Consider the following 57,671-nt stretch of genomic DNA (forward strand, 5'->3'; position numbering starts at 1 on the left):
ATCCCTTGCGTCAGACTCCGCTCTCGGCCTGCCGGGCCGCTACGACGGCCTCGACCTGGGCGAAGAGCGGATGCTGGGGATCGAGGCCCGTCACCGAGGCGGTGAAGGATGCGGCATCCATCTCCCGCAGCATCCGCTGCAGGTCCACCGACTGCGCGTCCTCGGCGTCGTCGAACTCGAGCGCGGCGCCGATCGCGGCGACCAGGGAGTGGACCGTGAGGCCGCGCTCGGCCGCCTCCGCGGCCGGACCGATGAAGCGCTCGTGGCGGGACAGCTTGCGCAGCGGCTGGCGCCCGACCCGCCATACGGTGTCGGGCAGAGCAGCGTTGCGGAAGCGGCGCAGAATCGTGGCGCGGTAGTCGGCGAGGGATGCCGCATCCAGGCCATGCTTGAGCTCCAGCAGCGCCGAGGTCTCTTCCAGCGCCGATTCGACCCGCGCCGCGATCGCCTCGTCCGCGAGCGCGGCAGCGATCGTGTCGATGCCCGCCTGGGCGCCGAAGTAGGCGGTGGTGGCGTGCCCCGTGTTGACGGTGAAGAGCTTCCGCTCGATGTAGGGCGCGAGGTCGTCGACGAAGTGCGCACCCGGGATCGAGGGTGGATCGTCGCCGAACGGCAGACGCTCGATCGCCCACTCGAAGAACGGCTCGACGGTCACATCGACTCCGGCGCCTTCCGGCTGAGCGGGGACGATGCGGTCCACCGCGGTGTTGGCGAAGACCGCGCGGCCGGCGAGTGCGTCCCACGCCTCGCCGGCCCGCTCCTTGATCTCGTCGCGCAGCAGGTCCGTCGCGTTGATCGCGTTCTCACACGCCATGATCTGCAGCGGCGGGCTGGACGGGTCCCGCAGCGCGAGCCCCGACATGATGAGCGGCGCCACGAACTTCAGCACCGTCGGCCCGACCGCCGTCGTGACGACGTTGGCGCCGGCGATCTCTTCGATGACGGCATCCGGATTCTCGGCGCTGTTGAGCGCACGGAACCCGGTGACGATCGTGTCTCGCCCGCCCTCGCCCACCTCGTGCACCGTGTACCGGTCCGTCGCGTTGATCGCATCGACGAGCGGTGCCGCGACGTCCGAGAACACCAGCTCGTACCCGCCCTCGTGCAGCAGCAGCCCGACGAACCCGCGGCCGATGTTGCCGGCGCCGAAGTGGACGGCCTTCATCACACGCCCGCCGCCGACACGAGCCCGTAGAGATCCTCCGGCGTCTGCGCGGCCTTCAGGCGCGCGACGTCGTCCTCGTCCGAGAACAGGATCGCGATCTGCGACAGGATGCCGAGGTGCTCGTCACCCTTGCCGGCGATGCCGACCACGAAGGTCACCGGGTTGCCGTCCCAGTCGACACCGCCGTCGTAGCGCACGACCGAGAGGGCGGACTCGAGGATCTCGTCCTTCGTCTCGTTCGTGCCGTGGGGGATCGCCAGCTCGTTGCCCATGTACGTCGATACCGTCTGCTCGCGCTGCAGCATCGCGTCGTAGTACGCGCCGGTGACGGCGCCCGCCGCCTGCAGGATGTCGGCGGCCTCCTTCATCGCCTCTTCCTTCGATGCGCTGCCGGAGTGGATCCGCACCTGGCCGATGCTCAGAACCTCGCGTGCCATGTTCTCGCCCTTCTCGTGTCTCAGCTCCTACGCCCCATCCTCATGCTGGTCGCGGACGAGGTCTACGACCTCGTCGTACCGGGGCGAGTTCATGAAGTTGTCCACCGACACGTGCACCGCGTCTGGGGTCTTCTGTCGAGCCCGGTCGGTCAGCTGGTTCTGCGTGATCACGAGGTCGGCCGAGGGGTCCAGCGCCGCGATCGCCTTGTTGACGACCGTGACGTCCTCGATTCCCGCCTTCTTGATCTTGTTGCGCAGCACGCTCGCGCCCATGGCGGACGAGCCCATGCCGGCGTCGCACGCGAACACGATGTTCTTGATGGGCTTCTCGGTCATGGTGGCGGGCTCCACGCCGCCGTCCGCCTGCGTGGCCGCGCCGCCGCGGAGGCCCGAGAGCGCGTCGGACGACTTGCCCTTGGCCGCCTCGGTCTGCGTGATCGCCGCGCCGAACGCGTCGTCGGTGGCCGCCATCGCCTCGAGGTCCCGCTTGCGCGAGGCCCGGAGGATGACCCACGAGATGACGAAGGTCACCGCGGCAGCGAGCACCACCGACAGCAGCACCGCGAAGTACGAGTTGTTGGCCACCTGCGCGATCACCGCGATGATGCTCCCCGGCGCGGCCGGCGCCCGCAGCGCACCGCCCAGCAGCATGTTCGTCGTGACGCCGGTCATGCCGCCCGCGATGAGGGCGAGGATCAGCATGGGCTTCATGAGGGCGTACGGGAAGTAGACCTCGTGGATGCCGCCGAAGAACTGGATCACCGCGGCGCCGGGGGCCGATGCGCGCGCTGCTCCCAGGCCGAAGAACGTGAAGGCCAGCAGCAGGCCGACACCGGGGCCGGGGTTGGCCTCGAGCAGGAACAGGATCGAGCCCTGGCCGGTCTCGGAGGCCTCGGCGATGCCGAGGGGGGTGAGCACGCCGTGGTTGATCGCGTTGTTGAGGAAGAAGACCTTCGCCGGCTCGATCAGGATGCTGGTGAGCGGCAGCAGGTTCGTCTCCACCAGCCAGTGCACGGCGTTGCCGAGCGCCTGCATGATGCCGTTGACGATCCACGCGATCGGGTAGAAGCCGATGATCGCGAGCACGAAGCCCCAGATGCCCGCCGAGAACATGTTCACGAGCATCTCGAAGCCGGCCTTGATCTTGCCCTCCCACAGGCTGTCGAGCCACTTCATGGTGTAGGCCGCCAGCGGAGCCATGATCATCGCGCCGATGAACATGTGCACCTGACCCAGCGGAGCGTCTCCCTCGGGGAGGGTCGCGTTGAAGTTCGCGACGAGCAGGTCCGAGCCCGCGATCGCGCCCATCGTGCCGATCGTCGCGACGACGCCGCCGCGGACGCCGTAGACGATGTTGCCGCCGGTGTAGGCGATGATGAGCGGCAGCAGGTAGTGGATGAACGGTCCGACGATCGTCGCGAGATCGGCGTTCGGGGTCCATCCGACGTCGATGAAGAACGCCGTGAAGATGCCCCACGCGATGAGCGCGGGGATGTTCGGCATGATCATGCCGGACAGGTACGTGCCGAACCGCTGGACGCCGACACGAGCCTTGTTCGTGCCTGACGCGGGAACTGACGCCGTTGTCATTGCTCTTCCTTCTTTCGGTTTTCGCGGCCGCGGGAGGCGGCCCTTGTTCTCGGGCGGGTGGCCGCTGGGCCCTGGTCAGGGTCTAGCTGCGCGCGGCCTCCTGGGCGGCGGCGCGGGCGGATGCCGCGTCGGACGCGGCGAGGGCGGCCGAGGCGATGGTGCGCGCCTGGTCGAGGGTGTGCTGCAGCAGGGTTGCCCGCACGTCGGCGAGCGCGGTCGGGGCCATCGACAGCGAGGTCGCGCCGAGGCCGACGAGCACCACGGCCAGCAGCGGGTCGGCCGCCGCCTCGCCGCAGATTCCGACGGGCTTGCCGTTCGCGCGGCCGGCATCGCCGACCTCGCGGATGAGCCGCAGCACGGCCGGATGCCACGGGTCCTGGAACGAGGCGACCGAGCCGAGCAGACGGTCGGCGGCCATCGTGTACTGCGTCAGGTCGTTCGTGCCGATGGATGCGAAGTCGGCGTCGACGAGCACGCGATCGGCGAGCAGAGCCGAGGACGGCACCTCCACCATCACGCCCGCGGTCTTGATGCCGTAGTCCCGCGCGAGGTCGACGAAGTAGCGCGTCTCTTCGACCGTCGCCACCATCGGCGCCATGACCCAGAGGTCCGCCTGGGTGGCGGCATCCGCCTCGGCGAGAGCCGTCAGCTGCTCGCGCAGGATGTCCTCGCTCGCACGCAGTGCGCGGATGCCGCGCAGGCCCAGTGCCGGGTTCTCTTCATGGGCGTCGTTGAGGAATGCCAGCGGCTTGTCGGCGCCGGCGTCGAGCACGCGCACGACGACCTTCTTGCCGGGGAAGGCCTGCAGCAGCTTCGTGTACGCCTCCCGCTGCTGCTCGACGGTGGGCGCCTGGCTCGAGCTCAGGAACAGGAACTCGGTGCGGAACAGCCCGACTCCCTCGGCGCCGAGCGCGACCGCCTCGGCGGCGGCATCCGCGTTGCCGAGGTTCGCCAGCAGCGGGATCGCGGTGCCGTCGGCGAGGGCGCCGTCGGTGAGGGGAGCGGATGCCGCGGCCGCCCGGTCGGCGGCGCGCCGGTTCGCACGCTCGAGCTCGTCGGAGGTGGGCTCGGTGGTCACGACGCCGGCTGCGGCATCCACGATCACCGTCTCGCCGTCTCGCAGACCCGTGGCCGAGGTCGCGCCGACGACCGCGACGATCGACTTCTCGCGCGCGAGGATCGCGGTGTGAGACGTGGGACCGCCCTCGGTGGTCACCAGTGCGAGCACCTTGTCGAGGTCGAGGAGCGCCGTGTCGGCGGGCGCGAGGTCCTTGGCGACGAGGACGAAGGGATGCCCGGGGTCGGGCACGCCTGGTGCCGGCTCGCCGCGCAGCCGCGCGATGACGCGCTGGGCCACATCGTCGAGGTCGGCCGCGCGCTCGCCGAGGTAGCCGCCGAGCGCCGTCAGCTGATCGCGGAAGGACGCGAACGCGTCGAACACGGCGAACTCGCCGGTGCGTCCCTGCGCGATGCGCGCGTTCACCTCGTCGGCGAGGCTCGGGTCCTCGGCCATCATCGCCTGCGCCTCGAGCACCTCCTGCGCCGCGCCGCCCGCCTGGGCGCCGCGGGACTCGAGCTCGCGGGCGACGGCGGCGACGGCCTCGGCGACGCGCGCCTTCTCCTCGTCGGCGGTCAGCGAGCTGGGCGCGTCCGAAGGCGCCGGGGCGGGCTCGGCCATGCGCGCGACAGGGCCCTGTGCGACACCCAGGCCGATCCCCACACCTCGCAGCTCTCGGGAAACAAGGGGTTCGGTCATCTCAGGCCTCCGCGTCGTGGTCGGTCGTCAGCAGCTCGGCGAGCGTGTCGAGAGTGCGTTCTGCGGTCTCGCCGTCGGCGGTGAGGGTGACGTAGTCGCCCTGCTCGATCCCCAGCGCGATCACCCCGAGGATGCTCGCCGCGTTGACCGGGCTTCCGGCATCCTTCGCGATCGTGATCGGGATGCCGGCGTCCTTCGCCGCCTGGGCGAACAGCTTCGCGGGCCGGGCGTGCAGCCCGTGCGCCGATCCGATGCGGACGGTGCGGGAGACGGGTGGCATATCGGGGACCTCTCTGTCTGGGTCTTCTGGGCTGTCGCTGTCGCTGTCGTGTCGGTCTTATCCGTCCGGCCCGCCGGGCGCGCCCGCGGCCGGAAGCGGCCCCCCGGGGCTCCCGACCGCGGCACGCACCAGCGCGAGCGTGCGCGTGCCGTCCCGGTCGGTGAAGATGTCGGGCGGCAGCAGCACCACCGTCGTACCGCGCGGTGCGGCATCCCGTTCGATGCGATCGATCGCATGGACGAGGTGCGGACCCACGAGGACCACGTCGGCGGAATCGAGGTCGATCGGAAGCGACGCCTCGGTGCCTGCGAAGGCGGTGTAATCAAGACCCTGCTCGTGGGCTGCGTGACGCACGCGCTGTGCGACGAAGGTGCTCGAGGCACCCGCTCCGCAGACCACCAGGATCCTCATCGATCCGCCTCCTTTCGGCCCATTCTTGTGAAACCCCTGGGAGTCGACAACCACTCCTTCTTCCGCAGGGGCGGAAACGCGGCCTCCCCACCCGCCGCCCCGCCCGCGCCCGAATGAACTGTTCACTTGCGCTGTTCGTACACGTTTGCGCGGCTAGGGCGTACGAACAGCGCAAGTGAACCGATTCAACCCGCGGCCTCGACGGGGCTGCGTGGTTGACTGGGCTCGTGACCCGGGCCCGTCAAGATCGTGTGCTCGGACTGCTCGTGCGCGACGGCGACTGGATGACGGCATCCGCTCTCGCCGACGCGCTGGGCGTGACGCCGCGCAGCATCCGCTCGTACGTGACCGCGGCGAACGCCCGCGTCGCCGGCGGCGCCGCGATCGAGTCGGGACCGCAGGGCTATCGCGCGGGCCCGGATGCGGCTGCGGCCCTGCGTGTCGAGGCCGACGCCGGCACGCCCCGCGATCGGCTGCACACCGTGGTGCGCGCCCTGCTGGACGCGCCGGACGGCATCGACGTCTTCGAGACCGCCGAGGTCCTGCACGTGTCGCCCGCGACCCTCGACGCCGATCTCGCCCGCGTGCGCGGGCTGCTCGGCGGCACCGAGCTGACCCTCGAGCGCTCCGCGTCGCGCGCGCGGCTGCGCGGCACCGAGGGGGCGCAGCGCCGGCTGCTGTCCACGCTCGCGCACGACGAGATGGATGCCGGTTCCTTCGACCTCTCGGCGCTGCGGCGCACCCTCGGCGAAGGATCGGTCGGCGCGCAGGCGTTCGGCCCGTTCAAGACCGAGCTCGTGGCACGTCTGGGCGAGCTCGGCTGGTTCGTCAACGAGTTCGGGATCGCCGACGTCGTGATGCACATCGCGATCGCCGCCGACCGTGTCTCGCGCGACCGGCCGCTGGACGCGGCCGAGCCCGCGGACGCGGGGGAGCGCCCCACGCAGATGCAGGTCGCCGAGATCCTGTCCGAGCTGTCCGAGCGTCACCTCGGCGTGCGCCTGGGCACCGCCGACCTGCAGCACCTCTCGACGCTCGTCCTCACCAGGGTGGTCGCCCCTGACGCCGGGGGTGCGGCATCCACTCTTCCCGGGCTCGACCCCGAGACCGAGGCGGTCGTCCGCGACGTCGTCACCGCCGCGGCCGACGAGTTCCTCGTCGACATCGCGCACGAGGACTTCATCTCGCGCCTCGCGCTGCACGTGCAGAACCTGATGCACCGGGCGCGCGAGCAGGCGTGGTCGCGCAACCCGCTGACCCGCTCGCTCAAGTCCACGTACCCGATGATCTTCGAGGTCGCGGTCTTCATCGCCGCCCGGCTGCAGCAGCGGCTCGGCATCCCGCTGCCGGACGACGAGATCGCCTACATCGCCATGCACGTCGGCGGACGCCTGGAGCGCAGCCGCCGTGCGGACCAGCTGCTCACGGCCACGATCGTGTGCCCGGGCTACTACGACCTGCACGAGCTGCTGCGCTCGAGCGTCGACCGCTCGCTCGGGCAGGCGATCGAGGTCGTGGGCGTCGAGACCCGGGTCGACCCGGACTGGGCGTCGATCGACACCGACCTGGTGCTCACCACGATCGATCCGGTGGATCCCGCGGATCGAATCGTGCGGATCCAGCCGTTCCTCACCGACTCCGACGTCGAGCGGGTGCAGGCCGCGGCCGGACGCATCCGCCGTTCCCGGCGCCTCGCGCGGCTGCGCGCCGAGCTCGAGCGCTACTTCGAGCCCTCGGCGTTCGTGCGGGGACTCGGCCCGGCGGGCGAGGAGGCGGTGATCCGCGATCTGGGCTCCCTGCTGCGCGAGCGCGGTGTCATCGACGACGTCTACATCGAGCGGACGATAGATCGCGAACGCCTGTCGTCGACCGCGTTCACCGATGCCCTGGCCGTGCCGCACGCCCTGGAGATGACGGCATCCCGCACCGCGATCGCGATCGGCATCGCCGACCCGTCGATCCCGTGGGGCGATTCGCGCGTGCAGGTCGTGGCCCTCGTGGCGTTCTCAGAGAGCGACCGCGAGGCGTTCCAGACGGTGTTCGAGCAGTTCGTCGAGGTGTTCAGCGAGCGCGACAGCGTGCAGCGCATCGTGCGCCGCGGCACCGACTTCAACGCCTTCCTCGACGAGCTCGTCGCGGTCATCGACGGCTGAGGGGTGGTGGATGCTCCCCACGCCCACTCCACGCATCGCTTCGCGCTGCGCGGAGCCTCGGGGCGCGTGGGCCCAGCGGCCGTGGCCGCCGGCATCCCGAACCCGAAGCGTCAGCCGCGGGCCAGGCGCTCGCGCAGGCCGAGGCGCACCGCCGGCCACTCGTGGGGGAGGATCGTGAACACCACCGTGTCGCGCAGCGTGCCGTCGGGGCCGAGGCGGGCGTTGCGCAGCACGCCGTCCTGCTTGGCGCCGAGGCGGGCGATCGCGGCGCGCGACTGGCGGTTGTGCCAGTGCGTGCGGAACTCGACCGCGATCGCGTCGCACGCGTCGAAGGCATGCCCGATCAGCAGCAGCTTCGACGCCGTGTTGACGAACGTGCGCTGGGCCTCGACGCCGATCCACGTGTAGCCGATCTCGACATGCCGGTTGGGCTGGTCGATGTTGCAGAAGGTGGTGCTGCCGATGACGCGACCGGTGTCGAGGCGACGCACGGCGAACGGGTTCATGTGGCCCTCGTCGCGCCACTCCAGACGCTGCGCGATCATGTCGCCGACGGATTCCGGCGTGGGGACCGAGGTGTACCACGTGTGCTCGAGGCCGACGGTCGCTGCTGCGAGGTCGGCGGCGTGGTCGTGCGAGAGCGGTTCGAGCCGGACGTACGAGTTCTCAAGGGTCACCGGGGAGTTGAGGAGCATCCCTCGAGCCTAGGTCCGCGCCTGCACGCACCCGTGCCGGATGCGCAGGGTGAGAACTCCGCGCTGCTCCGCGGCGAGAATCTGCACGGGACAGCGCTGTCACACTTCGCAATTCTTCGCCCTCCCGAAGCCGCTCGCGCCGGAGCCCGCCTAGGCTCGAGCGTGCGTCCATTCGGTCGCATGCACAGCGAAGAGGATCCCGAGACTCATGAAGACCCCGAAGCTCACGAAGAGACGAGTGATCGCGCCCATCGCGCTGGCGCTGGCCGCGACGTTCACGCTGGCCGCCTGCGCCCAGGGCGGATCGGCCCCCGAGTCCACCTCCGCCGAGCAGACCGGCGAGTTCACCTACGCCATCGCGAGCGACCCGTCGTCGCTGAACCCGATCAACGTCAGCGACCGCTGGGGTCTCACCGCGACGAACATCGTCTACTCGCCGCTGGCGCGCGTCGAGGGCGACGGCACCGTCGTCAATGAGCTGGCCGAGTCGATCGAGCCGGCCGACGACGGCCTGTCGGTCACCGTGACGCTCAAGGAGGGCCTGAAGTGGTCCGACGGCGAGCCGCTCACCGCCGACGACGTGGTCTTCACCTACACGAACAAGGCCGTGCGCGAGAACGGCAACGCGGATCTGCTGTACGTCGGCGACCAGCCCATCACCGCCGAGGCGACCGACGACCGCACCGTCGTCTTCCACCTGCCGAGCGTGAGCGCGGCGGCCCTCAGCAACATCGCGACCGAGACGTACATCATCCCCGAGCACGTGTACGGCGACGTCACCGACTTCTCGGTGACCGAGCTCGACCCGCTCGCGGTGGGCTCGGGCCCCTACAAGCTGACCGACTACCAGCGCGGCCAGTACCTCACGTTCGAGGCGAACGAGAACTACTACGGCCCGAAGCCGAAGATCGAGAAGCTGACGCTGCGCATCGTGGCCGACGCCAACACGACCAAGACGGCGCTGCAGACCGGCGAGGTCGACGCGTCGTTCGCGACGCCCGATCAGATCACGGAGCTCGAGGGCGCGGGACTGAACGTCTACCCCTACGCCGAGGGTCGCGTCGCCTACCTGGGCCTCAACGCCGCGAAGCTCACCGACCCGAAGGTGCGCCAGGCGATCTTCTTCGCGCTGAGCCGTGACGACATCAACACGGCCGCGTTCCTCAGCGAGGACTACTACCAGAACGCCTACACGATCCTCCCGCCGAGCAACGCGTTCGCGACCGAGGACGTCGAGAAGTACGAGCAGGACGCCGACAAGTCGGCCGCGCTCCTGGAAGAGGCCGGCGTCTCCGACCTGACGTTCACGCTGGCGTACGCCGGCGCGGACCCCGCGCAGACCACCGAGGCGACGCTCATCCAGGAGCAGCTGGGCAAGGCCGGCATCACGGTCGAGCTCAAGGGCGTCGAGCCCGCGGCCGTCTTCGACGAGATCGAGAAGGGCGCCGACTCGCAGTACGACGCGTTCCTCGGCGGCTACATCATGGGCCAGGACCCCGACGCGTACAGCCTGCTGTACCGCACCGGCGCTTCGGCGAACTACTTCTCGTACTCGAACCCCGCCACCGACGCGCTGTTCGACCAGGGAGCGACCGAGCTCGACCCCGACGCCCGCAAGGCGATCTACGCCGATCTGCAGGCGCAGATCGCCGAGGACGCGGTCGTCTTCCCCCTCGCCGACAACCTGAAGATCCTCGCGGTAGGCCCGCGGATCGGCGGCGTCGAGGACGCGAAGCTCGTTCCGATCTACACTCTGGAGAACTTCGGACTTCTCACCGAGAAGTAAGGACCGGATGGATGCCGGCGGCCGAGGCCGCCGGCATCCCTGTGCGTCCGCCGGAAGGGGGAACGATGGCGGTCTACATCCTGCGCCGCCTGCTGCAGGTCATCCCGATGCTGCTGCTGGTGACGTTCGTGGTGTTCCTGCTCGTGCACGCCGCGCCGTACGACGTCGTGGACTCGATCACCACGCCGCAGATGTCGGACGAGACCGTCGCGGCGATCCGTGAGCGGTACGGCCTGGACCAGCCGATGCTCGTGCAGTACGGGCTGTGGCTGTCTCACGTGGTGCAGGGCGACCTCGGCTACTCGCTCGCGAGCCGCCACTCGATCGCCGAAGAGCTCGCGGTCCGCATCCCGAACACGATCGTGCTGGTGGCGCCGGCGTATCTCGTGGCGCTCGTCCTCGCGGTCGTGCTGGGGCTCCTGGCCGGCTCGCGCCGCGGCAAGCCCGTCGACAAGGTCATCGACGGACTGGCGGGCATCGGCATCGCGACGCCGTCGTTCTGGTTCGCGCTGCTGGTCATCTACGTGTTCGGCTACGTGCTGCGGTGGTTCCCGATCATCGGCATGCACTCGGTGGGCAAGCAGGGTGATCCGCTGGACTTCCTCGCGCACTTCGTGATGCCGTTCCTGGTGCTGGTGGTCGCGTTCTTCCCCGAGCTCGCCCGCTACGTGCGCTCGGCGACGATCAGCCAGCTGTCGCAGGACTACGTGCTGGTGCAGCGCGGCTTCGGCGCCTCGGGCGGGCAGATCCTGTCGCGCCACGTCAGCCGCAACGTCATGCTGCCGATCATCACGCAGCTGGGCCTGGCCCTGCCAATCCTCGTGACCGGCGCGATCGTCACCGAGTCGATCTTCGGCTGGCCGGGCGTCGGCCCCTACTTCCTCACCGCGACGCGCAGCCTCGACTACCCCGTGATCCTCGCGGTGCTGCTGCTGTCGGCGGTGCTCGTGATCGTCGGCAACCTGATCGCCGACATCCTGTACGTCCTCGTGGATCCCCGCATCCGGATCGGAGCGGGCTCATGACCTCCCTTCCGGATGTCGAGGGCGCGCTCGACGCCCGCGCACTCGTGCACCGCACCCGCTCGTTCCGCTCGGTGTCTGCGCTCCTGGCGATCGCGTTCCTCGTGCTGCTCGCGGTCGTGTCGCTGCTGGCGCCGCTGCTGCCCCTGGACCCGACGACCACCGACCTCGCGGCCCGCTGGCAGCCGCCGAGCGCCGAGCACTGGTTCGGCACCGACGAGCTCGGCCGCGACTACTTCTCTCGCGTCGTGTACGGCGGTCGCATCTCGCTGACGGTCGGCATCCTGGCGATGGCCGCGGCGACCGCGATCGGCGTCGTCGTGGGCCTTGTCGCCGGGTATGCCGGCGGACGCCTCGACGACCTGCTGATGCGCTTCGTCGACTTCCTCTCGTCGATCCCGTGGATGGTGCTCGTCATCGTCGTGAGCGTCTTCCTCAAGCCCGGGCTGTGGACGATCACCCTCGTGATCGGCGCATTCTCGTGGATGGCCACGGCACGCCTCGTGCGCGCCGAGACGCTGTCGCTGCGCGAGCGTCCGTACGTCGGCTACGCCCGCTACATCGGCGTGAACCGCGTGCTCGTCGTGGCGCGCCACGTGCTGCCCGACGCGGCGCCGACGATCATCGTCGCGGCGACCGCGAGCATCTCGAACGCGATCCTCACCGAGTCGGCGCTGAGCTTCCTGGGCCTGGGGATCCAGCCGCCGATGGCGTCGTGGGGCAGCCTGCTCGAGACCGCGCAGGACAGCCTGCAGGCCGCGCCGTACCTGGCGCTCATCCCCGGTGTGCTGATCCTGCTCACCGTGCTGTCGTTCAACGTGCTGGGCGACGCCCTGCGGCAGTCGGTCAGCGAAGGGGGTGCGTGATGGGTGTGGATGCCGCAAGCCGGCGTGACGTGCTGCTGAGCGTCGACGGTCTCACCGTCGATCTTCCGGGCCGCACCGGCGGCCGCGTGCGCGTGCTCGAGGACGTCGCCTTCGAGGTGCCGCGCGGCCGCGTCGTGGGGATCGTCGGCGAGTCCGGCTCGGGCAAGACGATGCTGCTGCGGTCGCTCCTGGACCTGCTGCCGGACGGCGCGCGGCGCACGTGGGAGCGCGTGACGCTCGACGGCGCCGACATCACTTCCGAGCTGCCGCGCCGCCGGCTGCCGGCGGCGATGGTGTTCCAGGATCCGATGACCTCGTTCAATCCGCTGGTGCGCATCGGCGGCCACCTCACCGAGGTCGCGCAGCGCTTCCAGAAGGTCGGACGCCGCGAGGCCACGGCTCTCGCCCGTGAGGCGCTCGTCGCGGTGCGGATCCCCGACCCCGACCGCGTGCTGTCGCGCTACCCGCACGAGCTGTCGGGCGGCATGCGGCAGCGCGCGATGATCGCGATGGCGCTGCTCGCACAGCCCGAGCTGCTGCTCGCCGACGAGCCGACGACGGCGCTGGACGCGACCATCCAGGCGCAGATCCTGGCACTGCTGCGCACGCTGCAGGCCGAGCGCGCGCTGACCGTCCTCATCGTCACGCACGACCTGGGAGTCGTGGCGGCGGTGTGCGATGACGTGCTCGTGATGAAGGACGGCCGCATCGTCGAGACCGGCCCGGTCGACCGGGTCTTCGCCGAGCCGCAGCATCCCTACACGAAGACGCTGCTGGCGGCGGCGCCGGCCGCGCCCGACGGGGCCGCACCCGACGGGGCTGTGGATGTCGAGGGAGGGAACGCATGAGCGTCCAGACAGACGAGCTGGTCCGCGTCGACGGGCTGGTCAAGTCGTTCCCGCTGCGCAACGCGTGGGGCCGCAGGACCGGGACCGTGCAGGCGGTCGACGGCATCGACCTGACGATCCGGCGCGGCGAGACCCTCGCGCTGGTCGGCGAGTCCGGCAGCGGCAAGTCGACCCTCGGCCGCTGCATCCTGCAGATGGAGGAGCCGACCGCCGGCACGGTCACCTACGACGGGGTCGACCTGACCGCCCTGCCCCGCGCGGAGCGCGCGGCGCATCACCGGTCGATGCAGGTCATCTTCCAGGACCCGTTCTCGTCGCTGAACCCGCACCGCACCGCGCTGCAGAACGTGCTCGAGCCGCTGACCGTCCTCGCCCCCGGGGACGACGTGCACACGCGCGCGCTCGAGGCGCTCGCCGCGGTGGGGATCGAGGGGGATGCCGTCCACCGGCGCCCGCGCGCGTTCTCGGGCGGGCAGCGCCAGCGCATCGTGATCGCCCGCGCGATCGCGGTGCGCCCCGGCTTCGTGGTGTGCGACGAGCCGCTGTCGGCGCTCGACATGTCGATCCAGGCTCAGGTCACCGATCTGCTGCTGCAGCTGCAGCGCGATCTGCACCTGACCTACCTGTTCATCACGCACGACCTCTCGGTGGTGCGTGAGATCGCGACCCGCACTGCGGTGATGAACCGCGGCCGCATCGTCGAGCTCGGCCCCACCGCCGAGGTGTTCGCGTCGCCGCAGCACGCGTACACGCGCCACCTTCTCGACGCGGCGCTCACCGCAGACCCCGTGCGCGCGCGTGCCCGGCTGGAGCGCATCTCGGCGAGGCCCGAGCCGGCCGGCCTGGAGCCCGATGGCACTCAGCTCGTCGAGGTGTCGCCCGGCCACGTCGTGCTGCGCTGAGAACGCCCGCATCCCGCGCCCCGTTCGTTGAGCGGAGCGAGGTACGAGCGCAGACGAAACGCCGCGAGCCGCCGTTCGGACTCCACCATCCCGCAGACGTGCGTCCACGGCCGGATTCTCGGGAGCGTCTGGCCACGTTTCGTCTCGCTCCGCTCGCTCAACGAGCGGGAAGGCCGTGCTATCGTCAACGCGATCGTGGTTCGACGACAGGAGGTGACACCCATGAACGCAACATCCGTATCGGGTGCTCCTCGCTGTTCACGATCGCGCGGCTGACCTCATCGCCGCCGGGAGCACCACGCGCATCGCAAAGGCGACTCCCATGAACAACTCCTCTTCTCTTTCCCGCGCCCTCGTCCTCGGCGGTGGCGGCTCGTCCGGCAACGCGTGGGTGCTCGGCGTGGTGGCCGGCCTCTACGCGGCGGGGCTCGACGTCACGACGGTCGACGTCATGATCGGCACCTCCTCCGGCTCGACGACCGCGGTCCAGCTGGCGCGCGTCGACCCGCTCGAGCTGTACGCCGCCACGATCGCGCCGCTCCCGGCGTCGGCGGGTGACCGCCGTGGCGGATCCGGATCGACGCGGCCCGTCGTCAACCACCTCGAGCGCACTGCGGCGATCATCGCGGAGTCGTCGGATCCGGCCGACATGCGGCGGCGACTGGGCGCCTCGTCGCTCGAGCTCGCCGCCGCGGACCCTGAGTGGCAGCCGCGGTGGCGTCACATCGTCGCCGGACGCCTGCCCGACCCGCGCTGGCCGGAACGCCCGGTGCAGATCACCGCGGTCGACGCCCGCACCGGCGACGGCGTCGTCTTCACCCGCGACAGCGGCGTGGAACTCGTGGATGCCGTCGCGGCGAGCACCTCGTCCGGCCCGGCCTACCGGATCGGCGACGGGTGGTACGTGGACGGCGGCTACCGTTCCAACGCCGAGAACGCCGACCTCGCCACGGGCTACGACCGCGTACTGGTGCTCTCGCCGTACGGCGGACGCACGCGCACGCCCGCGGAATGGCGCCTCGACGTAGGGACGCAGATCGAGGCACTCCGCGCCGCGGGCAGCCGTGCCGAGCTGATCGGTCCGCCGGCGGAGCACGGCGAGCTGTTCGGCGCCCGTGGCATGGACCCCACCCTGCGTCGCCCGGCGGCGGAGGTCGGCCACGCGCAGGGATTCGCACTCGTGCCGTTGCTCGCCGACCTCTGGCGCTGACTCCGACGAGGACGGGGATGCCGCGGGCCGCGGCATCCCCGTCCTCGTGTGACGTCTCTCGCCGTCAGCCGCCGTACTCGGCGAGCAGCGCGCGGGCGCCGTCGGCGAGGGCGGCGATGCGCGCCGCGGCGTCGTCGCGCGAGTCGCCGCGCACGTCGAGGTAGAGCTTGAGCTTGGGCTCGGTGCCGCTCGGCCGCACGATCACGCGCGACCCGTCCGCGAGCCACAGCCGCAGCACATCCCCCGGGGGGAGATCCTCGAAGCCGTCCTTGAGGTCGTCGATGCGATCGACGGCGACGCCGGCTACGGATTCGGGATGCCGGTCCCGCAGCGCCGCCATGACCCCGCTGATCTGCGACACGTCATCGACGCGGATCGAGACCTGGTCGCTCGCGAACGCGCCGAACAGCTCGTCGAACTCGGCGAGCAGGTCGGCGAGCGTCGCGCCGCGTCCCCGCGCCTCGGACACCATGCCGAGGATCGCGACGGCGGCGGAGATGCCGTCCTTGTCACGCACCGTCCCGGGGTTGACGAGGTAGCCGAGCGCCTCTTCGAACCCGAAGGCGATGCCGGGTGCGCGCGAGATCCACTTGAAGCCGGTGAGCGTCGCGTGGAACGCGAGGCCATAGTGCTCGGCGACCGTCTGCAGTCCGGGGGAGGACACCAGCGAGCACGCGAGCGATGCGCCCGACGTGTCGCCGGTCTCGGCGACGAGCCGCGCGGCGCGCCAGCCGAGCAGCAGCCCGATCTCGTTGCCGGTGAGCCGGCGCCAGCCGCCCTCGGCGGCCTCGTCGGGGATCGCCACGGCGAGGCGGTCGGCGTCGGGGTCGTTCGCGATGACGAGCTCGGCCCCGGCCTCGCGGGCCGCCTCGAACGAGAGGTCCATCGCGCCCGGCTCCTCGGGATTGGGGAACGCGACCGTGGGGAACGTGCCGTCGGGGTCGAGCTGCGCCGTCACCGGCACCGGCTCGGGGTAGCCCGCCGCCTCGAGGATGCGCGAGAGCGTCTGCCACCCGACCCCGTGCATCGCGGTGTACACCCAGGTGAGGCCCGCCGCGCCCTCCGGAGCGGGGGCCACCGCCGCCGTGGCCGAGATGTACGCGTCCACGACATCGTCGGTGGCGGTCTCGAAGCCGAGCGACCGCGGGATCGTGCCGATGTCACCCTCCGCGGCGACGCGGTCGATGTGCGCGGCGATGTCGCCGTCCGCCGGCGGCACGATCTGCGAACCCTCGTCGGCTCCGCCGAGGTACACCTTGTACCCGTTGTCGTCCGGGGGATTGTGGCTCGCCGTCACCATGACTCCCGCCGCGGCGCCGAAGTGCCGCACCGCGAAGGCGAGCACCGGTGTCGGCAGCAGCCGCGGCAGCAGGATCGCGCGCAGTCCCGCGCCGGCGAAGATCTCAGCCGAGTCCCGCGCGAACACGTCGGAGTTGCGACGGCCGTCGTACCCGATGACGACGATCGGCGCGTCGTCGAGGATCCCGGGCACCTCCGGCCCCTCGGCGGCCAGGGCGTCCTCGGAGGGCGCTTCGGTGAGCTCCGGCGCCGTCGGCGCGTCGGGCTCATCGCCCGCGGGGACGGGGGTCTCGGCCTGCTCATCCGCCTCGGCCGGTTCGTCGCTCCGCGTCGGGGCGGCGATCTCGGTCGGCTCGTCGGCGGCGTCCTCCGCGAGCTCCTGCCCCGTGTCCGTGGCGGCCGCACCCACGGGCTCCAGCCCGGCCTGCTCCCGCACGTACGCCGCGAGCCCCGCCGCGGCCTGCGCGACGAGCACGCGGTTCATGCGGTTCGTGCCGGCGCCGAGAGCGCCGCGCAGTCCCGCCGTCCCGAAGGCCAGGCGCGTCGAGAAGCGGTCCGCGAGCTCGGCCTCCGCAGCGCCGTCGCCCGCCTCCGCCGCCTCGATCAGCGCGCGCAGCTCCGTGCGCGTCTCGCCGTCGGGGTCCTGCGCCAGCCAGGCCTGCGCCCGCTGGAGCATCGTGTCTTCGCCGTCGGGTCGGCCGGCGGCATCCTGCTCGCTCACATCGCGCCGATCACTCGGGCCAGCAGCGAAGAGATCACCGGCTCGGCCTCGCGGCCGGCGTCGATGACCTCCTGGTGGCTGAGGGGCGTGGTCTGGATGCCGGCGGCCATGTTCGTGATGAGCGAGAAGCCGAGGATCTCCATGCCGGCCTGGCGTGCGGCGATCGCCTCGAGCGCCGTGGACATGCCCACGATGTGTCCGCCGATGGTCTTCGCCATCTGCACCTCGGCGGGCGTCTCGTACTGCGGACCGCGGAACTGGCAGTACACGCCCTCGTCCAGGCTCGGGTCGATCGAGCGGGCGAGGTCGCGCAGACGCAGCGAGTACAGGTCGGTGAGGTCGATGAACGTGGCGCCCTCGAGCGGCGAATCGCCGGTGAGGTTGATGTGGTCGCTGATGAGCACGGGGTGCCCGGGCTTCCACGTGTGCTTGATGCCGCCCGCGCCGTTGGTGAGGACCATCGTGCGTGCGCCCGTCGCCGCGGCGGTGCGGACGCTGTGGACCACGCGGCGCACGCCGTAGCCCTCGTAGTAGTGCGTGCGCGCGCCGATGACGAGCACGCGGCGGCCCTTAGGCGTGACGATGCTGCGGAGCGTGCCCACGTGACCCGAAAGGGCCGGCGCGCTGAAGCCCGTCACCTGGGTCGCGGGGAACGTCGCGGTCGTCTCGCCGAGCAGTTCCGCCGCCTTGCCCCAGCCGCTGCCGAGGGTGAGCGCGATGTCGTGGCGCTCGACGCCGGTGATGCGGGCGATGTCCTCCGCGGCGGCGGCGGCGACCGCGAACGGGTCGGCGGCGGGGTCGTCGAGAGGATTGCCGTAGGTGTCTGACATGGGACCACTTTAGGAACCGGGGGCCGCGAGAGCCAGAACAGCCGTGAGCGGCGCGCGCCGGGAGTGTCGCGGCATGTCGTCCGCGAGGCGCCTGGCAGGGGAGAATGGAACCCATGTCGATCAGCTTCGAGACCACCCAGAGCGTCGCGGTACTCGGCGGCGGCCCCGGCGGCTACGAGGCGGCGCTGGCCGCCGCGCAGCTGGGCGCCGAGGTGACCGTCGTGGAGCGGGCCGGCATCGGCGGCTCCGCCGTCATCACCGACGTCGTGCCCTCGAAGTCCCTCATCGCCACCGCCGACGCGGCCGTCGCGATCGCCGGCGCCGGTGACCTCGGCGTCCAGCTGTTCGCGAAGGGCAAGGACGGCAAGCCGCTCAAGCCCGAGATCGCGATCAACCTCAGCGCCGTCAACAAGCGCCTGCTGACGCTCGCCCGCCAGCAGTCCGACGACATGCGCGCGGCGCTCGCCGAGGCCGGCGTCCGCATCATCTCGGGCCACGGCCGCCTCGAGGGCGACAACGCCGTGGTCGTCTCGACCGGGCCCGGCGGCACCGACTTCGACCGTATCGAGGCCGACACGCTCGTCGTCTCGGTGGGCGCGTCGCCCCGCGAGCTCGCGAGCGCGAAGCCCGACGGCGACCGCATCCTCACATGGACGCAGCTGTACAACATGTCGGCGCTTCCGGAGCACCTCATCGTCGTGGGCTCGGGTGTCACGGGCGCCGAGTTCGCCGGCGCCTACATGAACCTGGGTGCGAAGGTGACGCTCGTCTCCAGCCGCGACCAGGTGCTCCCGGGTGAAGACAAGGACGCCGCGGCGGTGCTCGAGCGCGTGTTCAAGCGCGGCGGCATGAAACTGCTGTCGAAGTCGCGCGCCGACAAGGTCGAGAACACCGGAGAGGGCGTCGTGGTGACGCTCTCGGACGGCCGCACCGTCGAGGGCAGCCACTGCCTCATGGCGGTCGGCTCCATCCCCAACACCCGCGGCATCGGCCTGGAAGAGGCCGGGGTGCAGATGACCGAGTCGGGTCACATCCAGGTCAACCGCGTCGCGCGCACCTCTGTGCCCAACATCTACGCCGCCGGTGACTGCACCACCTTCGTGCCGTTGGCCTCGGTCGCGTCGATGCAGGGCCGCACCGCGGTTTTCCACGCGCTCGGCGACGTCGTCATCCCGCTCGAGCGCCGCCGGATCACCTCGAACATCTTCACCGCCCCCGAGATCGCCACCGTGGGCTGGCAGGAGAAGGAGATCGAGGACGGCCACATCAACGGCGTCGTCCACAAGCTCCCGCTGGCGGCCAACCCGCGCGCGAAGATGATGGGCATCAAGGACGGCTTCGTCAAGCTGATCGCCCGCGAGGGCAGCGGCACCGTCATCGGCGGCGTCATCGTCGGCCCGCGCGCCTCCGAGCTGATCTACCCGATCGCGATCGCCGTCGAGCGTCGCCTCACGGTCGACCAGGTCTCGCGCGTGTTCGCCGTGTACCCGTCGCTGTCGGGCAGCATCACCGACGCCGCACGCGCGATGCACGTCGTCGACCACAACGTCTACGGCGGCTGACCCGCCGGCTGCTCCCTCGACCTCAGGGTTCATCCGTCACAGATGCACGCCAGACCGGCGCCATCGCGTACATCTGTGACGGACGAACCGGGCTGGCTGCGTCGTCGCGAGGCCGCGTGTGGGGGATGCCGGGCGCCCGGCATCCCCCAGCCACATGTCAGCTCAGGCCGGTGCTGCCGGCCCAGAGCGCGGCGGCGCGGCTCGCCGCGGCATCGACGAGCGTCCGCAGTTCGGGCCGGTCGGGCATCGGGAACGACACGTACGCCCCGCGGCCGCCCGCGACCGGGCGCCCGTAGGCCTTGACGGCCAGCGATCGGTCGGGCAGCAGCCGTACGGTCAGCGTCTGCAGCTCGAACTGCTCGCCGCGGCGCACATCCGTCCATCGCAGCTCAGGCGGGATCACGACGTTGATCGCGAGGGCCGAGACGTCGGGGGAACCGGTTGGCGAGGCATCCATCCCGCCATCCTGCCGGGCCGTCTCTGCCCCGTCGAGATCGCGGTCCCGGGCGGTCCCTGCCGCGTCGAGATCGCGGCGCCGGGCCGTCTCTGCTCCGTCGAGATCGCGGTCTCTCGCCGAGCAACCCCGACGTCGACGACGAAAGCGTGGTCGCTCGGCGAGAAACCGCGTTGTCGATGGAGGAGGGGAGAGTCGGGGGACCCGGCGGCGGGGGCGGAGGAGGGACGAGGGGATGCCTCGGGCTGAGGCATCCCGTTCGTCAAGAGATCGTGAGCAGCTGGTGGCCGGCCGACACGGTGGTGCCGGGGTCGGCGTTGATGGCGCCGATGACGCCGTCCTTGTGGGCCTGGATGGGCTGCTCCATCTTCATGGCCTCGAGGACGACCACGAGGTCGCCCTTCACGACCTGCTGGCCCTCTTCGACGGCGACCTTCACGATCGTCGCCTGCATCGGCGACTTCACCGCGTCTCCGGACGCGCCCGCGACGACCGACGGGGCGTGCGAGCGCCGCGACGGCGGCACGGCGGCGGGGCGGCCGGCGATGCCGGGCGCCGGCACCACGCGGTCGGGAAGGCTCACCTCGAGGCGCTTGCCGGCGACCTCGACGACGACGGTGTGGCGCGCCTCGGCAGGCTTCGGCGACTCCAGCTCGCCATCCCACGGCGCGATGTCGTTCACGAACTCGGTCTCGATCCAGCGCGTGTAGACCCCGAACACGCCGTCCTCGGCGGTGAACGCCGGGTCGCGGACGACCTTGCGGTGGAACGGCAGGACGGTGGGAAGGCCCGCGACCTCGAACTCGTCGAGGGCGCGGCGCGAGCGCTCCAGCGCCTCGTCGCGGTCGCGGCCGGTGACGATGATCTTCGCGAGCAGCGAGTCGAATGCTCCGCTCACGCTGTCGCCGGCGGTGACACCGGAGTCGAGGCGGATGCCGGGGCCGCCGAAGGTCTTGAACACGTGGATCGGCCCGGGCTGGGGGAGGAATCCGCGACCCGGGTCCTCGCCGTTGATGCGGAACTCGATCGAGTGGCCGTCGGGCTGCGGGTCGTCGTAGCCGAGCTCCTCGCCCTCGGCGAGGCGGAACTGCTCGCGCACGAGGTCGATGCCGGTGACCTCTTCCGAGACCGGGTGCTCGACCTGCAGGCGCGTGTTGACCTCGAGGAATGAGATCGTGCCGTCGGCACCGATGAGGAACTCGCAGGTCCCCGCGCCGACGTAGCCGACCTCTTTGAGAATCGCCTTCGACGACTCGTACAGGATGCGGTTCTGCTCATCGCTCAGGAAGGGCGCCGGAGCCTCTTCCACGAGCTTCTGGTGGCGGCGCTGCAGCGAGCAGTCGCGCGTCGAGACGACGACGACGTTGCCGGCGGCATCCGCGAGGCACTGCGTCTCGACGTGACGCGGCTTGTCGAGGTACTTCTCGACGAAACACTCGCCGCGGCCGAAGGCGGTGATGGCCTCGCGGGTGGCCGACTCGAACAGTTCGGGGACCTCGTCGATCGTGCGGGCGACCTTGAGTCCGCGCCCGCCGCCGCCGTACGCGGCCTTGATCGCGATGGGCAGGCCGACGGTCTCGGCGAAGGCCACGACCTCGTCGGCGCCGGCGACGGGGCCGGGGGTGCCGGGGGCGAGCGGCGCGCCCACCTTCTCGGCGACGGCGCGCGCGGTCACCTTGTCGCCGAGGGCCTCGATCGCCTCGGGCGACGGGCCGATCCACACGAGACCGGCCGCGATGACTGCGCGGGCGAAGTCGGCGTTCTCGGCGAGGAAGCCGTAGCCGGGGTGCACCGCGTCGGCGCCCGAGCGACGGGCGACCGAGAGGATCTTGTCGATCGACAGGTACGTCTCCGCGCTCGTCGCGCCGTCGAGCGCATACGCCTCATCGGCGAGACGGACGTGCAGGGCGTCGCGGTCCTGGTCGGCGTAGACGGCGACAGACGCCTTTCCGGCGTCACGGGCGGCGCGGATGACGCGAACGGCGATCTCGCCGCGGTTGGCAACGAGAACCTTGGCGATCTGAGGCATGGATGCCAGCCTACCGACGCAGTTCCTCGGTCTTTTGACCGCTTCGTACAAGAACCGAAGAGAAACGTGGGATTCCTACGACAAATGCGAGCGCCCTCACTGCGCCCTGTGCTCTACAGAGCCGGGGTGTCGTCGAGCGAGGCGTCGGTGGTGTTCCACAGCGACGTCCACTCGACGCCGACCTCGCGCACGAGAAGGCGCAGCGTCGACACCGACATGCCGACCACGGTCGACGGGTCGCCCTCGACACGCGAGATGAACGCGCCCCCGAGGCTGTCGACGGTGAACGCGCCGGCCACGTGCAGCGGTTCGCCGGATGCGACGTACGCGTCGATCTCGGCATCCGTGATGTCGTCGACGAACGAGACCGAAGCGGCCGCCGTCGCGTGGACCTCGCGCGGCGTCTCGCCCGGCTGCAGCCGCACGACCGCATGCCCGGAGTGGAGCACGCCGGTCCGCCCGCGCATCGCACGCCAGCGGGCGGTCGCGTTCTCGGGCGTGTAGGGCTTGCCGAGCACCTCCCCGTCGAGCTCGAACATCGAGTCCCCGCCGATGACGATCCCGTCGAAGTCGGGGATGTCATCGTGCAGCCGGGCGGCGACGTCCGCGGCCTTGCGGCGCGCGAGCAGCAGCACGTGCTCGTCGGGCGCGAGCGTGCGCTGCTCGGCGGCCTCCACGGCGGCGATCACGGCTTCTTCGTCGACGTCGGGGGCGAGGGTGAGCGGACGGATGCCGAACTGCCGCAGCAGCATGAGCCGGGCAGGCGAGGTCGAGGCGAGGCAGACGCGCATGTCCCCACCGTATTCGCCCCGCTCCCGCCGCGACCACCGCGGACTAGGCTCGACGGGTGAGTGCAAGCGGCGACGTCATCGACCTCGAGATCACCGATGTGGCGCACGGCGGTGTCTTCGTCGGCCGGCACGAGGGCCGTGTGGTGTTCGTGCCCGACGCGATCCCGGGCGAGAAAGTGCGCGTGCGCCTCACCGACACCGCCAAGAAGTCGTTCTGGCGGGGCGAGGCGCTCGAGGTCCTCGACGCCTCACCGCACCGGCAGCCGCACGTGTGGCGCCAGGCCGACATCGACGTCGAGCCCGAGAACCGGCCCGGCGGCGCGGACTTCGGTCACATCGAGCTGTCGCACCAGCGTGAGCTGAAGGAGCGCGTCCTCACGGACGCGCTGCAGCGGTTCGGCGGACTCGAGTCCTTCGCAGTCGGGGTCGAGAGCGCCTTCGGCGACGGCGGGACACTCTCCGACGAGACCGAGGACGGCACCGGCTGGCGGACCCGCCTCAGCCTGCACGTCGACGCGGACGGCCGCATCGGCCCGTTCGCCGCGCGCAGCCACCGTGTGATCACGGACGTCGACTTCCCCCTCGCGACCGAGCAGATCGAGCGCGCCGCGATCCAGCTGCGCGGCGGCGAGCCCGGCCGCATCGACCTGGTGCAGCCGGCGGACGGTCGCGTCCGCGTGCTGCCGCGACCGGAGCGGAGAGGGGATGCCGCACGCCGCGGCCGTGCCGCGGTCCGCGCCGCGGAGTCCGAGGTCGTGCTCGAGCGGGTCGGCGGGCGCGACTTCCGCGTCGACGCCGGAGGGTTCTGGCAGGTGCACCGCCTCGCCGCCCACACGCTCACGCAGACGGTCGCCTCGGCGCTGCAGGGTGTCCGCCCCGACGGACCGATCCGTCGCGACGGCGGCCAGTGGATCGATCCGGATGCCTGGCACCTCGACCTGTACGGCGGTGTGGGCCTGTTCGCCGCGACCCTCGGCGACCTCGGCGGCCCGACGACCCGCATCACGAGCGTCGAGTCCGATGCCCGGGCCACCGAGCATGCCGGCGAGAACCTCGCCGAGTGGGTTGGTGCCCGCGCCGAGACCGGTCGTGTCGACCGGTGGCTGGCGCGGCTGGTGGCCGAGGCATCCGACTCGGAACGCGAGCGCCTCTCGCGCGGCGTCGTCCTGCTCGATCCGCCCCGCGCGGGAGCGGGACGCGAGGTCGTGGAGCACATCACGGCGCTCTCGCCCGAGACCGTCGTCTACGTCGCCTGTGATCCCGTCGCACTCGCCCGCGACATCGCCACGTTCCGCGCCGGGGGATACGAACTCGCGCAGAGCGTGGCGGCGCTGGACCTGTTCCCCAACTCGCATCACGTCGAGGCGGTGGCTGTGCTCACCCGGGCGGGCGGCGCTCGCTAGGCTGGCGGAATGACGCGCGCGGCCTTCATCGACGACCATGAGTCGGTGCGTCTGGGACTGGAGGCCGCCTGTGCGCGCATCGGCGGGGTGCAGGTCGCGTTCTCCGGCAGCACGGTGACCGAGTACATCGACTGGCGCGCATTCTCCCGGGAATCCCCGGCGGACGTCGTGGTGCTCGACCTGACGCTCGGCGACGGCACGACCGTCACCGAGAACGTCACGCGACTCGTGCGCGACGGATCGAGCGTCATCATCCACAGCGTGGCCGACCGCCCCGCCGCGGTGCGCGAGGCGCTCGCGGCCGGAGCCGCGGGCGTCGTCAGCAAGTCCTCGCCGATCGGCGACGTGATCGCCGCTGTCGGTACGGTCGCGCGCGGCGAGCCGCTCAACAACGTCGAGTGGGCGAGTGCCGTCGAGGGCGACCGCGACTTCGCCGACGCGCAGCTGGCCGCCCGTGAACGCGAGGTGCTGCGGCTGTACGCCGCCGGGCTGCCGCTGAAGGCCGTCGCTGACCGTCTCGGGATCGCCTACTCGACGGCCAAAGAGAACATCACGCGCATCCGCGTGAAGTACGTCGAGGTGGGCCGGCCGGCGCCCACCAAGATCGACCTTCTCCATCGCGCCGTCGAGGACGGGCTCATCGACGAGCCGGCGTCCGATTCGGGGGACATCGCGCGTGGCCGCTGACGGGCAGACCGCGGTGCTCGACACCGCGTGGGCCCAGATCCCGCATTCGCGCGAGGCGACGGCGGGCATCGGATCCTTCACGCGCTCCCGCGTGGAGCGCATCATCTCGCTCGTCGCGGGTGGGCTCGGCTCGCTCATCGTGGGCTGTCAGGCCTTCCTGACCGCCCTGGGGCCCTCCGACGAACGGCCGGGCTGGCACGAGGCGCTCATGATCGCCGTCTTCGGGTCGCTCGCCGTCATGATTCTGGCCTGCGTGATCGGACGAGGCGTGCGGCTCGCGGCCGGAGCGTTCGCACTCATCTACATGCTCGCGCTCGCCGCGTGGCCGATCGCGACGGAGGGCATCGCGCCGCAGACCCTCGACGAGCCGTGGATCTGGTACCTGCTGAACCTCGCGACGCTTGCCGCGGTGCTGGCCTTCCCGTTCCCGCTGCAGATCGGCTGGACGATCCTCGCGCCGGTGCTCTTCGGCGTCGTGCGGCTCGTGCAGGGCGGCTTCACCCGCGACTACTGGATCGCCGTCAGCCTCGACGTCTCGTTCGCGCTGATCCTGGGCGGGGTGATCCTGACCCTCGGGTGGCTCTTCCGCTCGGTCGCCGTCAACGTCGACGAGACGCGCGCCCGTGCGGTGTCGTCGTACGCCCGTGCGGCGGCCGCCGACGCGGCCGAGCAGGAGCGGGTGGCGGTCGCCGCCCTCATGCACGACAGTGTGCTGGCCGCGCTGATCGCCGCCGAACGCGCCACCACGCCCCGGGAGCGCACGCTGGCCGCGGCCATGGCGCGCGAGGCGCTGACCCGCCTGGCCAACACCGAGCAGGACGCGCACGAGGGCACCGACGAGCCGCGCACGGCCGCCGCGCTCGCCGACGACATCGCCGAGGCGGCGAGCGAGCTCGGACTCGACGTCGATGTGCAGTGCGACATCGCCCCCTCCAGTCCGGTGCTGCCCGGTCGCGTCGCCCGTGCGCTGTCGCTGGCCGCGACCCAGGCGATCGCGAACGCGCTGCAGCATGCGGGTGGCGCGGGACTCGGTGTGGCCGTGTCGGCGGCCGACGGCCGCGTCCGTGTCGATGTGCACGACGCCGGCGGAGGGTTCGATCTCGACGCCGTCCCTGACGACCGCCTCGGCATCCGCGCGTCGATCATCGCCCGCGTGGCGGCGGTGGGCGGACGCGCCGATCTCGAGACCGGACCGCACGGCACCATCGTCCGCCTCGCGTGGCGGGAGAGCCAGGCGTGATCAGCGTCAAGAACGTCCTCATCCTGCTCGCGGTGGCGTTCACGGCCTACCTCGCCGCCCGCGGCCTGTGGTGGACGACCGACGACCTCCCGCAGCCGCTCGTCGTGGTGGCGGCGCTCGCCCTGTACCTCGTGACGACGTGGCTGTGCGTGTTCTGGGAGCCGACGTCGGCCTACGTGCTCTCTGCCGAGAGCGCGGCACGTGCCGACGACGCGTCCGCCGCCGACGCGTCGACCGATGCCGAGCGGAGCGAGGTGCCCGTCGAGACCGCGATCGACGGCATCCGCGGCCCCCGCGCGCTGCCGCTTGTCGCGCAGATCCTTGCGCTCGCCTGCGCGGCCATCGTTCCCAGCGCGATCGCGTTGGCCGTCGGTCCGGATGCCCGCACGCTTCCCTTCGCGACCTGGTACCTCGGCGGCATCGGCGCGCTCATGACGATCGTGATGGTCCGTCGTCGCCCGTGGACGGCCTGGTCGGGGATCCTGCTGCTGACGGTCGCGTCGATGGCGTGGATGGGGCCGGTCCAGGCGTTGTCGTTGGGCCTGGTGGGATCGATCGTGTGGGTCGCGTGCGCGCAGCTGCTCGTGCTCTCGATGGACCGAGCGGCCCGCGACACGTCGCGCCTCACGCGGCTTCAGCGCGCGGCGTCGGCGTGGCAGACTTCGCAGGTCGTGCGGCAGCGGGAGAGACGCGTGCAGGTGCAGAGGGCCCTCGCCGTCGCCGGTCCCGTGCTGACGCGGACCGTGGCCCACGGCGGCCACCTCACCGACGAGGACCGCCTCGAGGCGCGCCTGGCCGAGGGGCGCCTGCGCGACGAGATGCGCGGGCCGCGCCTGCTCGACGACGACGTGCGCGCCGAGCTGGAGCGTGCGCGCCGGCGCGGAGCGAATGTCACCGTGCTCGACGAGGGCGGCCTGGACGACGTCGACGAAGAGACGCTGAGCGTGATCCGCGCGCAGCTGGCCGAGACGCTGCGCTCGGCGAGCTCGGACCGCCTCTACATCCGCACCTCGCCGGACGCGCGGATCGCGGTGACCGTCGTCGGCCGCTCGATGTCCGTCGGCGGTCCGAGCGACGAGGACGCGGTCGACCTGTGGCGCGAGATCCCGCACCCCGGTCGCTGACGACCTGTGGGCGAGTGGATGCTCCCACGCCTGCTCGACCCGGAGGCCCGGGCCGCCGGCATCCATGAATCCTGAAGCCGCCGCAGCGGACGCGTTCGTCCCCCGCCCAGCAGGGGGAGGGGACGCCAGGCGGGGAACGTGACCGGAGGAGGCGAGGGGCGGCGAAGCCGCCCGCCCCTCGCCTGGCGGACGGTTACCCGAAAACCGTCCGCATGGCCGGATCCGGGGCATCCGCAGAGCGGATTCGGATCGGCCGAACGCAGAAGCGTTCCAGCGATACAAGTATCGCGGGGTCGCAAGAGGCTTGTCTGTAGGTATTTCGGGGGACAAACGCTGTCCCCCCGCTGAGCCCTTCGCCTGCCCAGGCCTCGGCAGGGTCAGGCTTCGGCAGGCTCAGCCGAATCGGCCCCAGCCGAGGTCGCGATTCAGCGGCCGCCGCATCGAGCGGGCCGACAGCTCCCAGCCGGATCGCTGCGTGCGGTCCTCGGCGACGGCCTCGGAGGCCTCGCCGGTGTAGGCCTGGCTGACGACCGCGATGAGGGCCGCGAGCTCTTCGTCGGTCGGGTTGCCGCGGCGCACGTCGATCGTGACGCCCCGGTCGCCGGCGGGGCCCACGCCGCCCGTGGCTCCGCCCGACGCCTCAGCGGCGGGTGGAGAGGCCGGGGGGATCGGCATTGCGTCCGCGATGCTCACAGCGGGATGTTCCCGTGCTTCTTGGGCGGCAGGCTGGCGCGCTTGCCGCGCAGCGCCCGCAGGGCCTTCGCGATCGAGACGCGCGTCTGGGCCGGCTCGATGATGCCGTCGAGCTCGCCGCGCTCGGCGGCGAGGAACGGGGAAGCCACGTTGTAGGTGTACTCGTTGGCCAGGCGGGTGCGCACCGCGGCGACGTCTTCGCCGGCCTCTTCGGCGCGCTTGATCTCGCCGCGGTACAGGATGTTGACCGCGCCCTGGCCGCCCATGACGGCGATCTCGGCGGTCGGCCACGCGAGGTTGATGTCGGCGCCGAGCTGCTTCGAGCCCATCACGATGTACGCGCCGCCGTACGCCTTGCGGAGGATCACGGTCACGAGCGGCACCGTCGCCTCGGCGTACGCGTACAGCAGCTTCGCACCGCGGCGGATGACGCCGGTCCACTCCTGGTCGGTGCCGGGAAGATAGCCGGGCACGTCGACGAGCGTGACGATCGGGATCGAGAACGCGTCGCAGAAGCGCACGAACCGGCTCGCCTTCTCGCCGGCCTCGATGTTGAGGGTGCCGGCCATCTGCGAGGGCTGGTTGGCGATGATGCCGACCGAGCGGCCCTCGATGCGGCCGAAGCCGATCACGATGTTGGGGGCGAACAGCGGCTGCACCTCGAGGAAGTCCTCGGCGTCCACGATGCCGCGGATCACCTGGTGGATGTCGTAGGGCTGGTTCGGCGAGTCCGGGATCAGCGTGTTCAGTGCGCGGTCGGCATCGGTGGTCTCGAACTCGAACCCGGTCTCGTAGACAGGGAGCTCCGCCATGTTGTTGTCGGGCAGGAACCCGAGCATCGAGCGGACGTAGTCGATCGCGTCGTCCTCGTCCTCGGCGAGGTAGTGGGCGACGCCGGATCGCGTGTTGTGCGTGTGCGCGCCGCCGAGCTCCTCCATGCCGACGTCCTCGCCGGTCACGGTCTTGATGACGTCCGGGCCGGTGACGAACATCTGGCTGGTCTTGTCGACCATGACCACGAAGTCGGTGAGTGCGGGGGAGTACACCGCGCCGCCTGCGGCCGGGCCCATGATGATCGAGATCTGCGGGATGACGCCCGACGCGGCGGTGTTGAGGCGGAAGATCTCGCCGTACTTGCCGAGCGCGATCACGCCTTCCTGGATGCGGGCGCCGCCCGAGTCGAGGATGCCGATGATGGGGATGCCGCTGCGGAGGGCGAACTCCATGACCTTGATGATCTTGTCGCCCGCGGCCTCGCCGAGCGAACCGCCGAAGGTCGAGAAGTCCTGCGAGTACACCGCCACGGTGCGGCCGTGGATCGTGCCGACGCCGGTGACGACCGAGTCGCCGTACGGCCGCGAGCGGTCCATGCCGAAGGCGGTGGTGCGGTGGCGCACGTATTCGTCGAGCTCGACGAAGCTGCCGGTGTCGAGCAGCTGCTCGATGCGCTCGCGGGCGGTGCCCTTGCCCTTCGCGTGCTGCTTCTGCTTGGCGTTCTCCTCGGGGTCGAGGACGGCCTCCTGATAGCGGGCACGGAGGTCGGCGATCTTGCCGGCGGTCGTCGAGAGGTCGGGCTGCTCGGTCACGGATTCCACCCTATCGGCGGGGTGGCGCGATCCGTTGGAGGGTTCGCACAAGGGGTTGTGGCATCCGCTGTCTCTCCCCGTGCGCCGATCGCGCCCTCGCCACCGCCGGAATCGGCACGAGTACCGTGAGCGTCATGTCGTTCCCGCCGGAGGGGTATCCCCTCACCGCCGCCGTCAGCCCCCGCGTGCAGGTCGTGCCCACGACCGGCTCGACCAACGCCGACGCGGTGCGGCATGTCATCGATGCCCCCGACCAGTGGCCGCACCTGTCGCTGCTGCTGACGACGGATCAGCGCGCCGGTCGCGGGCGCCTCGACCGCACGTGGGTGACGCCTCCCGGATCGGCGCTGGCCGTGTCGGTCGTGCTGGACGCCGCCGTCATCCCCGCCCCGTCGCGCGGCTGGATCCCGCTGATCGCCGGCGCGGCGATGACCCGTGCCGTCGCCGCCCAGCTGGTGGGCACGGCGCATTCGACCACGCTCAAGTGGCCGAACGACGTCCTGGTCGATGGGCGCAAGCTGTGCGGCATCCTCGCCGAGATCGTCCCTGGACACCCCGACGTCGTCGTGGTCGGCTCGGGAGTGAATACGAGGATGCCGGCGGCCGAGCTTCCCGTCGACACGGCTGTCTCGTTCCAGGCCCTCGGGCAGACGTGCGACGAGGACCGCCTGCTGGCCGACTATCTCGGGGCGCTCGACGAGCAGCTCACGGCCCTCGCCGCCGCACGCGGCGATGCCGCCGAGGCGGGCGTGCTCGCCGAGATCGAGGCACTGTGCGGCACCCTCGGCGCCGACGTCGCAGTGTCGCTGCCGGACGGTGAGACACTGCGAGGCCGTGCGCAGCGCATCGACCCCGACGGGCGACTCGTGGTCGTGCAGGACGGCGAGTTCGAGAGCGCCGTGTCGGCCGGCGACGTCGTCCACGTGCGGCGCGCGGCCGGCCTCTGAAGACCTGCCGGCACGACGACACACGGCGGGCGCACGGCCCCGTGTCGGCGGGAACGGTCACAATGGAGCCATGACGCAGCCGTTCGGGCTGGGCGGCAGACCGCTCACACCGGCCCCCGGCGCGCCCACGCCCGAGCTGCTCGTGGCGAAGTTCCGCGGCCATGCCCGTCGCCTGTTCTGGTCGGCGCTCGTCCTCATCGCCGTCGCCGGCGCGTGCGGCTACTTCTACGGGAATCTTCCGGCCGGCCTTCAGGACTGGATGCTGTTCGCCGCCGCCGGCGCGATCGTGCTGCTGCTCGTGCTGCTGCCCTTCCTGGTGTGGTGGGGTCGCGTCTACACGATCACGACGCGTCGCGTGCTGGAACGGCGGGGCGTGTTCTCGGTGCGCCGTCGTGAACTGGCGCACGTGCGCGGCTACACCCTGAAGGTCAAGCGCGGACTGCTGCAGCGCATGTGGGGCGCCGGCACGATCACGCTCAGCAACGGCGTCGACGAGCCGCTGCGCCTCGCGAACATCCCCTCGGTCGAACTCGTGCACGAGGCGCTCGTCGACCAGGTCGAGGTGAACCAGATCCTCGCGCACCGCGACGCGCAGCCGCTGCCCCCGGGCGTTCCGCCCATGCCGCCCCCGCCGACCGGACCGACCGCTCCGCTCGGTTGAGCCGTCCATCGCGCGCCGCGCGTGCGGGATGATGGATGCGGCGCCCTCGAAGGCGCCGTGCAGTCGAGAGGGAGTCGCATGACACTGCGTGTCGGAGTCGTCGGGGGCGGGCAGCTGGCCCGCATGATGATCGCGCCGGCGGTCGAGCTCGGTGTCGAGCTGCGGGTGCTGGCCGAGGATGCCGGGATGTCGGCATCCCTCGCCGCCACCGCGGTGGGCGACTACCGCGACGCCGACACCGTGCTCGGGTTCGCCCGCGACGTCGACGTGGTCACGTTCGACCACGAGCACGTCCCGCAGGATGTGCTCGCCGCGCTCGTCGACGCCGGGGTGGCCGTGCATCCGGGTCCCGACGCGCTGCGCTTCGCGCAGGACAAGCTGCTGATGCGTGCCCGCCTGCAGGAGCTCGGGATGCCGCAGCCCGACTGGGCGGCCGTCACCGACGCCGACGAGCTGCAGGCCTTCATCGACGACCACGGCGGCCGCGCCGTCGTGAAGACCCCCCGCGGCGGCTACGACGGAAAGGGCGTGCGCGTCGTCTCGGCCGGGACGGAGGCCGAGGACTGGTTCGCGACCCTCGCCGAGGACGCCCACGGCGGGGCGCTCCTGGTCGAGGAGCTCGTCGACTTCACACGCGAGCTCGCGCAGCAGGTCGCCCGTCGCCCTTCCGGCGACCTGCGCGTCTACCCGGTGGTCGAGACCGTGCAGCGTGACGGCGTGTGCGCCGAGGTCATCGCACCCGCTCCGCATGCGGGCGACCGGCTGCCGCAGGTGGCCGCGCAGATCGGCGCGGGCATCGCCGAGGGCCTGGGAGTGACGGGGATGCTGGCGGTCGAGCTGTTCCAGACGACCGACGAGCGTCTGCTGGTCAATGAGCTCGCGATGCGGCCGCACAACAGCGGCCACTGGAGTCAGGACGGCGCCGTCACGAGCCAGTTCGAGCAGCACCTGAGGGCCGTGCTCGACCTTCCGCTCGGCGACACCGAACCGGTGGCGGACTGGTCGGTGATGGTGAACATCCTGGGCGGGCCGGCCGAGGGCGGGCTCGACGCGCGCTTCGCGGCGGCGATGGCCGAGCACCCGCAGGCGAAGGTGCACACGTACGGCAAGGCGCCGCGTCCCGGCCGAAAGGTCGGTCACGTCAACGTCGTCGGCGACGATCTCGACGACGTCGCCTACCAGGCCCGGGCGGCGGCATCCGTCTTCCTCGACTGACGCTCCTGGTCCCTGAGCTGGTCGAAGGGCCGTCCCGGGCCCGTCCAAGGACCGTGTGGTTGCGGGGGATTTCCAGCCATCACCCCTACCCTTGACGGGTGACCGGCGCGCTCGAAACCCCCCTGCACTCCTCCGACACTCCGCTGGTCGGCGTGGTGATGGGCTCCGACTCGGACTGGCGCGTGATGAGCGACGCCTCGCAGGCGCTCACCGACTTCGGGATCCCGCACGAGGTCGAGGTCGTCTCGGCCCACCGCACCCCCGACAAGCTGATGCGCTACGGGCGCGAGGCACGCGCCCGCGGCCTGCGGGCCATCATCGCCGGCGCCGGTGGCGCGGCCCACCTCCCGGGCATGCTGGCGTCGGTCACCGCGCTGCCGGTCATCGGCGTGCCGGTGCAGCTTGCGACCCTCGACGGCATGGACTCGCTGCTCAGCATCGTGCAGATGCCCGCCGGCATCCCCGTCGCCACCGTGTCGATCAACGGCGCCAAGAACGCGGGCCTGCTCGCGGCGCGCATCCTGGGGGCGGGCGATCCGGCGATCGCCGACCGCGTCGAAGCGTACGCGCGCGATCTCGAAGATCAGGTCGAGCTCAAGAACCGGCGGCTCAAGGAGTCGCTGTGAGCGTCGCCAGCCCACCGCGCCAGACGAGCAGACCACCCGCGGCCGCGGTCGTCGAGGAGCGTCCGCTGCGGCATCCCGACACCGCGTCGCGCTCGTTCATGACCCGCCGCGGGTGGTGGCTGGTGGTGCTGAACTTCCTCATCCCCGGATCGGCGCAGGCCGTGGCGGGCAACCGCCGGCTCGGGCGCTTCGGCCTCGGCGCGACGCTCGTGATGTGGGTCGTGCTCGTGATCACGCTGCTGTTCGCGATCCTCGCGCCGACCGCGGGCCTCAGCCTCATCACCGCCGCGTGGCTGCCGGACTGGCTCGGACTGCTCAGGCCGCTGCCGCTGCTGATCGTGCAGGGCGCCCTGATCGCGTACGCCGTGCTGTGGATCGTGCTCACGATCGACACGCTCCGGCTCGTGCGTCTCGTGAAGACGGGAACGGGCGCGCGCTTCGGCATCGCCGCCCTCGCGATCGCGCTCATGGTCGTCGCCAGCGGCACGGCGGCATACGCGCAGAGCGCCGTCGGCTCGGTGAGGGGCGGCCTGGGGATCTTCCGGGCGACCGGTCCGGTCGTGCCCCCCGACGACGGCTACTACAACATCCTGCTGCTGGGCGCAGACAGCGGCGAGGGTCGCGACTCGATGAGGTTCGACAGCATCTCGGTGGTGTCGATCAACGCCGAGACCGGGGCGACCACGATCACCGGCATCCCGCGTGACATGCCGGAGTTCCCGTTCGCCGACGGGCCCATGAAGGACCGCTATCCGAACGGGCACGAAGGACACGCCGACCCGGACTGCGGCTGGGGGAGCGGCATCAACCAGCTGCGCACCGAGGTCGAGGTCTGTCAGGACGGCTCCGAGCTGTACCCGAACGCGAAGAGCGAGGCATCCTCGCCCGGCGTCGAGGCGACCAAGGACGCCGCCGAGGGCATCCTCGGCATCAAGATCCCCTACTACGTCTTCATCGACATGCACGGTTTCGCGTCGCTCGTCGATGCGCTCGGCGGTGTCGACATCAACGTCACCGAGCGCCTGCCGAAGGGCGGACCGCCCGAGGGGGTGGATCCGCACGACGTCGATGCGTGGGCGATCGGCTGGATCGAGCCCGGTCAGCAGCACATGGACGGCGACACCGCGCAGTGGTACGCCCGCTCGCGATACACGACGAGCGACTTCGACCGCATGCGACGCCAGCGTGAGCTGCAGGAGGCCATCCTCGCGCAGTTCAAGCCCGATGTCGTGCTGACGCGGTTCAACGAGGTGGTGGCGGCGGGCACGGATCTCGTCGAGACCGACCTGCCGCAGTCGCTCATCCCGACACTCGCCGACCTCGGTCTCAAGGCCAAGTCGCAGCCGGTGCAGACCGTCGAGCTGACGCCCGCCGGCGGAATCGACGAGTTCCACCCGGACTACGCGTACATCGCCGAGCTGATCCAGACCACGCTGCACCCGCCGACCCCGACCTCGTCGGGGGAGTGATCGTGGTCGCCACCCTCAGGGTCGTCCTCGACCAGCTCGTCGCGCCCACCGAGCCCGCACTCGCCGAAGCGTCGCGCGAGCTGGCACGCGCACTCGTCATCGCGGCCCCCGCCGGCTGCGAGGTCGAAGCCATCGCGCCGGCGGGCGGGGTGGAGTCGCTGTCAGCCGACGTTCCCGGGCTGGCTGACGTGCGGCGCACCGCCCTCGCGCGCCGCGAGCTGGCGGCGGCTCTGCAGCTCGGCGTCGGAACCGGCATCGGCGGCGGAATGGTGCACTCGCCGTCGCTCTTCGCGCCGCTCGTGCGCCACGACCGCGTGCACGACCACGACCAGACCGTCGTCACCGTGTGGGACCTGCGCCCATGGGAGGCGCCCGCCGAACTGCCCCGCGGCGTCGCCGCCTGGCACAGGGGCATGCTCAAGCGCGCCGTCCGGCACGCCGACGCCGTCGTCGTGCCGACTCATTCGCTCGCGGCCCGGCTCCTGGAGGTCGCGCCCGGTCTTGCGGATCGCGTCCGCGTCGTCGCCGGTGCCGCGCCGACGGGATTCGCCGTGCCCGTCGATGAGATCGGTCGCCGCCGCGATCTGGGTCTTCCCGAGGGCTTCATCCTGATCGCGGCGGGCACGCTCGCCTCGGAAGGATTGGATGCCGGCCTCGCCGCGGTCGCGTCGTCCGGTGTCGACCTGCCCGTGGTGGTCATCGACGTCGCAGACGGCGACGAGCCCGCTGTCGCCGATCTGGCCTCGGCCGCCGGCATCCCGGAACGCAGGATCCACGTGCGAGGCGCCCTGGACGTCGCCGACCGCGGCGCCGTGTTCGGCGGTGCCGTCGCGGTCGTCGCGCCGTCGCGGCGCGCGGCCTTCCCGTGGCGTGTCGTCGATGCGCTCGCGCTCGGGGTGCCGGTGATCGCCGCCTCGTCGGCCGTGCACGATGAGGTCGTGCTCGACGGCGGGACGCTGGTGGACGCATCCGATCCCGCCGGCCTCGCGGAAGGACTCGGCGACGCGCTCGCGACTGCGCTCGGCACGACCGCGGCGGCCGCGCGGCTCGGCGTGCTCGCAGGCGATCGAGGCCGGGCGTTCTCGTGGCGGGAGGCCGCCGACAAGGTCTGGGCCCTGCACGCCGAGCTCTGAGGCAACCGGACACAATCGTGGGCGAACCGGCGAGGCTGCCGCCGAATCCGCAACCGGTCAACCACACTGAAACCCGTGACCTCGCGAGAGAACGACCGCAGCCGCACCCCGGCGCGGCGTTCCGTGGGCCTGCTCGCCGCCCTCCTCAGCCTGATCGGTGCACTGCTGCTGGCCCCCGCGCCGGCGCTCGGCACACCTGCCGACACCGGACGACCCGAGGCCGCCGTCGCGACGGTCGATGCTGCGACCACCGGCGTCGTCAAGACCGCCGACCTGTCGAAGTTCCAGGCGGGCAACATCATCAGCGACGCCGTCTTCTTCGATTCGGGGACCATGACGGCCACGCAGATCCAGCAGTTCCTGCAGGCCAAGGTGCCCACCTGCCGGTCCGGGTACACGTGCTTGAAGGACTGGTACGACACCGCGCGGACCACCACGGCCGACGCCATGTGCGGCGCGTACTCCGGGGGCGTGCGCGAACGCGCGTCGACGATCATCTACAAGGTCGCGCGCGCGTGCGGCATCAACCCGCGGGTCCTCCTGGTGATGCTCGAGAAAGAGCAGGGGCTCGTCAGCCACGTGTGGCCGAGCGAGTGGCGCTACACCATCGCGATGGGGCAGGGATGCCCCGACACGGCCGCCTGCGACACCCGCTACTACGGATTCTTCAACCAGGTGTACGGGGCGGCGTGGCAGCTCAAGCGCTACGCCAATCCGCCCGGGACGAGCCAGTTCTTCACGTGGTACGCGCCCGGCAAGACCTGGAACATCCGCTGGCATCCGAATGCCGCCTGCGGATCTGCGCCCGTGTACATCCAGAATCAGGCGACCGCGAACCTCTACTACTACACGCCGTATCAGCCGAACGCCGCCGCGATCCGTGCCGGGGCAGGCGTGGGTGACAGCTGCTCGAGCTACGGCAACCGCAACTTCTACCGCTACTTCACGGACTGGTTCGGTTCCACGCGGGTCGTGCCCCCGAAGCTCGACTCGCTCGACTCCTCGACGTATCTGCTCGCTCTTGACACGACCGGTGGGCTGTGGGGCTACCCCACGACGACGTCGGGGGTCTGGGGCGACCACGTCCTGCTGGCGAGCGGCCTCACGAAGATCAAGAAGATCATCGCGAACGGAGATTTCAACGGAGACGGCCACCGCGACATCATCGGGATCGACACCTCGAACGTTCCCTGGCTCTACACCGGGACCGGTTCGAAGCTCTCGGCCGCGACGCGTCTGCCCGTCAGCTGGTCGGATGCGCGGCTGATCGCCGCGGCCGGCCTCTTCAACGCCGATGCGCATCCGGACGTGCTCACAGTCGACGCGAAGGGCCGCCTCCTGCTCTGGTCCGGCACTGCGCTGGGCGGATTCACCGGCCCGCGCGTCGTGGCCGAGGGTTTCGGACCGATCGACCTGCTCACCGGAGCCGTCGACATGACGGGGGATGGACTCCCGGATGTCCTGGGGCGCACGACGGCGGGGAATCTGCAGCTGTATGCCGGAAACGGATCCGGCGGGATCGCGAGCACACGCGTGATCGGCTCCGGATGGTCGGTGATGACTTCGGTGATCAGTCCCGGCGACTTCACGGGCGACGGCAAGCCGGATGTCCTCGCCACGAACAGCGCCGGCGAACTGGTGCTCTACCCGAACGTCGGCGATGGCTCCATCGCCAACGGTCCGGTGGTGGGTTCCGGATGGACGGTCATGCGCGACATGTCCAACTCCGGCCCTAGGCCGTCCGGGGTCCGGGTGTTCGCGGCCGGTGCCGGCGACGCGAACGCCGACGGCGCCATCGACGTCATCGCGCGGACGAGCGCAGGCAGCCTGCTGCTCTATCCCGGAAACGGCAAGGGCGGCTGGCGGACGACGACGACGATCAGCAGCAAGTGGGGAAAGTCGAAGTTCGTGACGATCGGCGACTTCGACGGCGACGGCGTGACCGATCTCGCCAAGCTCGCGGCCAACGGCGACCTCTTGTTCTACCCCGGCAAGCGGACAGGCGGGTACACCGCGTCGAAGTGGATCGGCGGTGGCTGGAACCGGTTCGATCTGGTCGTCGGCGGGATCGACTTCGACGGGGATCGCAAGCTCGACCTCATCGCGCGTGATCCGTCAGGCGTCCTCTATCTGTATCGCGGAAACGGCGCCGGCGGCTGGGTGACCGGACAGGGACAGGCCATCGGCAGTGCGTGGTGGATGTTCGACACCGTCTTCAGCATCGGAGACTTCGACGGCAATCAGCGTGCCGGACTGGTCGGACGCCGGGCGGACGGAACCCTCTGGCTGTACCCGATGACGGGCACCGGCAAGTGGGGGACCCCCCGACAGATCGGAACGAGCTGGAACGGCATCACCGCTGTCTTCAGCCCAGGGAACTTCGACGGCAAGGGCGGGCCCGATGTCCTCGCCCGGATGCCGAACGGGGACCTGCGCCTGTACCGCGGAGACGGCAAGGGCGGATGGTCCGGCGTCAGCACGATCGGCACGGCCTGGAACGGCATGCTGCAGATCGGCTGAAATCCGACGGACCAGGAGCGATGCCGCTCGACCGCGACGGCCGTGCTGTCGTCGTGAGGCGGGGTTCAGCCCTCGCTCGCGGCGGGCAGCGGCGACGAGACGCGTGCATCGATGCGGGTTCGGCGTACTCGTGTGATGAGTGCGTGCGCGAGCAGCGCCAGGGCCGCTGTGAACGCGACCGAGCCGACCACCCAGACGACTGTGGGCTGGGGAACGCCGGATTCCCACCACCAGCTGTCTGCGGTGCTCAACGAGACGCCGGGGGCGTCAGCGAGCGTATAGCGCCGGATGTTGCTGTAGAGCGCGATGGCGTTGGCGATGGCGAGGATCGCCGCGACCGTCCAGATCTGCAGCCTTGACGCGGTGGGCACGCGTCTGCCGACCGGGAAGAGAGCGAACCCCACGAACATCATGATGAGGGGCAGCAGGTACCGGGGGTGCACGAGACCGCCCACCTCGGTGAGACTGCGCTGCAGCAGGTAAAGAGGGAGGAAGGCCAGTGCGAGCCCGGTTCCCGCGAGGACGAGCGCCTTCCGCCAGCTCATCGAGACGAGTCCGGTGAAGATCGCTGCCGATGCCGCGAACAGCGTGCCGACCCACACCATCGGCGGGATGGCGACGTCGTTCCAGCCGAGCGGCCACGTGCCCAGTGAGCCGACCCACAGGGAGGGGAGCGCCAGGAAGTTGTGCACCAGGAGCCCGAGCCCCTGCTGGGCGCTGCCACCGCTGCCCGGGGCGACACCGTTCTGCCAGATGCCGATCTGCTGTGCCGACAGGAACAGCGCGAAGCACACGATCGCGAGGGCCGCGGGCAGGATGACCGAGAGCCAGAACCTCCGCCCGAGTCCGCGGCGGGAGGCGAGCAGCACGGCCGCGCCCATGCCGAGCACGGCGTATGCGGCCATGTCCGAGCGGGCGCCCGCTCCGATGACCGCCGTCAGCGCTGCCAGCACCGCGAGCGTGATCCTGCGCCAGCCCGACGTCTCGAAGAATCCGAGCATGGCCAGCCACAGGGTGCCGCCCGCGAGCACGGCCCAGCCGTTGGCATTGACCGAGGCGACGAGGAACACGCCCCAGGGGATCATCGTCACGGCGAGGGAGATGACCAGGAGAGGACGCCTTCGGGCCGGAAGCGCGATGAACAGGGCTGTCGTGATCAGCACGAACAGGAGACTGTTCACGATGCGGACGGTGATCACGGAGGCGGGAACGTTGTCCGACGCGAAGACGCTCATCACGGCGTAGTAGATCGGAGAGTAGTAGTGCGCCGTCGCGTTCACATGCTCGGTGAGCACGAGCTTGTTCGGATCGTCGCCGAGCTCTTCGGCCTGGCAGCCGGCCGAGATGTCGGACCGGAACGCGAAGCACTGCGAGCCGACCGTCGCCCACGGAACCAGCTTGCCCGCCTCGCCCGGCTCGCTCTCGCAGAGTCCTTCACGGTCGCCCGCGCCGCACCAGATGCTCGCGATGTGGAAGTTCTCGTCGGGGGCGCCGCCGACCGGCGAAGCCACGGCCCACGAACTCAGCGCGACCATGAGCAGCAGTGGGACGAGCAGAAGAAGACGGTATCTACGCGAGGGCTCGACTCGATCGCGGGGGTGGGGCACGTGGCGAGTATAGCCGGGGCTACTTGAGCAGATTTCGGGCGCTCATCTCCGCGAGCGACCTGTCGTAGTCGTCGAGCTCGGTCGGCTCGGTCTGCACCCATTCGACGAATCGACGGATGCCGTCCACGAACGGGGTCCGTGCCTCGAAGCCCAGCAACTCCCGTGCTCGCGTGGTGTCGGCGAGGTTGTGGCGGATGTCGCCTGTGCGGAATCTGCCGGAGACCACGACCGGCACGGTTGTGCCGAAGGCCTGGAAGAGCGCGTCCACCACATCGAGCACCGACGTGGAGACGCCGGAGCCGATGTTCATCACCGAGCCCCCGACGCCTGGCATGGTGCAGGCCCGCGCCGTGGCCTCGACGGCGTCGTCGATGAAGACGAAGTCGCGGCTCTCATGACCGTCCTCGAAGATGTCGATCGGCTTCCCCTGGCGGATGAGCGTGGAGAAGATGGCGAGGATGCCGGTGTACGGGTTCTTCAGCGACTGGCCCGGCCCGAAGACGTTCTGGAAGCGCAGCGACACAGCCTCGACCCCGATGGAGGCCGCGGTCGTCATGATCAACGACTCCTGTGCCTGCTTGGTGATGCCGTAGATCGACGACGGCTGCAGCGGGGCGGTCTCGGGAGTGGGGATGAGCTCGAGCGCGGTCTCTCCGGGCATGTGCACGTCGAAATCGCCCGCTGCGACATCTGCGGCGTCCCGATAAGGGGGGAAGACGGTCTTGCCGTCCGACGTGCGGTAGGCGCCTTCGCCGTAGACCGAACGCGACGACGCCACGATGATGCGCCGGACCGAATGCGGCGCGTTGACGAGCAGGTCGAGCAGCTTGGCCGTCCCGCCGACATTGGTCTGGACGTATCGATCGATTTCGTACATCGACTGGCCGGTGCCGGTCTCAGCCGCCAGGTGCACGATCACCGAGGTGTCGGCGAGCGCGTTCGACAGGTCCGTGCTCGATGTGACGCTTCCGACATTCACCTGGGCATAGCCGTCCAACGACCGCAGGAGCGGGGAAGTCGTGGTCGGGTCTTCGCCGTGGACCTGTCGGACGAGCGAGTCCAGCACGGTGACCCGGTGGCCCTCGGTCGCGAGGCGGCGGGCGAGGGCCGAACCGATGAAGCCGGCGCCGCCGGTGATGAGCACGCTTTCGGGCATGGCTGGTCCAGTCGGAGGGATGCGCGGGGGGTCAGGTCGCGACGGGCGTCACGCCGGCGAGCCGCGGGTGCTGACGATCCTTCTCCGACAGCTCTGCGTCCTCCAGTGCGATCGGCCACGGCACGGCCACCGTCTCGTCTGCAAGATTCAGGAAAGTGTACTCGGCGTTCGGCGTCCAGTGGTCGTTCACGAGGTACGTGTACGCGGTGTCGGGCTCGAGCGTCTGGAACGCGTTTCCGACGCCGCGGGGAACGAAGATCGCTGTCGCGGGATCGATCTCGGTTGTGAAGACGGTGCCGAAGCCGTCGCCGGCACGAAGGTCGACCCAGGCCCCGAACACCCTCCCCGTGGCCACCGAGATGAACTTGTCCCACGGTTCCGCGTGGATGCCGCGCGTCGTCCCCACGCTGCGATTGAACGAGATGTTGTTCTGCACAGGGCCGAGGTCGGGAAGGCCGAGATCGAGCAGCTTCGCGCGCTGCCAGTTCTCCTTGAACCAGCCGCGGTTGTCGCCGTGGACGGGGATGTCGATCACGGTGAGCCCGGGGATCGGGGTGGCCCGCACGGCGAGCGTCTTTCCGTACTCCATGCTCGTCAGTGCCCCGTCACCGCGTACTTGGCTTCGGCTTCGGCCTTCTGGGGGCGCCACCAGGCCTCGTTCGCGCGGTACCACGCGACCGTGGCTGCGATCCCTGCGCGGAAGTCGCGGTATCGCGGTTCCCAGTCCAGCTCGTCGCGCAGCTTCGACCAGTCGATCGCGTAACGCTTGTCGTGGCCGGGACGGTCGACGACGAGGTCATACGCGTCGGTGGGCACGCCCATCTCTTCGAGGATGATCTCGACGACGTCGCGGTTCGACTTCTCACCGTCCGCGCCGATCAGATAGGTCTCGCCGATCCGGCCACGCTCGAGGATCCTCAGCACCGCCGAGGAGTGGTCGTCGGCGTGGATCCAGTCGCGGACGTTCCGTCCGTCGCCGTACAGCCGGGGTCGCACGCCGTCGATCACGTTCGTGATCTGCCGCGGGATGAATTTCTCGACATGCTGCCGCGGACCGTAGTTGTTCGAGCAGTTGCTGATCGTGGCGGCCACCCCGAACGAACGGACCCAGGCGCGCACCAGAAGGTCGGATCCCGCCTTCGTGGACGAATACGGGCTCGACGGGTTGTATGGCGTCGACTCGGTGAACCGATCGGGATCATCGAGTTCGAGGTCGCCGTAGACCTCGTCGGTGGAGATGTGATGAAGGCGCGTACCCGTGGCCCGCGCCGCTTCCAGAAGAGTGAAGGTGCCGACGAGGTTCGTCTGGACGAAGGGCGCGGGGCCGCTCAGCGAGTTGTCGTTGTGCGACTCCGCCGCGTAGTGGACGACGGCGTCGTGCGCCGCGAAGAGTTCGGTCACGAGCGACGCGTCGCAGATGTCTCCCTGGACGAACCGGAAGCGCTCGGCCGGGAGGCCTTCGAGGGAGGCGAGACTCCCGGCGTAGGTGAGCTTGTCGAGCACGGTCACCGACATGTCGGTGTTCTCGAGTACGTAGTGCACGAAGTCGGATCCGATGAATCCTGCGCCGCCGGTCACGAGGAGGTTGTCCATTCGATCGAGTTTACCCGCTGTCGCTCCGGCGCCCGTGGTGAAGGGAGTGGAGGGGAGGGGGCACAGGGCCCGGCGCGCGCGGGTGCCTCAATCACCTCTGTGACACACTGGTGTGCATGCGCGGCATCGTTCTCGCCGGGGGCACCGGCTCCCGCCTGCACCCGATCACGCTCGGAGTCTCCAAGCAACTCGTGCCGGTCTATGACAAGCCGATGATCTATTACCCGCTCTCGACGCTCATGCTCGCCGGCATCCGTGACATCCTCGTCATCACGACGCCGCACGACGCCGACCAGTTCGAGCGGCTCCTGGGTGACGGATCGCAGTTCGGCATCTCGTTGACGTACGCCCAGCAGCCGTCGCCGGACGGCCTGGCTCAGGCCTTCGTGATCGGCGAGGAGCACATCGGGAGCGACACGGCGGCGCTGGTCCTCGGCGACAACATCTTCTACGGACAGGGCATGGGCACGCGCCTGCGGCGGTACGAGTCGCTCACCGGTGCGGCCGTCTTCGGCTACTGGGTCGCGGATCCGAGCGCGTACGGCGTCGTGGAGTTCGATGCCAGCGGGAGGGCGCTCAGCCTCGAAGAGAAGCCGGCACAGCCGAAGAGCCACTTCGCGATCCCGGGCCTCTACTTCTATGACAACGACGTGGTCGAGATCGCGAAGAGTCTGCGCCCCTCGGCGCGGGGCGAGCTGGAGATCACGGACCTCAACCGGATCTATCTCGAGCGCGGTCAGCTCCAGGTGGAGGTGCTCCCGCGTGGCACGGCCTGGCTGGACACCGGGACGTTCGACTCGCTCAGCGAGGCTACGGAGTTCATCAGGACGGTGCAGAAGCGGCAGGGGCTGTCGATCGGAAGCCCGGAAGAGGTCGCCTGGCGCCTGGGGTTCCTCACCGACGACGAGCTTCGCGCCCGCGCCGAACCGCTCGTGAAGAGCGGCTACGGCACTTACCTGCTCGAGATCCTCGCTCAGGGGCGCCACAGCTAGGCGGGTAGAATCACGGGGGCCGGCGATCAGTACTGCCGCCGCCCATCAGCTTGCGCGGTGACCGTTCTGCCGCATCTAGGAGTCAGCCTTTGCATATGGAGCAACGTGCCAACGCGGTCGAACCGGTCGCCTTCCCTGCCGACGGCCGCCGGATCGTCTTCTATCTTCTCCATGACAGCCGCGGCGACGTCGACGACTACGTCGTCTACAAGCTCCGCGAGCTGAGGCCGTTCGTCCAGCACATCTTCGTCGTCGTCAACGGCGAGCTCACCGACGAAGGCCGCTCGAGGCTGGACCAGGTCGCCGACACGGTGTGGGTCCGCGACAACGTCGGATTCGACGTGTGGGGATACAAGACCGCGATGGCGCGCTTCGGCGCCGACAGGCTCGCGGAGTTCGACGAGCTGATCTTGATGAACTACACGTGGTTCGGCCCCGTCGGGTCCTTCGCGCCCGTGTTCGACCGGATGAACGAGCAGCCGGTCGACTTCTGGGGGATGACCGACTACGGTGCAGAGACCCCCAATCCGTACACGCGCACGGGCGTGCTCCATCGTCATCTGCAGTCACACTGGATCGCCGTTCGCAGGAGCATGTTCACGAGCGATGAGTGGCGCGTGTACTGGGACGAGATGCCCGTGATCACCACGTACACGGAGTCGATCCTGACCCATGAGTCTCGGTTCACGCACCACTTCGAAGAGCTCGGCTTCACCTCGGCCGTAGCGTTCGCCGTCGACGACTACCCTTCTCAGCACCCGGCGCTGCTGAACGCGGACCTGCTGCTCGACGACGGGTGCCCGGTGCTGAAGCGCCGTGCGTTCTTCCACTACCCGCCGTATCTCGATCGCCACGCGGTCATCGGGCGCTGGACCATCGAGAAGGCGGCGTCCTACGGCTATCCGGTGGAGATGCTCTTCCAGAACCTCGTGAAGAACTCGCAGCCGAAGTCCCTGTACGCCGACGCCTCGATGATGGAGGTGCTCCCCGATGTCGACGTGTCGTACGACCCGGGGCACCCTCTGCGACTGGCCGCGGTCGCGCACATCTTCTATGAGGACATGACCGACGAGCTGCTCGACCGCCTGGTGATGCTGCCTTCCGCGTTCGATCTGTTCATCACGACCACCGACGACGAGAAGGCCGCGCACATCCAGGCCGTCCTGGATCAGCGCGCCGATGAGAAGGTCGCCCGCTCAGAGATCCGTGTGCTGCCCTCCAACCGGGGGCGCGACCTCAGCGCTTTCTTCATCGCGTGTCGTGACGTCCTGGAACCCGGCCGCTACGACCTGGTGGTGAAGATCCACTCGAAGAAGACCGTCCAGGACTCGTACAACGCGGGTCGCTACTTCAAGTACCAGCAGCTGGACAACGTGCTGAACTCGCCCGGGTATGCGGCGAACGCGGTCGCCCTCTTCCAGAAGGAGCCGGGGCTCGGCCTCGCGTTCCCTCCGATGATCCACGTCGGCTACCCCACGATGGGGCGCGGGTGGTACGCGAACCGTGCGCCCGCGGAAGCCCTGGCCAAGGACCTCGGCATCCGGGTCCCGTTCGACGACATCTCGCCGCTCGCGCCGTACGGGTGCTTCTGGTACGCGCGCCCGGAGGCGCTGAGGCTCCTGGTCGATCACGAGTGGACGTACGAGGAGTATGCCGCTCCGGATCAGCATCGCGACGGAAGCCTGGCGCACGTGCAGGAGCGGCTGATCTCGTACGCCGCCGCTGAGCTCGGGTACCACACACGCACGATCTCCGCCCTCGAGCACACGGCCATCAGCCATGTGGCCCTCGACTTCAAGCTCGATCAGATGGGCGCGACCATGCCCGGCTATCCGATCGACCAGATCCAGTTCCTCCACCGCGCGGGATGGCTCGGACACGGCGGGATCGTCGCTCTGACCCGGGTCTACCTCAAGCTGAACCACCCGAAGATCGCTGCGACGCTGCGCCCGCTGGAGCGACCGGCGCGCATCGCCCACGCTTGGCTGTGGCGGATGCGGCACCGTGCGGAGCTCAAGCGGAACCGCGAGGAGGTGGCCGGTGACCTCGCTGAAGGAGAGCTTCGATCCTCGCAATAACAGCATCGGGTTCCTCCGATGGCTGATGGCCTTCATGGTCATCTTCTCGCACGCCGGACCGCTGGGCGGCTTCTACGGTGGTCATGATCTGGGCACCCAGTGGAGTGACGAGCAATCACTCGGCGGCGTGGCCGTCGCGGGATTCTTCTTCCTGTCCGGCTTCCTCATCACCAAGAGCAAGATGGGTCGCGCCTCGACGCCGAGGTACTTCTGGCGACGGATCATGCGCATCTTCCCGGGGTGGTTCCTCATCCTGCTGGTGACCGCGTACGTGTTCGCTCCGATCGCATGGATGCAGGAGCACGGCTCGATGGACGGCTTCTGGAATGCGACCGTCGACTCTCCGTTCACGTACTTCTCGAACAACATGTGGCTGCCGCTGATGCAGCACAACATCGCCGGCATGGGGACGAGCATCCCCTTCTACACGCAGCACGGCGGCTTCGAGTGGAATGGCTCGGCATGGACGCTCGCGTTCGAGTTCGGCTGCTACATCCTGGTGGCGATCCTGGGAGTCATTGGCGCGCTGTCGCACCGCATGGTCGGCGGCATCATCGCGACGGGGATCATCCTCCTGGCGATGATGCAGTGGTTCGGCATCGGCAATCTCTCGGCTCTCACGCCGGCCTTCGGCGACTACCGCGTTCTGCTCCTCTACGCCCCGTTCGCCTTCGGCATCCTCTTCGCGCTGTTCGGCGACAGGATCCCGATCGACAATCGACTGGCGATCGCGTGCGTCCTCATCGCAGGGTTCACCTACGCCAAGGGCGGGTGGCTGATCGTCGGCCAGTACGCCTTCTGCTACATCCTCATGTGGTTCGCGATCAAGGCGACCAAGCTGAAGAACTGGGACAAGCACGGCGACTTCTCGTACGGGATCTACATCGTCGCCTGGCCGTTGATGCAGTTCAGCGCGTACTTCGGGCTGCAAGAGGCCGGCTGGCTGGTGTACCACCTCGTCATCGTCGTGGGATGCCATGTCTACGCCTACCTGAGCTGGCATCTCATCGAGCGTCCGGCTCTTCAGCTGAAGGACTGGACTCCGCGGTGGCTTGCCGCCGTGCTCGCACGCACCGAGCGACCGCGCCACGCCGCGCTGGACTGGCTGGACCCGGGACGTGCTGCACCGCGGACCGCGCCCGTGGTCCCCGGGACTACGGCACCGCAGGCGCTGACGCGGAGCCCTGATCCGGCACCGCTGACAGCAGGCGACGCGACGACGGAGTCGGTCGGAGCAGGACGGACGGAGCGCGCATGAGCGGTACCGGTGGCGCCGACATCGTCCACGGGTCTGGACTGCCCAGTCCCCGCTGGTGGCGTCGGTACAAGGACATCCCGCTCATCGTCCTGGCGATCCTGTCCCTCATCGCGGCGCTGATCGGCTGGGTCACGCAGTACCGGCTCGACGAGGCGGCTGCGCAGCCTGCTCCGGTCGCATCGGGGGACCCCGGCGACCCGTCCGTGGCGGCGGCCTGCAGGCCGCCGATCGCGACACCGGAGAGCGAGCCATGGATCGATGCCGACGGTGGCGGAGAGGCGACGTGGAAGGCGAACTCGGCTGAGCTGGAGGATCCGGTCGTCCTCGGGCGTGACGGCTGGGCGTTCTACAACGACCAGGTGGAAGAGAACTTCTCCCAGGCGGTCGGACGGAGGTACCTCACCGTCGCCGAGGCCGATGCGTGGCACGACTACTTCGCTTCGCTGCAGTCGGGTCTCGCCGAGCAGGGGATCGAGCTCTCGATCCAGGTCAGCCCGTCTGCCAGCAGCGTCTATCCGCAGCAGCTTCCGGAGTGGACCGACGGCATCTTGGGATCGACTCCGCTCGATCAGTTCCTCGCGGCCTCTCCTGATCTTCCCATCGTGGACTTCCGCAGTGCGCTGCGCGCAGCATCGGAGTCTGACACGGTCTACACCCCCGTGAACAGCCACTGGACGGATTGGGGCGGTTACGTGGCGTGGCAGGCCTACGCGGGGTGTCACGACTCGATGTACCCGGGCGAGGAGGCGCTGTGGGTGCCGGCGGTGTCCGGTGTCGAGAGCACCCGCATCTACAACGAGTACGCCCCTTACGGTGTTCCGGACACGGGGCCGGAGTGGACCGTGCCCGCGTTCGACGAGACCTTCGCGGATGTGGCGGTGACCGATTCGCAGGGCGTCACCGCCACGGTCAACGGTGAGGACCCTGTCGATCTCTCCAAGCTCCCCGCCGCGACGTCGACCGAGGGCGCGAAGACCGCGAAGACGGCACTCATCCTCCGGGACTCGATGGGCAACGCCCTGTCACCGTACTGGGGGCAGACGTTCGAGAAGACCTGGCAGATCCAGCATCGATACGACGACTGGTCGAACCCGCCCAACTTCCGCGCGCTCGTCGACCAGTATCACCCGGACGTGGTGATCGTGCAGCTCGCTGAGCGCCATCTCGCCAACGCGCCGGCAGTCGGGATCACGCCCGGCTACTGAGCGACGGTCGTGTCGCCTTCTCGCGCCATCACCTCGCGGATGATGGTGGCGTCGCCCCACACGCCGGGTGAGTCGTACGGCCGGTCGGGGAACGCCCCGTACTCGAGCGTCAATCCCAGGTCGTGCGCCGCGATGAAGTCCTCGACCTGCGCGGCCAGCGATTTCGGCGTTCCCGAGCAGCAGTTCACCGTGCCGACGACATCGTGCGCGTCGGTCAGCGCCGCGATCTGTCGACCGAGCTCGTCCACCGGGATGAAGTCGTACAGGTTGCGCCCCGTCGTGAAGGGGAACGCCGTCCGGCCTTGGTCGGCAGCATCCAGCAGCTTGCGGAAGATGGACTCGCTGCGCCGATCGTCGCCGTAGATGTAGTACGCGCGCACCCACGCCAGCGAGGCGGTCTCCGGCAGCGCCAGGGGAAGGGCTCGTCGCAGCGCGTCCTTCGCGATCCCATACTGCGACAGCGGCGACGTCGGCGTGTCGGCCTGGATGGGGCCCTCCCAGTAACCGACCTCGTGCATCGTGCCGAGAGCGACGATTCTCGCCACGCCGTTCTCAGCGAGCCTGGTCAGGAGCCGGAAGTGTGAGGACAGCTGTGACATGTGGGCGGGCGAATTGTGGCGGAACCCGTCCTTCCATGCGAGGTGCACGACGGCGTCGGGGAGCGGTCCCCAGATGTCCGGGTCGAAGTCGTCCTCGAGGATGTCGGCCTCGACGACGCGCGCACGCGGGTCGAGCTCGACCGCGCCCTGCCGGCGGACCGTCGCCACGACCTCGTTGCCTCGATCCAGGAGAGCGGTGACCACGTGAGGGCCGATGTATCCCCCGGCTCCGGTGACGACGACTCGTGACATTCCGATCCCTTCGCGCGACCGTCGGCGGTGGTCGCCGGTCGGTCCAGCGCGCCCGCTCCGGTGCTCTCACACGAGGATACCGGTGCCGAATGGTGTGGACCGGGCTGCCAGAATCCGCCGGGTATAGTTATGCAGTTCATCGACATAGGCGGAGCTTTTGGATACGACCGACCGGTTCGCGCGGATAGCGGCGACCCCGTTCACGTCATCGGACTCTCGCGGATTGAGGTTCCCCGGGCGCGGCGGCAAGCTGCGCGAGGTGTTCGGTCGCAGGGACCTGCTCGCGCTCCTGGTCAGGCGCGACCTTCAGGCCCGCTATCGGGACAGTGTGCTCGGCTTCCTGTGGACGCTGATCCGGCCCCTGGTCCAGTTCCTCATGTACTACCTGGTGCTGGGGCAGTTCCTTCGTGCTGCAGAGGGGATCCCCCAGTTCGCCGTGTTCCTGTTCGCGGGGCTCACGATCTACAGCTTCTTCGCGGAGATGGTGCAGGGCTCGACGTCGTCGATCCTCAGCAACGCCGGGCTCGTCAAGAAGATCTATCTGCCGCGTGAGATCTTCCCGCTCGCAAGCGTCGGTGCCGCAGGCTTCATGTTCCTCGTCCAGGTGCTCGTGCTGCTGGGCGGCGCGATCGTCTTCCAGGCACTGCCGGCACCGGTCGAGATGCTCTGGGTGCTCCCGTCGGTCCTTCTCATCCTCATCTACGGTCTCGCGTTCGGGATCCTGCTGTCCGCGCTGAATGTCTATCTTCGCGACGTCCAGTACGTGACCGATGTCGTGCTGATGCTCGCCATGTGGCTGTCTCCGATCGTCTACGCCTGGACGATGGTCGCGGACACCTTCGCGAAGCTCGGGCTTCCGTCGTGGGCCCTCGAGGCCTATACGAACAACCCGATCACCCTTGCCGTCCTCGGATTCAGAAAGGCCTTCTGGGGCGCCGGCACCGCTGCCGACTACCCCGACGACCTCCTGCTGAGGACTGCGGTGGCCGGCGTCATCGGCCTCGTGCTGCTGTTCATCTCGCACCGCGTCTTCACGCGGTTGCAGGGCAACTTCGCGCAGGAGATGTGATGCAGGCAACCATGCATGGCCCCGTCGTCGTGCGCGTCGAGGACGTCACGAAGCACTTCACCGTCCGCAAGGACAACAGCCTCAAGGAGCGCATCGTCCATGCGGGGCGGCGAGGTCGCGCGCACCGGCAGCAGTACACCGCCGTGGACCGTGTGAGCCTCGAGATCGAGGCCGGCACGACGGTCGGTCTCCTGGGGCCCAACGGGTCGGGTAAGAGCACGCTGCTCAAGCTCATCGGCGGAATCGTCTCGCCGACCTCCGGCGAGGTGCTCACGCGGGGAAGGATGGCAGCGCTGCTCGAACTCGGCGCCGGATTCCATCCGGATCTGAGCGGGCGCGAGAACGTGTATCTGAACGCGTCGATCATGGGACTCAGCCGGGCGGAGACCGACGCCAGATTCGACGAGATCCTCGAGTTCAGCGGCATCGGCGATTTCATCGACACCCAGGTGAAGTTCTACTCGTCGGGGATGTTTGTGCGACTCGCGTTCGCGGTCGCCGTGCACACCGACCCCGATGTCCTTCTGGTCGACGAGGTTCTTGCGGTGGGCGATGAGGCGTTCCAGCGCAAGTGCATGGACCGGATCGCCCGGTTCCGCAGCGAAGGCAGGACGATCGTCCTCGTCTCGCACTCTGCTTCGCAGGTGCAGGAGCTGTGCGACCGCGGTGTCGTGCTGCGCGACGGCGAGGTCGTCTTCGACGGCGACGTCAACGACGCGGTGTCCGCGCTTCGCGACGTGCTGGAGGGGCGACGCGTCGGCGAGGCGCCTCCGCCGGACGCCGGAAAGCCCATCGAGATCACCGGGATCGAGGTGCTCGACAGTGAGGGGCGCCAGCGCAAGACCACACCGGTCGGTTCGCAGATGAAGGTCCGTATCCACGTCCGCGCGCAGCACGCGATGCCGACCTGGAACATGGGTTTCAGCATCGACACGCCGACGGGGCAGATGGTCCTCGCATCGAACACCGAGCGCCTCGACGTCGCTCTTCCACCGATCCCGGCGGGGGATTCGAGCATGGAGTTCGAGATCGCGAGCGCGAACTTCGGACCCGGCCAGTATTTCGTGAACGCGAACGTGTGGCCGGTGCTGCCGGAAGACACGCACATCATGTGGCAGGGGGCCCGGTTCACGATGGAGAACGACGACCGCAGTATCGGCACCGTCGCCGCGACGATCTCCATCGCCTAGGCGCCGCTCGTGTCCGCTCTGTCGTCGGCGCCCCGAGTGTCCATCGTCGTTCCCGTGTACAACGCGGAACGGTATCTTCCGGCCTGCGTCTCGTCGATTCTGGAGCAGGACTACACGAACATCGAAGTCCTCCTCGTCGACGACGGCTCCACCGACCGTTCGGGTGCGATCTGCGACGAGTTCGCGGCATCCGACGAGCGTGTTGTCGTGCTGCATCGCGAGAACGGCGGGATCGCCGCCGCACAGAACACCGGACTGGATGCCGCCACCGGCGAGCTGGTGACGTTCTGCGACAACGATGACCTGATGAGTCCGCGCATGATCGGCCGTCTCGTCCACATCCTCGTCGAGGGTGACGCCGATATGAGCTGCTGCCGCTGGTACAACGTCGGCGCGAGCGCCGCGGCGCAGCTCCGAGCGAGCCACGCCGATGACGAAGCCGGTCGGGTGATCGTGTTCGAACGGCCCGGCATGTACTACCAGCGTGTCTTCAGTCTCGTCCTGCGCAGGCTCACCGGCAAGGAGCTCTACTACTTCAGCGAGGCGAACTGGGGCAAGCTCTATCGTCGGTCGCTGTTCGATGGCATCAGGTTCCCCGAGGACCGCTATGCGCAGGACGTCGCCGTCGCGATGGACCTCTACGGGCGGATGAGAGCCGTGGCGTCGTGCGACGACCGTCTCTACTACTGGCTCCAGCGGGCGGACAGTGTGTCGCACAGTCTGCGGTCGACGAAGTACTACCACGACATCGTGCGCGCCCACGGAAGATGCTTCGACCTCGCCCTCGCGGACGGCATCCTTCCGGCTCGCGCCTACTTCGGGCTGCAGGCGATCAGAACCGAGGCCCGGAGCATCGGCACGCGGGCCGATCAGGAGATGTATGAGGCGGACCGTCGCTACGTCGCGGACCGCATCGCCGCCCTGACGACGTGGCAGCGCGTCCAGTGCGTCGCGCTGCACTGGCTCCGGCTGCTCGAAGTCAAGGTCTACAACCGCACGGTCCACCGTCGGGCCTAGGCGTGGTTCACAAGGTATTCGCCTCACGAGTCGGAGGACGCTGATGGATCTTCTTGTTGTCGGGTCGGGGTTCTTCGGCCTCACCATCGCGGAGCGGGCTGCGGCATCCGGTCGCAAGGTCACCGTGATCGATCGCCGGTCGCATATCGGTGGGAACGCGTACAGTGCGGCGGAGCCGGAGACGGGGATCGAGGTGCATCGGTACGGTGCGCACCTGTTCCACACGTCGAATCCGGGGGTGTGGGAGTACGTGAACCGGTTCACGTCGTTCACGGATTATGTGCACCGGGTGTACACGAACCACAAGGGTGTGGTGTTCCCGCTGCCGATCAATCTGGGCACGATCAATCAGTTCTTCCAGGCGGCGTATACGCCGGATCAGGCGCGTGCGCTGGTGCATGAGCTGGCGGGGGAGTATGACGCGAAGGATGCCGTCAACCTGGAGGAGAAGGGGATCTCGCTGATCGGGCGGCCGTTGTATGAGGCGTTCATCCGCGATTACACGGCCAAGCAGTGGCAGACCGATCCGAAGGAGCTGCCGGCGGAGGTCATCAGCCGGCTGCCGGTGCGGTACAACTACGACAACCGGTACTTCAACGACACGTGGGAGGGTCTCCCGGTCGATGGGTACACGGCGTGGCTGGAGCGGATGGCCGATCATCCGAACATCGAGGTGAAGCTGGACACGGACTTCTTCGATGTGTCGCAGCCGCTGCACAAGCAGGCCACGGTCGGGCAGCTGCCGGTGGTGTACACCGGGCCGGTGGACCGGTACTTCGACTACGCGGAGGGCTCATTGTCGTGGCGGACGCTGGACTTCGAGCAGGAGGTGGTGCCGGTGGGTGATTTCCAGGGCACCCCGGTGATGAACTATGCCGACGCGGACGTCCCGTTCACCCGCATCCACGAGTTCAAGCATTTCCACCCCGAGCGTGCGGACCGGTACCCGACGGATCGGACCGTGATCATGCGGGAGTACTCGCGGTTCGCGGAGCGGGAGGACGAGCCGTACTACCCGGTGAACACGCCGGAGGACCGGGCCGGGCTGCTGGCGTACCGGGAGCTCGCGAAGGGCGAGAAGGACGTGCTGTTCGGCGGCCGGCTGGGCACTTACCAGTACCTCGACATGCACATGGCCATCGGCTCCGCCCTGTCCATGTGGAACAACCAACTCGCATGACGCGTCCGCCTAGGATCGATACGTGACCACAGCCGCCGTCGGCGCTCCCGGATCCGCCCGGCGCTACCTCCACTCCCTGTGGCTGCTCTCGGCTCGTGACCTCAAGGTCCGGTACGCGACCAGCGCGCTCGGCTATCTCTGGTCGGTGCTCGATCCGCTCGTGATGAGCGCGATCTACTGGTTCGTCTTCACGCAGATCTTCCAGCGCACGGTCGGCTACCCGCCGTACATCGTGTTCCTCATCACGGCGCTGCTGCCGTGGGTATGGTTCAACACGTCGGTCTCGGACTTCACGAAGGCCTTCCGCAAGGACGCGCGCCTGGTGCGCTCGACAGCGATCCCGCGGTCGATCTGGGTCAACCGGATCGTGCTCAGCAAGGGCGTCGAGTTCCTGTGCTCGTTCCCGGTGCTCGTGCTGTTCGTGGTCATCTCGCAGTTCACCACCGAACCGGCCCAGCTCAACTGGGGGCTCCTGTTGATCCCGGTGGCGATCGTGCTGCAGACCGTGCTGCTCGTGGGCATCGGGCTGCTGGTCGCGCCGCTGTGCGTGATCTGGGGCGATCTGGAGCGCACCACACGTCTGATCCTGCGAGCCCTCTTCTACGCGTCGCCGATCATCTACGGCGTCGAGGACCTGCCCGGCAACCTGTCTGCGGTCATGGCGTTCAACCCTCTCGCGGGCATCTTCGAGCTCTACCGCGTGGGATTCTTCCCCGGCGAGTGGAACCCCTGGGTGATCGGGGTCGGGGCGGTCATGTCGTTCCTGTTCCTGGGAGCCGGCATCCTCGTGTTCCGGCGCCTGGAGCGCCCCGTGCTGAAGGAGCTGTGATGGCGTCGGCAGAACCGGCGATCGAGGTCGCGGGACTTGGGGTGCGCTTCCGGCGCAACCGCCGGGGGCGACGCAGCATCAAGGATCTGTTCGCCGACTCGTCGCGCCGCTCCAAGCCCGGCGAGTTCTGGGCGCTGCGCGACGTCAGCTTCGACGTCATGCCAGGGGAGTCCATCGGCGTGGTCGGGCGCAACGGTCAGGGCAAGTCGACGCTTCTCAAGCTCGTCGCCGGTGTGCTCCTGGCCGACGAGGGCCGTGTGTCGGTCAACGGCGGCGTCGCCCCGCTCATCGAGATCACGGGTGGATTCGTCGGCGATCTCACGGTGCGCGAGAACGTGCGTCTGATCGCCGGCCTGCATGGGATGGCCAAGGCCGAGGTCGCCCGGCGCTTCGACGGGATCATCGACTTCGCCGAGATCGCCGAAGCGATCGAGACGCCGTACAAGCACCTCAGCAGCGGCATGAAGGTGCGCTTGGCGTTCTCGGTCGTGTCGCAGCTCGACGAGCCCATCCTCCTCGTCGACGAGGTGCTCGCAGTGGGCGACAAGGCATTCCGCGAGAAGTGCTACAACCGCATCGAGGAGCTGCAGGCCGAAGGGCGCACGCTGTTCTTCGTGTCGCACAACGAGCGCGACCTGCGTCGCTTCTGCACCCGCGGGCTGTACCTCGACAAGCACCGCCTCGCGATGGACGCGCCGATCGACGAGGTGCTCGACCGCTACGACGCCGACTATCCGGTGGCCTGACGCCTAGCTGTAGCCGCCGCGACGCGGGTGGAACACCCTGCTCATCGCCCGGCGAAGACTGGGGAACACCGAGTAGTGGTGTGCGTACTGAGCGATCATGGCCTCGAGGTGCTTCGTCTGCTCCTCGATCCGTTCGGTCACATGAGCTTCGACCTCCCGGGCGCGCAACCACGCCTCGTGCCGCGATTGCGCATAGAGCTCATCGGCGTAGCGTGCGATGTAGAGCAGTCCTCCGATGCCGTTGCGCTCGATGTACTCGCGGAGCGCGCGATCCCGGAGTTCGCGATCCGTCTGCCGGTGCAGGTCGAGATCTCCGATGACGCTGTTGGCGAGCGCTCCCTCGCTCTGCGGGCGCTGACGCCAGTAGGCCAGCGTCTCGCCGTCCAGATAGCCGATCTGACCGTCGACCGCCAGGCGCAGCATGAGATCCCAGTCGCCGAGCACCGAGAGGGTGGCGTCGAACCCTCCGGCGGACTCGATCGCGGATCGGCGGAAGAGGTACCCGATCGGCGGAACGTGGGCGGCGTGGACGAGATCGAACAGTGAGACGCGGGCGAACGGCGGGCGGATCGGCGTCTGCGACAGGATGATGACGCCGTCCTGATCGACGCGCTCCTGGATGATGTCTGTCTTCACCGCCACAGCGACGTGTTCGGGGTGGGTGTCCAGCCAGGAGACGGTGCGGGTCAGGAAGTCCGGTGCCCACGTGTCGTCGTCATCATGGATGGCGACGTACTCGGTGTCCGCGTCGGCGATGCCCAGTCCGATGATGGCGTCGCGTCCGATGGGGTGGTCCGAGTCAACGATGAGGCATTCGTGCGGGAAACGATCGGCGCGCGCCTTGACCACATCGTCCAGGGTGGCGCGGTCGCCGCGATGATTGATGATCACCATCTGCCACTCCTGATACGACTGCTCCACGATATCGTCCAGTGCGCGAGCGAGAAGCTGCGGACGGTCGTGGGTTCGTACGACGATGCGAACGCGTGGCGCTGAAGGGGGCGTTTCCAAGCTTCTTCCTCTCGTGCGATGTCGTTGCACGGATGCAGCGTGTCAAACCCTGCGACGGCACGTGGTTCCATCCTCGTCGATGAACCCGCGATCCCGCGTGCAGGAGATCGCGACGCCTGCCAGGCGGACCTGGCGCCATCCGGAAGGACCGCTGCCTCGAGCTGCAGGTTTCCCGTCGGATCCGATGGAATGCGCCGCTCCGATTACACTACATAACAGTGTTCTCATCGTCAGCTTCCGCTCCTCCGCCGCCTCGTATCGCCGATACCGCCGACGTGGCATCGGATGCAGTGATCGGCAGCGGCAGCTCCGTGTGGCACCTCGCGCAGATCCGTGAGGGGGCACATCTCGGCAGCGGCTGCGTCGTCGGCCGCGGCGCCTACGTGGGTGCAGGCGTCGTCATCGGGGACAACTGCAAGATCCAGAACTATGCACTCGTGTACGAGCCCGCGTCGCTCGCTGACGGGGTGTTCATCGGCCCGGCGGTGGTTCTGACGAACGACACGTATCCCCGCGCGGTGAATCCGGACGGCTCGCTGAAGAGTGCGCACGACTGGGAACCGGTCGGCGTGACGATCAAGCAGGGCGCATCGATCGGCGCACGCGCGACATGCGTGGCACCGGTCACCGTCGGAGCATGGGCCACGGTAGCCGCCGGCGCGGTGGTCGTGAAGGACGTGCCGGACCATGCTCTCGTCGTCGGCGTGCCCGCACGGCGCGTCGGCTGGGTGGGGCACGCGGGTGTTCCCCTCGTCGAAGCCGGCGATCGTCGCTGGCGCTGCCCGATGACCGACCGGGTGTACATCGAGGCCGACGGGCAACTTACAGAGGAGCAACAGTGACCGAGTTCATCCCCGCGGCGAAACCGCTCATCGGCGAAGAGGAGCGAGACGCCGTCGATCGGGTCCTGAGGAGCGGCATGGTCGCACAGGGGCCCGAGGTCGCGGCATTCGAGCAGGAGTTCTCTGCACACTTCGTGGACGGCCGCCCGGTCGTCGCCGTCAACTCGGGCACCTCGGGGCTGCATCTCGGCCTGCTGGCTGCGGGCGTCGGCGTCGGCGACGAGGTCATCGTGCCGTCCTTCACGTTCGCGGCCACCGCGAACTCGGTGGCCCTCACCGGGGCGACGCCGGTCTTCGCCGACATCGACCCCGTCACGTTCACGCTCGATCCGGCCGCTGTGTCGGCCGCGATCACCGAGCGCACCAAGGGCATCATGCCGGTGCACCTGTACGGACACCCTGCCCGGATGCACGCGCTCGCCGAGATCGCGGACGATCGCGGACTGGCGCTCTTCGAGGATGCGGCGCAGGCGCACGGCGCGGCCATCGACGGGCGGCCGGTCGGCACGTTCGGCGCCTTCGGGATGTTCTCGCTGTACCCGACGAAGAACATGACCAGCGGCGAAGGCGGGATGATCTCCGCTGCGGACGACGTGATCGCGCGCAACGCGCGTCTGCTGCGAAATCAGGGGATGGAACGTCAGTACGAGAACGAGGTGATCGGCTTCAACGCGCGCATGACCGACATCCACGCAGCGATCGGCCGCGTTCAACTGACGAAGGTCGACGCCTGGACCGAGGCCCGTCGCCGCAACGCGGCATTCCTCGACGCGCATCTCACGGGAGTCGTGACCCCTGTCGTCGACGAAGGCGCGCGGCACGTCTACCACCAGTACACCATCCGGGTGCCCGAGGACCGCGACGGCTTCGTGCGTGCACTGAAGGACGAGCACAGCATCGGCAGCGGCGTGTACTACCCCATTCCGAATCACCGCC

50 protein-coding genes and 1 pseudogene (1 of these 51 running past the window's edge) are annotated in these 57,671 nt (G+C 69.5%); 31 read left to right on the forward strand and 20 right to left on the reverse strand.

All coding sequences use genetic code 11. The features are described 5' to 3' along the window. Window positions 1-10 precede the first annotated feature (10 nt). The 6 genes from IF188_RS09765 to IF188_RS09785 form a co-directional block, all read right to left on the reverse strand. Window positions 11-1,165: a mannitol-1-phosphate 5-dehydrogenase gene (locus tag IF188_RS09765; protein WP_191171595.1), complete on the reverse strand. Its 1,155-nt coding sequence runs from the start codon at window positions 1,163-1,165 to the stop codon at window positions 11-13. Further along, window positions 1,165-1,602 carry a PTS sugar transporter subunit IIA gene (locus IF188_RS20140; protein WP_224751678.1) on the reverse strand — a complete coding sequence of 146 codons (438 nt, stop codon included), beginning with the start codon at window positions 1,600-1,602 and terminating at the stop codon, window positions 1,165-1,167. Before IF188_RS20140 ends, IF188_RS09765 begins: the two co-directional genes overlap by 1 nt. A gap of 27 nt (window positions 1,603-1,629) precedes the next feature. Further along, window positions 1,630-3,192 (reverse strand): PTS mannitol transporter subunit IICB, encoded by a 1,563-nt coding sequence (locus IF188_RS09770; protein WP_224751679.1) that lies wholly within the window; start codon window positions 3,190-3,192, stop codon window positions 1,630-1,632. A gap of 82 nt (window positions 3,193-3,274) precedes the next feature. After that, complete coding sequence (gene ptsP / locus IF188_RS09775) at window positions 3,275-4,870, reverse strand: phosphoenolpyruvate--protein phosphotransferase (RefSeq protein ID WP_396652762.1); 1,596 nt, start codon at window positions 4,868-4,870, stop codon at window positions 3,275-3,277. Window positions 4,871-4,949: 79 nt separating this feature from the next. After that, entirely contained in the window at window positions 4,950-5,228 is a 279-nt protein-coding gene (locus IF188_RS09780) for an HPr family phosphocarrier protein (RefSeq protein WP_191171597.1), read from the reverse strand. 57 nt (window positions 5,229-5,285) lie between these two features. Beyond that, a complete protein-coding gene (locus IF188_RS09785; protein ID WP_191171598.1) occupies window positions 5,286-5,639 on the reverse strand; it encodes a PTS sugar transporter subunit IIB in 354 nt (117 codons plus the stop codon). Between the two features lie 284 nt (window positions 5,640-5,923). On the opposite strand from IF188_RS09785, the gene IF188_RS09790 reads away from it, so the two are divergent. Further along, complete coding sequence (locus tag IF188_RS09790; RefSeq protein ID WP_224751707.1) at window positions 5,924-7,792, forward strand: BglG family transcription antiterminator; 1,869 nt, start codon at window positions 5,924-5,926, stop codon at window positions 7,790-7,792. Between the two features lie 110 nt (window positions 7,793-7,902). Here IF188_RS09790 and IF188_RS09795 read toward each other — a convergent pair whose 3' ends face one another. Continuing rightward, entirely contained in the window at window positions 7,903-8,487 is a 585-nt protein-coding gene (locus tag IF188_RS09795) for a GNAT family N-acetyltransferase (protein WP_191171600.1), read from the reverse strand. Between the two features lie 208 nt (window positions 8,488-8,695). On the opposite strand from IF188_RS09795, the gene IF188_RS09800 reads away from it, so the two are divergent. The 6 genes from IF188_RS09800 to IF188_RS09825 all read left to right on the forward strand — a co-directional run bounded on the left by IF188_RS09800 (window position 8,696) and on the right by IF188_RS09825 (window position 15,121). Further along, a complete protein-coding gene (locus tag IF188_RS09800) occupies window positions 8,696-10,273 on the forward strand; it encodes an ABC transporter substrate-binding protein (RefSeq protein ID WP_191171601.1) in 1,578 nt (525 codons plus the stop codon). Window positions 10,274-10,284: 11 nt separating this feature from the next. Further along, entirely contained in the window at window positions 10,285-11,298 is a 1,014-nt protein-coding gene (locus IF188_RS09805) for an ABC transporter permease (RefSeq protein ID WP_224751680.1), read from the forward strand. After that, window positions 11,295-12,161, forward strand: a complete 867-nt coding sequence (locus IF188_RS09810) for an ABC transporter permease (RefSeq protein ID WP_224751681.1) — start codon at window positions 11,295-11,297, stop codon at window positions 12,159-12,161. Before IF188_RS09805 ends, IF188_RS09810 begins: the two co-directional genes overlap by 4 nt. After that, window positions 12,161-13,009, forward strand: coding sequence for an ABC transporter ATP-binding protein (locus IF188_RS09815; protein WP_191171602.1), 849 nt, complete (start codon window positions 12,161-12,163; stop codon window positions 13,007-13,009). Before IF188_RS09810 ends, IF188_RS09815 begins: the two co-directional genes overlap by 1 nt. Then, entirely contained in the window at window positions 13,006-13,911 is a 906-nt protein-coding gene (locus IF188_RS09820; protein WP_191171603.1) for an ATP-binding cassette domain-containing protein, read from the forward strand. Before IF188_RS09815 ends, IF188_RS09820 begins: the two co-directional genes overlap by 4 nt. Before the next feature lie 322 nt (window positions 13,912-14,233). Continuing rightward, entirely contained in the window at window positions 14,234-15,121 is an 888-nt protein-coding gene (locus IF188_RS09825; protein WP_191171604.1) for a patatin-like phospholipase family protein, read from the forward strand. A 64-nt stretch (window positions 15,122-15,185) separates the two neighbouring features. On the opposite strand, the gene IF188_RS09830 is transcribed toward IF188_RS09825, so the two are convergent. Beyond that, window positions 15,186-17,096, reverse strand: a complete 1,911-nt coding sequence (locus IF188_RS09830) for a phospho-sugar mutase (protein WP_224751708.1) — start codon at window positions 17,094-17,096, stop codon at window positions 15,186-15,188. A gap of 41 nt (window positions 17,097-17,137) precedes the next feature. Continuing rightward, window positions 17,138-17,971: a purine-nucleoside phosphorylase gene (locus IF188_RS09835; protein WP_191171606.1), complete on the reverse strand. Its 834-nt coding sequence runs from the start codon at window positions 17,969-17,971 to the stop codon at window positions 17,138-17,140. A 113-nt stretch (window positions 17,972-18,084) separates the two neighbouring features. On the opposite strand from IF188_RS09835, the gene IF188_RS09840 reads away from it, so the two are divergent. Further along, on the forward strand, window positions 18,085-19,533 hold the full coding sequence (locus IF188_RS09840) for an NAD(P)H-quinone dehydrogenase (protein WP_396652758.1): 1,449 nt from the start codon (window positions 18,085-18,087) through the stop codon (window positions 19,531-19,533). Between the two features lie 157 nt (window positions 19,534-19,690). Here IF188_RS09840 and IF188_RS09845 read toward each other — a convergent pair whose 3' ends face one another. The 3 genes from IF188_RS09845 to IF188_RS09855 form a co-directional block, all read right to left on the reverse strand. After that, window positions 19,691-19,990: a hypothetical protein gene (locus IF188_RS09845; protein WP_191171608.1), complete on the reverse strand. Its 300-nt coding sequence runs from the start codon at window positions 19,988-19,990 to the stop codon at window positions 19,691-19,693. Between the two features lie 259 nt (window positions 19,991-20,249). After that, window positions 20,250-22,016 carry an acetyl/propionyl/methylcrotonyl-CoA carboxylase subunit alpha gene (locus IF188_RS09850; RefSeq protein ID WP_191171609.1) on the reverse strand — a complete coding sequence of 589 codons (1,767 nt, stop codon included), beginning with the start codon at window positions 22,014-22,016 and terminating at the stop codon, window positions 20,250-20,252. Between the two features lie 113 nt (window positions 22,017-22,129). After that, a complete protein-coding gene (locus tag IF188_RS09855; RefSeq protein WP_191171610.1) occupies window positions 22,130-22,807 on the reverse strand; it encodes a Maf family protein in 678 nt (225 codons plus the stop codon). A 56-nt stretch (window positions 22,808-22,863) separates the two neighbouring features. Here IF188_RS09855 and IF188_RS09860 point away from each other — a divergent pair, with 56 nt between their 5' ends. Genes IF188_RS09860 through IF188_RS09875 form a run of 4 tightly spaced genes read left to right on the forward strand, consistent with a single transcriptional unit; the run spans window position 22,864 to window position 27,261 of the window. Further along, entirely contained in the window at window positions 22,864-24,210 is a 1,347-nt protein-coding gene (locus IF188_RS09860) for a class I SAM-dependent RNA methyltransferase (RefSeq protein ID WP_191171611.1), read from the forward strand. A gap of 9 nt (window positions 24,211-24,219) precedes the next feature. After that, window positions 24,220-24,897 carry a response regulator transcription factor gene (locus IF188_RS09865; RefSeq protein WP_191171612.1) on the forward strand — a complete coding sequence of 226 codons (678 nt, stop codon included), beginning with the start codon at window positions 24,220-24,222 and terminating at the stop codon, window positions 24,895-24,897. Further along, window positions 24,887-26,137, forward strand: a complete 1,251-nt coding sequence (locus tag IF188_RS09870) for a sensor histidine kinase (RefSeq protein ID WP_191171613.1) — start codon at window positions 24,887-24,889, stop codon at window positions 26,135-26,137. Before IF188_RS09865 ends, IF188_RS09870 begins: the two co-directional genes overlap by 11 nt. Next, a complete protein-coding gene (locus tag IF188_RS09875; protein WP_191171614.1) occupies window positions 26,134-27,261 on the forward strand; it encodes a hypothetical protein in 1,128 nt (375 codons plus the stop codon). The genes IF188_RS09870 and IF188_RS09875 overlap by 4 nt, the downstream gene beginning before the upstream one ends. A gap of 393 nt (window positions 27,262-27,654) precedes the next feature. Here the strand turns inward: IF188_RS09875 and IF188_RS09880 are convergent, their stop codons facing one another. Both IF188_RS09880 and IF188_RS09885 read right to left on the reverse strand, forming a co-directional pair. After that, the gene (locus tag IF188_RS09880) at window positions 27,655-27,954 is read right to left on the reverse strand and encodes an acyl-CoA carboxylase subunit epsilon (RefSeq protein WP_318152849.1); all 300 of its coding nucleotides are present in this window, start codon (window positions 27,952-27,954) and stop codon (window positions 27,655-27,657) included. Then, window positions 27,951-29,540 (reverse strand): acyl-CoA carboxylase subunit beta, encoded by a 1,590-nt coding sequence (locus IF188_RS09885; protein WP_396652759.1) that lies wholly within the window; start codon window positions 29,538-29,540, stop codon window positions 27,951-27,953. The genes IF188_RS09880 and IF188_RS09885 overlap by 4 nt, the downstream gene beginning before the upstream one ends. A 134-nt stretch (window positions 29,541-29,674) precedes the next feature. Here IF188_RS09885 and IF188_RS09890 point away from each other — a divergent pair, with 134 nt between their 5' ends. From IF188_RS09890 to IF188_RS09920, 7 genes are all read left to right on the forward strand, one after another. Continuing rightward, window positions 29,675-30,487 carry a biotin--[acetyl-CoA-carboxylase] ligase gene (locus IF188_RS09890; protein WP_191171616.1) on the forward strand — a complete coding sequence of 271 codons (813 nt, stop codon included), beginning with the start codon at window positions 29,675-29,677 and terminating at the stop codon, window positions 30,485-30,487. Between the two features lie 70 nt (window positions 30,488-30,557). Beyond that, on the forward strand, window positions 30,558-31,148 hold the full coding sequence (locus tag IF188_RS09895) for a PH domain-containing protein (RefSeq protein ID WP_191171617.1): 591 nt from the start codon (window positions 30,558-30,560) through the stop codon (window positions 31,146-31,148). A 78-nt stretch (window positions 31,149-31,226) separates the two neighbouring features. Next, entirely contained in the window at window positions 31,227-32,363 is a 1,137-nt protein-coding gene (locus IF188_RS09900; protein ID WP_191171618.1) for a 5-(carboxyamino)imidazole ribonucleotide synthase, read from the forward strand. A 158-nt stretch (window positions 32,364-32,521) separates the two neighbouring features. Next, window positions 32,522-32,989: a 5-(carboxyamino)imidazole ribonucleotide mutase gene (purE, locus tag IF188_RS09905; protein WP_191171686.1), complete on the forward strand. Its 468-nt coding sequence runs from the start codon at window positions 32,522-32,524 to the stop codon at window positions 32,987-32,989. Further along, a complete protein-coding gene (locus IF188_RS09910) occupies window positions 32,986-34,458 on the forward strand; it encodes an LCP family protein (RefSeq protein WP_191171619.1) in 1,473 nt (490 codons plus the stop codon). The genes purE and IF188_RS09910 overlap by 4 nt, the downstream gene beginning before the upstream one ends. A gap of 2 nt (window positions 34,459-34,460) precedes the next feature. Continuing rightward, complete coding sequence (locus IF188_RS09915) at window positions 34,461-35,591, forward strand: glycosyltransferase (RefSeq protein ID WP_191171620.1); 1,131 nt, start codon at window positions 34,461-34,463, stop codon at window positions 35,589-35,591. 75 nt (window positions 35,592-35,666) lie between these two features. Further along, the gene (locus tag IF188_RS09920) at window positions 35,667-38,111 is read left to right on the forward strand and encodes an FG-GAP repeat domain-containing protein (protein ID WP_191171621.1); all 2,445 of its coding nucleotides are present in this window, start codon (window positions 35,667-35,669) and stop codon (window positions 38,109-38,111) included. A 65-nt stretch (window positions 38,112-38,176) separates the two neighbouring features. Here the strand turns inward: IF188_RS09920 and IF188_RS09925 are convergent, their stop codons facing one another. The 4 genes and pseudogenes from IF188_RS09925 to rfbB form a co-directional block, all read right to left on the reverse strand. After that, entirely contained in the window at window positions 38,177-39,718 is a 1,542-nt protein-coding gene (locus IF188_RS09925; RefSeq protein WP_191171622.1) for a DUF2142 domain-containing protein, read from the reverse strand. A gap of 19 nt (window positions 39,719-39,737) precedes the next feature. After that, window positions 39,738-40,874: an NAD-dependent epimerase/dehydratase family protein gene (locus IF188_RS20365; protein ID WP_191171623.1), complete on the reverse strand. Its 1,137-nt coding sequence runs from the start codon at window positions 40,872-40,874 to the stop codon at window positions 39,738-39,740. Between the two features lie 40 nt (window positions 40,875-40,914). Next, window positions 40,915-41,463 (reverse strand): annotated as a pseudogene (locus tag IF188_RS20370) (dTDP-4-dehydrorhamnose 3,5-epimerase family protein); the annotation flags it as partial. Window positions 41,464-41,468: 5 nt separating this feature from the next. Then, window positions 41,469-42,467, reverse strand: a complete 999-nt coding sequence (rfbB, locus tag IF188_RS09940; protein WP_191171625.1) for a dTDP-glucose 4,6-dehydratase — start codon at window positions 42,465-42,467, stop codon at window positions 41,469-41,471. 116 nt (window positions 42,468-42,583) lie between these two features. Here rfbB and rfbA point away from each other — a divergent pair, with 116 nt between their 5' ends. From rfbA to IF188_RS09960, 4 genes are all read left to right on the forward strand, one after another. Next, entirely contained in the window at window positions 42,584-43,459 is an 876-nt protein-coding gene (gene rfbA / locus IF188_RS09945; RefSeq protein WP_191171626.1) for a glucose-1-phosphate thymidylyltransferase RfbA, read from the forward strand. Window positions 43,460-43,554: 95 nt separating this feature from the next. Next, complete coding sequence (locus IF188_RS09950) at window positions 43,555-45,537, forward strand: rhamnan synthesis F family protein (protein WP_191171627.1); 1,983 nt, start codon at window positions 43,555-43,557, stop codon at window positions 45,535-45,537. Further along, the gene (locus tag IF188_RS09955; protein ID WP_318152850.1) at window positions 45,500-46,795 is read left to right on the forward strand and encodes an acyltransferase family protein; all 1,296 of its coding nucleotides are present in this window, start codon (window positions 45,500-45,502) and stop codon (window positions 46,793-46,795) included. The genes IF188_RS09950 and IF188_RS09955 overlap by 38 nt, the downstream gene beginning before the upstream one ends. Beyond that, on the forward strand, window positions 46,792-48,000 hold the full coding sequence (locus tag IF188_RS09960) for an alginate O-acetyltransferase AlgX-related protein (protein ID WP_191171628.1): 1,209 nt from the start codon (window positions 46,792-46,794) through the stop codon (window positions 47,998-48,000). Before IF188_RS09955 ends, IF188_RS09960 begins: the two co-directional genes overlap by 4 nt. On the opposite strand, the gene IF188_RS09965 is transcribed toward IF188_RS09960, so the two are convergent. Beyond that, window positions 47,994-48,851: an NAD-dependent epimerase/dehydratase family protein gene (locus tag IF188_RS09965; protein ID WP_191171629.1), complete on the reverse strand. Its 858-nt coding sequence runs from the start codon at window positions 48,849-48,851 to the stop codon at window positions 47,994-47,996. The genes IF188_RS09960 and IF188_RS09965 overlap by 7 nt on opposite strands. A gap of 223 nt (window positions 48,852-49,074) precedes the next feature. Between IF188_RS09965 and IF188_RS09970 the strand changes: the two genes are divergently transcribed. From IF188_RS09970 to IF188_RS09995, 6 genes are read left to right on the forward strand one after another with little or no spacing between them, the layout of a single operon-like run. Beyond that, complete coding sequence (locus tag IF188_RS09970; RefSeq protein WP_224751683.1) at window positions 49,075-49,920, forward strand: ABC transporter permease; 846 nt, start codon at window positions 49,075-49,077, stop codon at window positions 49,918-49,920. Next, on the forward strand, window positions 49,920-51,110 hold the full coding sequence (locus tag IF188_RS09975; RefSeq protein ID WP_191171630.1) for an ABC transporter ATP-binding protein: 1,191 nt from the start codon (window positions 49,920-49,922) through the stop codon (window positions 51,108-51,110). Before IF188_RS09970 ends, IF188_RS09975 begins: the two co-directional genes overlap by 1 nt. Before the next feature lie 9 nt (window positions 51,111-51,119). Next, a complete protein-coding gene (locus IF188_RS09980; protein ID WP_318152851.1) occupies window positions 51,120-52,127 on the forward strand; it encodes a glycosyltransferase family 2 protein in 1,008 nt (335 codons plus the stop codon). A 43-nt stretch (window positions 52,128-52,170) separates the two neighbouring features. Further along, entirely contained in the window at window positions 52,171-53,307 is a 1,137-nt protein-coding gene (gene glf / locus IF188_RS09985) for a UDP-galactopyranose mutase (RefSeq protein ID WP_191171631.1), read from the forward strand. Between the two features lie 22 nt (window positions 53,308-53,329). After that, window positions 53,330-54,136: an ABC transporter permease gene (locus tag IF188_RS09990; protein WP_191171632.1), complete on the forward strand. Its 807-nt coding sequence runs from the start codon at window positions 53,330-53,332 to the stop codon at window positions 54,134-54,136. Further along, the gene (locus tag IF188_RS09995; RefSeq protein WP_191171633.1) at window positions 54,136-54,882 is read left to right on the forward strand and encodes an ABC transporter ATP-binding protein; all 747 of its coding nucleotides are present in this window, start codon (window positions 54,136-54,138) and stop codon (window positions 54,880-54,882) included. Before IF188_RS09990 ends, IF188_RS09995 begins: the two co-directional genes overlap by 1 nt. 3 nt (window positions 54,883-54,885) lie before the next feature. Here the strand turns inward: IF188_RS09995 and IF188_RS10000 are convergent, their stop codons facing one another. Continuing rightward, window positions 54,886-55,923: a glycosyltransferase family A protein gene (locus IF188_RS10000; RefSeq protein ID WP_318152852.1), complete on the reverse strand. Its 1,038-nt coding sequence runs from the start codon at window positions 55,921-55,923 to the stop codon at window positions 54,886-54,888. Window positions 55,924-56,168: 245 nt separating this feature from the next. On the opposite strand from IF188_RS10000, the gene IF188_RS10005 reads away from it, so the two are divergent. Both IF188_RS10005 and IF188_RS10010 read left to right on the forward strand, forming a co-directional pair. Beyond that, window positions 56,169-56,735, forward strand: a complete 567-nt coding sequence (locus tag IF188_RS10005) for an acyltransferase (RefSeq protein WP_318152853.1) — start codon at window positions 56,169-56,171, stop codon at window positions 56,733-56,735. Then, window positions 56,732-57,671: the 5' portion of a DegT/DnrJ/EryC1/StrS family aminotransferase gene (locus tag IF188_RS10010; RefSeq protein ID WP_191171636.1), read on the forward strand. Its footprint extends 158 nt past the window's final position; 940 of the gene's 1,098 nt are visible here — the first part of the coding sequence; it begins with the start codon at window positions 56,732-56,734; the stop codon falls past the right edge of the window. Before IF188_RS10005 ends, IF188_RS10010 begins: the two co-directional genes overlap by 4 nt.

The sequence above is a fragment of the Microbacterium helvum genome, assembly GCF_014779795.1.
Lineage (GTDB): Bacteria > Actinomycetota > Actinomycetes > Actinomycetales > Microbacteriaceae > Microbacterium > Microbacterium helvum.

Bases quoted from the DNA above. Each gene is read 5' to 3' on its own strand.
- IF188_RS09765 (WP_191171595.1), bottom strand. From the start codon at position 1,165: ATGAAGGCCGTCCACTTCGGCGCCGGCAACATCGGCCGCGGGTTCGTC.
- IF188_RS20140 (WP_224751678.1), bottom strand. From the start codon at position 1,602: ATGGCACGCGAGGTTCTGAGCATCGGCCAGGTGCGGATCCACTCCGGC.
- IF188_RS09770 (WP_224751679.1), bottom strand. From the start codon at position 3,192: ATGACAACGGCGTCAGTTCCCGCGTCAGGCACGAACAAGGCTCGTGTC.
- ptsP (WP_396652762.1), bottom strand. From the start codon at position 4,870: ATGGCCGAGCCCGCCCCGGCGCCTTCGGACGCGCCCAGCTCGCTGACC.
- IF188_RS09780 (WP_191171597.1), bottom strand. From the start codon at position 5,228: ATGCCACCCGTCTCCCGCACCGTCCGCATCGGATCGGCGCACGGGCTG.
- IF188_RS09785 (WP_191171598.1), bottom strand. From the start codon at position 5,639: ATGAGGATCCTGGTGGTCTGCGGAGCGGGTGCCTCGAGCACCTTCGTC.
- IF188_RS09790 (WP_224751707.1), top strand. From the start codon at position 5,924: ATGACGGCATCCGCTCTCGCCGACGCGCTGGGCGTGACGCCGCGCAGC.
- IF188_RS09795 (WP_191171600.1), bottom strand. From the start codon at position 8,487: ATGCTCCTCAACTCCCCGGTGACCCTTGAGAACTCGTACGTCCGGCTC.
- IF188_RS09800 (WP_191171601.1), top strand. From the start codon at position 8,696: ATGAAGACCCCGAAGCTCACGAAGAGACGAGTGATCGCGCCCATCGCG.
- IF188_RS09805 (WP_224751680.1), top strand. From the start codon at position 10,285: ATGCCGGCGGCCGAGGCCGCCGGCATCCCTGTGCGTCCGCCGGAAGGG.
- IF188_RS09810 (WP_224751681.1), top strand. From the start codon at position 11,295: ATGACCTCCCTTCCGGATGTCGAGGGCGCGCTCGACGCCCGCGCACTC.
- IF188_RS09815 (WP_191171602.1), top strand. From the start codon at position 12,161: ATGGGTGTGGATGCCGCAAGCCGGCGTGACGTGCTGCTGAGCGTCGAC.
- IF188_RS09820 (WP_191171603.1), top strand. From the start codon at position 13,006: ATGAGCGTCCAGACAGACGAGCTGGTCCGCGTCGACGGGCTGGTCAAG.
- IF188_RS09825 (WP_191171604.1), top strand. From the start codon at position 14,234: ATGAACAACTCCTCTTCTCTTTCCCGCGCCCTCGTCCTCGGCGGTGGC.
- IF188_RS09830 (WP_224751708.1), bottom strand. From the start codon at position 17,096: ATGCTCCAGCGGGCGCAGGCCTGGCTGGCGCAGGACCCCGACGGCGAG.
- IF188_RS09835 (WP_191171606.1), bottom strand. From the start codon at position 17,971: ATGTCAGACACCTACGGCAATCCTCTCGACGACCCCGCCGCCGACCCG.
- IF188_RS09840 (WP_396652758.1), top strand. From the start codon at position 18,085: ATGTCGATCAGCTTCGAGACCACCCAGAGCGTCGCGGTACTCGGCGGC.
- IF188_RS09845 (WP_191171608.1), bottom strand. From the start codon at position 19,990: ATGGATGCCTCGCCAACCGGTTCCCCCGACGTCTCGGCCCTCGCGATC.
- IF188_RS09850 (WP_191171609.1), bottom strand. From the start codon at position 22,016: ATGCCTCAGATCGCCAAGGTTCTCGTTGCCAACCGCGGCGAGATCGCC.
- IF188_RS09855 (WP_191171610.1), bottom strand. From the start codon at position 22,807: ATGCGCGTCTGCCTCGCCTCGACCTCGCCTGCCCGGCTCATGCTGCTG.
- IF188_RS09865 (WP_191171612.1), top strand. From the start codon at position 24,220: ATGACGCGCGCGGCCTTCATCGACGACCATGAGTCGGTGCGTCTGGGA.
- IF188_RS09890 (WP_191171616.1), top strand. From the start codon at position 29,675: ATGTCGTTCCCGCCGGAGGGGTATCCCCTCACCGCCGCCGTCAGCCCC.
- IF188_RS09895 (WP_191171617.1), top strand. From the start codon at position 30,558: ATGACGCAGCCGTTCGGGCTGGGCGGCAGACCGCTCACACCGGCCCCC.
- IF188_RS09900 (WP_191171618.1), top strand. From the start codon at position 31,227: ATGACACTGCGTGTCGGAGTCGTCGGGGGCGGGCAGCTGGCCCGCATG.
- purE (WP_191171686.1), top strand. From the start codon at position 32,522: ATGGGCTCCGACTCGGACTGGCGCGTGATGAGCGACGCCTCGCAGGCG.
- IF188_RS20365 (WP_191171623.1), bottom strand. From the start codon at position 40,874: ATGCCCGAAAGCGTGCTCATCACCGGCGGCGCCGGCTTCATCGGTTCG.
- rfbB (WP_191171625.1), bottom strand. From the start codon at position 42,467: ATGGACAACCTCCTCGTGACCGGCGGCGCAGGATTCATCGGATCCGAC.
- rfbA (WP_191171626.1), top strand. From the start codon at position 42,584: ATGCGCGGCATCGTTCTCGCCGGGGGCACCGGCTCCCGCCTGCACCCG.
- IF188_RS09950 (WP_191171627.1), top strand. From the start codon at position 43,555: ATGGAGCAACGTGCCAACGCGGTCGAACCGGTCGCCTTCCCTGCCGAC.
- IF188_RS09960 (WP_191171628.1), top strand. From the start codon at position 46,792: ATGAGCGGTACCGGTGGCGCCGACATCGTCCACGGGTCTGGACTGCCC.
- IF188_RS09965 (WP_191171629.1), bottom strand. From the start codon at position 48,851: ATGTCACGAGTCGTCGTCACCGGAGCCGGGGGATACATCGGCCCTCAC.
- IF188_RS09975 (WP_191171630.1), top strand. From the start codon at position 49,920: ATGCAGGCAACCATGCATGGCCCCGTCGTCGTGCGCGTCGAGGACGTC.
- glf (WP_191171631.1), top strand. From the start codon at position 52,171: ATGGATCTTCTTGTTGTCGGGTCGGGGTTCTTCGGCCTCACCATCGCG.
- IF188_RS09995 (WP_191171633.1), top strand. From the start codon at position 54,136: ATGGCGTCGGCAGAACCGGCGATCGAGGTCGCGGGACTTGGGGTGCGC.